Genomic DNA, 55,900 nt, shown 5'->3' with positions numbered 1-55,900 from the left:
CACTTGCATCTGGTGAAATATTCATCTCTGTCCCTTTGCGGATAGCAATGACATTACAACCATAACGGGCACGGATGTTGAGCTGTAACAAATTTTGTCCAATAATGTTCGACGATGCTTTCATTTCCAGAATACTGTATTCCTCTGACAGCTCGATATAATCCAAAATATTTGGCGACGCTAGATGATGTGCGACCCGCATTCCCATATCTCGTTCCGGATAAACGACTTTATCCGCACCAATCTTGGACAACACCTTGCCATGAAGCTCCGACTTAGCCTTCACAATTAAAGACTGGATACCCATATCCTTCAGAATCAGCGTCGTTAATATGCTCGCCTGAATATCTTCACCAATCGCAACGACCACCACATCAAAATTCCGAATGCCAAGCGCTCTGAGCGCCTCCTCATCCGTGGAATCTGCGGACACCGCATGTGTCACTACATTGGATATGTCTTGTATTCTATGCTCGTCCCGATCTATTGCCAGAACGTCAAACCCCATTTCACTAAGTGCATAAGCAACACTCGATCCAAAGCGGCCCATGCCGATCACGGCATATTGTTTTTTGGCCATAATAGGGTACCTCCATATCATCTTAGGTATTAGAGAATTATTCTATAAGGTAGTTCTTCATTATTATAAGTGCTTTCAACCAATTCATCCTAAGTAGTATAGCACAATGAATGGAAAACTTGAATTTATACGCTCTGCTCAGGGAACAGTATATAGGCAGGAAAAGACTACTTTTGGAGGGACAAACACATGTCTATCGTACTGGATTTGCGCCAAGCGATCGTTCACAAGGTACATGGCAAGCCGGATAAGGATATCAGAGAGATGATTGAAGGATCCGTTGATGGACCCGAAGCAGCTCTGCCGGGACTCGGAACCCTGTTTGAAATGATCTGGAAGGATTTGCCGAAAGGGAAGCAGGATGAACTGATTCAGGTACTGCAAGAGCATCTGAAGAAGGTTAAGCCCGTTCCTTTAACCTAGAATCGATCCATCCATAGCCTTGAACTGCAAAAAATCCCCCGCCCATTATCGGACGGAGGGATTTCTTTTGTATGTGGTGCTCCGCATTCCTGTAACTCTTACAACCCTTACGGTGCAGTCTCCAGGAATTTAGCTGTCGGATTCTTCTCAATTGCCGTTCTCATCGCATATTCATTCTCAAAGAGGACCACATAATTGTCCTTCTTATCTTTAACAAGGGTAGAGTTAATCCGGAATTTGCTTGGATCGATCTTGTCGTCAATAATCCAGCGGGCAAATTGATACGGCATGCGCTGCAGCTGTACCTCAACGCCATACTCTGCCTTCATCCGATGCTCGAATACTTCAAATTGAAGCTGTCCAACGACTCCTAGAATCGTCTCATCGAAGCTCGCTGTACGGAACACTTGAATCGTCCCTTCCTCTGTCAGCTGGTCAATGCCTTTCTGATACTGCTTGTGCTTCAAGGCATTCTTTGCTGTCACCTTCGAGAAAATTTCCGGTGAGAATGTCGGAAGCTCGTCAAAGACAATTTCACTGCCTTGGCTTAAGGAATCTCCAATTCGGAAAATTCCCGGATCGAACAGACCGATAATGTCGCCTGGATAGGCCTCTTGTACAATGTCCCGGTCCTGAGCCAGAAACTGCTGGGGCTGAGAGAGCTTAATCTCCTTACCTACACGAACATGCTTAACGCTCATGCCTCGTTCAAATTTACCCGATACAATTCTCAGGAATGCGACACGGTCGCGGTGTGCCGGGTTCATATTCGCCTGAATCTTGAAGACATAGCCGCTGAACTTCTCATTTGTCGGTTCAACTACACCTTCCGTGCTCTTGCGAGGTTCCGGCTTCGGCGCCAGCTCCAGGAAGTTCTCCAGGAAGGTCTGAACACCAAAATTATTAACTGCACTACCGAAAAATACAGGGGTAAGCTCCCCTTTCAGCACCTTCTCCAGGTCAAACGGATCACCCGCTACATCGAGAAGCTCAAGCTCCTGCTTTAATTGGTCATGCAAGAATTCACCAGCCATCTCACGAATCACCGGATCCTCATAGCTGTCGACCTTTTGCACATTAATCTTGGAATGATCATCACCTTGGAACAGCTCCACCTGATTTTTCATCCGGTCATATACACCGCAGAGTTCCCGGCCCATACCAATCGGCCAGTTCATCGGTACCGAACGGATACCAAGAACACGCTCCAGCTCCTCCATTAGATCAAACGGACTTTGTCCCTCACGGTCCAGCTTGTTGATAAATGTAAAGATCGGTATTCCGCGCTTTGCACACACCTGGAACAATTTAATCGTTTGTGCCTCGACACCCTTCGCTACGTCAATCAACATGACGGCACTATCTGCGGCAGTCAGTGTGCGATAAGTATCCTCACTGAAGTCCTGGTGACCCGGTGTATCCAGAATATTAATACGATGACCTAAATAATCAAACTGCATCACAGAGGACGTTACAGAGATTCCCCGCTGCTTCTCAATTTCCATCCAGTCACTTGTCGCATGCTTGCTTGCCTTCCGAGCCTTTACTGTACCTGCCAGGCGAATGGCGCCCCCAAATAACAGCAGCTTCTCAGTCAACGTCGTCTTCCCGGCATCCGGGTGAGAGATGATCGCAAACGTCCGGCGTTTGTCGACCTCCTCCTGCAAAATATTCGTGGTTTTGCTCATGTTCATTAATCCCTCTCATACTCATATATTCATCAAAAATGTAATATTTCAAAGTATAACATCATCCCTGTCGTTATCTTGCCATAGGACCTTCCGTCTAAATGGCTCAACTCTCCTATTGTACCACATTTGTTATTTATTTTTACCTGTATATTTTATCTCACCTAAAAAAGCAGAGTCCTCCTAATTTAGAGAGAGGCCTCTGCTTTTGCACCATTAAATGTCACGATGTGATTCATGTAAGAAGTCGGTTTATTCATCCTTCATTGTTCTTAATCCAGATCACGTTGTCTTCATCCTGTCCATTAACCGGCCACCAGTGATGTCCATCCTGCTCCAGCAGATTATCCGCTGCGGACGGCCCCCAGCTGCCTGCAGGATAATAGGCCAGACTCTCCGGCTGCTCTTGCCATACCGCTGCAATACGGTCTACAAAGGACCAGGCCGTTGCAACTTCGTCCCATCTTGTAAAATAGGTGGAGTCTCCTTCTGCAGCATCATGAATGAGCCGTTCATAAGCCTCCGGGGAGTTAATTCCAATCATGCAGCTCTGGCAAAAATCCATGGCAAGCGGCTCAATCTCTGAATCTGTGCCTGGCTTCTTGGCATTGATCTTGATATAAATACCCTCCATCGGATTTACACGGATGACAAGGAGGTTCGGCTCGAGCTTATATTTTTGACCAAGATACACATTGTTCGGCATGGATTTGAACTCCACAACCACTTCTGTCGTTTTGACAGGCAGTCGCTTACCGGTTCGGATATAGAAGGGCACTCCAGCCCATCGGAAGTTATCGACGAATACCCTCGCCGCAAAATACGTTTCCGTATTGGAACTGGGATCTACTTTATCCTCCTGGCGATAACCGGGCAGATGTACCCCCTTCACATCACCTTCCGTATATTGACCACGAACGACATTCGCGCTCACATCCTCACTTGAAGCAAACGGACGTAAGGAACGAAGCACCTTCACCTTCTCATCCCGGATATCCTCGGGCACAAGCCGGCTTGGCGGCTCCATGGCAATCATTGTGAGCATCTGCAACATATGGTTCTGTCCCATATCACGAAGGGCGCCGGCCTGGTCATAGTATCCTCCACGCTCTTCAACTCCGACGGTCTCACCCAGTGTAATCTGAATATTGGAAATATGCTTGTTATTCCATAACGGCTCAAAAAAGGCATTGCCGAAACGGATCACCTCTATATTCTGTACCATTTCTTTGCCCAAATAATGATCGATCCGGTAAATTTCTTCTTCGCGAAATACTTCACGAATTTGCTCATTCAGCTGCTCTGCCGAGCCCAAGTCATAGCCGAAGGGCTTCTCAATGACCAGCCTGTGCCAGCCTGTACTTTCAAGCAGCCCCCCTTCTTTCAAATGGGAAGACACGCTTCCAAACAGCTCAGGAGCCAGCGCGAGGTAGAACAGACGATTACCGGGAATGGAAAATTCATGTTCCACATCCTCTGTGAAGGCATTAAGCTCACGAAACCCATCGACATGATGAATATCTAAAGACTTATATTCGAAATGCCGTGCAAACTCAGCCCATTCCTCTTGGTTCCCATCGCTTGGCTTATAACGACAAAACTCCTTTATTGAGGACAGCACATCTTCTCTGAACTCCTCACGCGTCCGCTGACGTCTTGCCAGACCAATAACTGCAAAGTGATCTGACAGCTTACCTTCCCGGTAAAGACTATAAATCGCAGGAAAAAGCTTGCGCCGGGCGAGATCGCCCGTAGCTCCAAAAATGAAAAATACCGCACTCGATGCCTGCATTGTTTCAACCTTTTGAATGTTCGCCATAGCTCCTTCTTTCCCTATCGAATAGTTTTATTTTTTGAACTAAATAGTGTTACCTGGATGTTGCTGACATTTTAGCACAACTGAACTTGCGAAGCTATGCCTTGAAATCCTCATCTCCTACTATTATAGGTATTCTCTTATTCTTATAACCGGCTTTTCAAATAATTGCTCATCTATCATACAGGGCTTGGTTAAAGGTCTATACCTGTTCAGCTTCAAGAGAATACTTATAAGTTAGACAGAATGAAGGTCTAAGCACTGCAATACTTTCTTTCTCTCTATTAAATTACAAACGAGGTGAATGATATGTATCCTGTACGTCCGTTAACCCCGGAAAACATAGGCCAGCATTGTGGAAAAATGGTCTGTGCTGTCATGAAAGACGGAAGACGGTTTGTCGGCAGACTTCACAGCTGTAATGGAACCCATATTTTTCTTGCCGATGAACGCAAAGGCAAATATAGATCCTGCCGAGCTTACAAATCGAGTGTACTCGAGAGCAAACAAGCAGAGCAGCCGAAGAAAAAACAGAAAAAGTTAAAGCAGCAGGCCGTAGTTAAAGGCTTCTATCCTTACGGCGGCTATGGCTACGATTGGGCTCTCGGTCTCTCGTTCCTCGCTTTGCTCTTCCTCATCTAATTCTTTCTATAAAGTAATAGAAGGCCCCGGCTCATCTATCCAGAGTCTCGGGGCCTTACATTGTGCTGCACAGTTATATAAATTCAAATTTGAGAATTGTCCTTGTCACTCAGCCAGACCATTCTTATAAGCGTAAATCGCCGCTTGCGTACGATCATCGACTCCCAGCTTCGCGAGAATGTTCGTCACATGAAACTTTACCGTTTTTATCCCGATAATCAATGTGTCCGCAATATCCTGATTCGATTTGCCTTGTGCGAGCAGTCTTAGAACATCCATCTCACGTTCAGTGAGGCCTTCATGTGCCTTGGCCTGCTCTTGCGGCTGGCGGAAGCGGTTCATCATCTTGGAGGCTACCTGAGACTCTAGAACAGACTGACCGCGGGCAGCAGCGCGGATCGCATCCGCAATCTCGGAAGCGCGTGAAGTTTTAAGTAAGTAGCTAAATGCTCCAGCTTCAATGACGGGATACATCTTCTCATCATCCAGATAGCTGGTAAGTACGATAACCTTGCATTCTGGCTGCATCTTTAACAGCTGCTTGGTCGTTTCAATCCCATCCATTCCTTCCATCACCAGATCCATTAGAACGACATCGGGATGGTACTCCTGAGCAAGACGAATGCCTTCCTCTCCGCTCCCTGCTTCACCAACAACCTCGATCCCATCCTCGGTATCCAGCACAGCCGCCAGCCCAATCCGCACCATCTCATGGTCATCGACCAGCAGAACCTTAATGGCAACTTCCATACTTTCATCTTCCATAATACTATGCTCCCTCGCTTTCTTCCTCCATGACCGGCACCGTTATTTCGATTCGGGTTCCTTTGCCTGGAGCCGTAATCCATACGATCGAGCCGCCAATTTCATTTACACGCTCCTGCATATTGGACAACCCGTACGAAGCCTGCTTCTTGTCATCCAATTCAAAGCCCTCGCCATCATCCCGGATAATGACCCGAATGGCTTTATCCTTGCGTTGAATTCGAATCTCGATCCTTTCCGCCTTGGAATGCCGAAGGGCATTGGACATGGCTTCCTGAATAATACGAAATAGATGATTCTCTATCCCTTTTACCAGCTGAATGCCTTCATCCATCTCAAGCGAAATTTCCATCGGCACCTTGGACTGAAGCTCTCTCACAAGTTCCTTAAGTCCTTGTTCAAGATGCTTGCCCTCCAGATATACGGGACGCAAATGCAGCAGCAATGCCCTCATCTCCGATTGGGCAACAGAAGCCATTTCCTCGATCAACGCCACCTGTCGCTGTGCTCTGTCAAAATCCTTCTCCAGCGTACGTCCTACCGCTGTAGCTGTCATGGATATGGCGAATAGCTGCTGGGACACAGCATCATGCAGCTCTCTGGCTAAACGCTGCCTTTCTTCTACAATGGCAGACACTCTTGCTTGTTCAGCTAACTGAGCATTATGCGTGGAGAGGCGCTGAAGCGAGGTGACCTGCTCCTCCCACTTCTTGCTGATCCGGCCCAACTGTTCTCCAATTCGTCCGACTTCATCATAACCAAGCTCCGGCACAGCCCTCGTTACGCTTCCTTTCTCCCATTGCAGTAAGGTTTCCCGCAGTCTCTCTAGTTGCACCTTGGTTCTGTACATTTGGAAGAACCCATAAATCGCACCGAGTCCAATCAACAGTAATACAAGGGTGGCTCCAGCCTGAAACCAATGATCCCACTCATCAAACGGCATTAAGTATCCATAGGAGTAAAATATATAAAAGGTAACCAAGCCTAGCACCAGTGCAAGCAATATGCTCTGTCCCATACTACGCGTGACCATATTTTTTGTTTTATTGGATTGCATAAGGGAGTCCTCCCTCCTGTTGAGTATTACGTTAATCGTACGTTTAGGTCGCCAATTAAATAGGAAATGACAAACTTCACTTTATATTCACTGTTCTCATAGCCCGGAGTCCGATAAACAAGCCGATTCATTGCTCCGCCTTTTTGATCATTCCCGAACTGCTGCTTGCCTAGTAGTATAAATGCTTCGATCTCTACACCATAATCCTCTGGGATCGATAAATCAATATCTCCCATCACTCCCTGCAGATAAACAACGGTCTCCTTCGTCTCCGGAATAGCCAGCGATAAGTCAGCATCCACTTCACCGATGACATGCCAGATCGATGTGTTTCTGAGCATCCATGGCTCCTCATCCCAAGCAAAATTGGACATAAAATTTTGATTGATGATGTAGCCTTCTCTCGGCTGGACTTTACGCCCCTTCCAATAGAACACGCCAAGTGAAATCAGGGTTACACCGACAACAAAGATCAAATTATCAAGAATGAGAATGGCTGCGCCGACTCCCAGATATGTGCGTCCTTTTTTGGCATTGCCCGATTGGAATTTGAAGTAACCATAAATCAATAAGAGAAGTGCGACAATCGTAAAGAAGCTGATAAAATCTCCAAGCAGCATCAGCAGACCGATCCCTATCGCCAGTATTGCAAAAAACTGCTTTTTGTTACTCATCTGTCGCACCCCCTCATGTCAATTTTCGACCACACTGGCCGATATGTATTTGGATAAATTCGAATCGCACTACTGCCATTAAAGCCGGCCTATGATCTTAAAAAAGGCCATACGGAACAATATCGCTCCCGTATGGCTCTATTCAACCTAGTTTAAACCACTGCTTGATTCTATCATAACTTCATGCTGACTTGAATAGCTTATTCTTTAGGCGCATCTTCAGAAGAGGCTTTGCCGTTCAGCTTGCTCTTCAATGCTTCCAGCTGCTCATTTACTTTGAATTGTTTCTCCGTTTCTACCGGATTATTCGTGTAGCTGCTTCGGTATGGAGCACGCATGACATCTGCTTCCGCTTCAAGCTGCATAATTTTCTCTTCCATACGATGGAATCCAAGAGATGCATTGCCGCTTTCGATCGTGTGAACACTGTTGATTTGGTTCATTTGCTTTTTGGCTTTGGCCATTTGTGCACGGGATACTAGCTCATTGCGTTTGTTACGCATTTTGTAGAACTCATCCTTCATGTCATGAAGCTGCTGCACAAGCTCTTTTGCTTGAGTCTCTGCTTCCACATGGAAGTTCTTATACTCCTCTGCCTTTTGATCATAGTAGATCTTCTCTTCAAGAAGCTTGCGTGCGACTTCCTCCTGCCCGTTAACAAGTGCTGCCTCAGCCTGCGATTCACGCTGTACACCAAGACGTTCCGCTTCTTCCAAACGATGCTTCATCCGGCGCTCATTCGCCATTTGCTTCGCGACAGTAACTTCTGCCTCACGAATTTCTGCTTCCATATCACGAATATATTGGTTCAGCATTACAATCGGATCTTCTACTTTGTCCAGAACTTCATTCACCGATGCTTTTGTCATATCTTTAATTCTTTTAAATACTCCCATTTTATAAATCTCCCTTCTCATACTTCGATAGTTTTTGGCGCAGCTCTTCTACTTCTTTCTTTAATGCCTTTTTCTCAATATCACCCATCATGGAGTCGAGATCATCCTGTTTGGGCTCATAAGCGTTTGAACTCTGATAACGATTGCCGCTGAATCGGTCTCTCTGCGGTTCTCTATAAGAAGCAAACCCGCCTTGGTTCGCATATTCATTGCCTTTTCCATAATATCCACCTGCACCTGGACCCGGCCCTGGACCATAAGGGTCATAAGGTGGTATATATTCCTTAGGTATAACAAGCGCAGCAATGAAGTAGAGGAAGATCATTACGCCGCCTGTGAAAAAGATGCTGACTACGAATATCAGTCTTGCTAGTGTGGAGTCTATGCCGAGTGTTTCGGATAGCCCGCCGAGTAGCCCGGTTACCATCTTGTCGCGTCTTGATCGATATAATTTACTCATCTAATTACTCCTTTCCTCCGTTTTCCAGCTTCTTCTTGAGCTTCGCCATCTCTCGTTCCAAGAGATCAGATACGGAATACTGGCTGGTTTCTCTTGACTGCTCACCGCGGCGCAGATCCCGAAGACTTCTTGCCTCATACTCAAGATCAGACACCCGGTCCTCCAAGCGATTGAACATTCCCGGAACATGTCTTCCGCCATATTGGCCAGAGCGTTCATTCATTCGCTGCTGCAGCTGTATCGTCTGCATTCTTGCATAGTAATATTGACGCTTGCTGTACACTGCTTGATATTCAGTCTTGAGATGGTCTAACTGCTCCTCAAGCTCTGTCAGTGCATCTCTGCTTTGATCGTACAGTTCGATATATTGTTTGTACTTTTCTTCGTAGAGCATTTTTTCCTGCAATGCCAGCTTGGCCAGATGATCTTCCTCCGCTTTGAGTGCCAGCAGAGCCTGCTCTTCTCTCTTCGCAATCATGGCTGAAGCCTCATCTACCTGCTGCTTTAATTGTCTGGTATGTCTTGAATATTGCTGGTGAAGCTTCTCAACCTCTCCAATCTCATTTCGTGTATCCATCAGAAATTGATCGATCAGCTTGACAGGATCTTGACTTTGTTCCAGATGTTCATTAATGGTGGCTGCGGTGATATCCCGCATTCGACGAAATACGCCCATTCTTGATCTGACCTCCCTTTCCAACTGTTAAATTTAATTAGTAACGTCTGCTGCTGTGATTGCTTTTGTCCTTCAGCATGTAAATCCCAAATACGATCAACCCGATTGCAATGAGGGGTCCGATTAACCATGCCAGCTTGCTGATCAGAACCAGCACACCAATGACTAGAATGATGTAACCGATTAAGGTGTTTCCTCTCTTGACACCGTAGTATCCAAGAGCGATCATCGCGATTGGAACCAGATAACCCATAATTTCTCTAGTTACTGCTCCAAGGAAGGGAAGAAACCCTCCGAATAGCATCAAGGCTCCCACGACGATCAGGATGATCGCTAAGCTTTTACCTTTACTGTATCTCATATGTTGTTATCACCGCCTTCTTGTTTGTCTTTCTTCTTTACGATTTGCTTCGTGTTTTGTTTCTTGTTTTTACTTCGTGTTCCTTATGACTTTATTTTAGGAGAATTTACTTCTTTTCAAAACGGACCGGGGACGGTTTTTTAACCTAGACTCTGGTCGGGGATGAGCCAAGACCTTATAAGTACAGACATTATCGTAAGCATAAATACAACACAAAAACCGCCCCTCTGGTGAAGAGGAGCGGAATGACTCACATTTGATAAACAAAATTTCGAACAGCTGGCTCAGCCCTTAATCGAGCCCAGCATCGCACCTTTCGCGAAATGCTTCTGCAAGAATGGATAGACCATCAGGATCGGCAGTGTCGCTACCACGATTACCGCCATCTTCACTGCCTGGTCGGGCGGTGGAACGGAGGAATCCAGCTCTGAGCTGTAGTCCATACCGCTTGCGAGTACAACGATTTGACGCAGCAACACTTGGATTGGCCACATTTTACTCTCATTTAAATAAAGGATCGCGCTCATATAGGTATTCCAATACGTAACCGCATAGAACAGTGAGATGGTTGCAATGGCCGGCATGGACAGCGGAAGCACGATACGGAACAGAATTCCAAAATCATTCGATCCGTCGATCTTCGCGGATTCTTCCAAGCCCTCCGGAATGTTCTGAAAGAAATTTTTAAGAATGATCATATTAAAGGCACTTATGGCGCTTGGCAAGATCAGGGCAGCATACGTATCAATTAATCCAAGCTCCTTCACAACGAGAAACGTAGGGATCATCCCTCCGCTGAACAGCATCGTGAAGACGACCATAAACATGATAACTTTGCGTCCATCCAGATCCCGTCTCGAGAGTCCATATGCCATCAGTGATGTAATCAGCATACTGAACAATGTGCCAATGACGGTAACCCCACTGGATACCAGCATCGCTCGAAAGATCGTATTTGTTGAAAATATAAACTTGTAGGCATCCAGACTCCAATCTGTCGGGATGAGTACAAATTTCTTGGCTGCCATTTCAGCACTTGTCGTGAATGAACCAGCGACCACATGCACAAATGGCAATACAGTAACCAGTGCTATGACAGCAAGCAGAATAAAGTTCACATACGAGAACATTTTTCCGCCCAGCGTTCTGTCTTCAACCATTTTCTCTCTCCTCCCGACGAGATTAGTAAACGCCCTCTTCACCCATTTTTTTGGCCAGCTTATTGGCAATCATGACAAGAATCAATCCGACAAAGGATTTAAAGAAGCCAATCGCTGTACTATAGCTGAATTGCCCCTGCTTCATCGCAGCAGTATAGACATAAGTATCAATAATCTCTGCAACCTCCCGGTTCATCGAGTTCAGCAGGAGATATACATGCTCGAAGCCAAGCTCCAGCACATCACCGATCTTTAGAATGAGCAGAATAATGATGACACTACGAATGGCAGGAAGGGTGATATGCCATATTTGACGCAGCCGATTCGCTCCGTCCATTCTCGCCGCTTCATATAGCTGAGGGTCAACAGAGGCAATGGCAGCAAGGTAAACGATCGTTCCCCAGCCTGCCTCACGCCAGATTACCTGAATGATATACGTTGACCTGAACCACTCTGTGCTGAGCAAGAAATTGATTTTCTCGAAGCCAAAAAATACGAGCAGCTCATTCACAATCCCGCCGTCCATCGTCAGCATGACATAGCCAATCGACACGATAATAACCCAGGACATGAAATGCGGCAGATACACGAGGGTTTGGAATGTCTTCTTGAAGAAGGAGTTCCTCACCTCGTTCAGCATAAGGGCAAGAATGATCGGCACTGGAAAGTAGAAGAGCAGATTTAACCCGAACAGGATGAGTGTATTCGTGAGTATGTTTAGAAAATCCGGCTCATTGAACAATCGGGCAAAGTGCTCAAATCCTACCCATTCGCTGCCAAGTATCCCCTTGAACGGCTTATAGTCCTGGAATGAAATGACAAGTCCATACATCGGTAAATATTTAAAGATCATAAAATAGAGAATACCTGGGAGCAGCATGACGTAAATCCATTTATTTTTCCAAATTCTTTTACGCAGCCTGCTCTCCTTTTTACGCGTTGTTGCAGATGGAACGGCGATTTCCTGCATGGCTCTCTCCCTTTCTATCCGGTATGTCCGGCGGCACTAGAAACGTCTGGATGTAACATTATTCGGATGTTTTGGTGTTACTTATGCTTTGATAACTACTAACTACAAAGAACCGTATTGTTACTTCTTGGCTGCGTACGCTTCATTAAATTCTTGAATAATCTGCTCCCCGCCCTGCTTCTTCCACTGCGCTACAGCAGCTTCAAATCCTGCTTGATCTAAGGTTCCATAGATATATTTGTAAGTCGCATCCGTAATGATCGTCTGCAGCTCAACACCTTTGGTTGTATAAGTCTCAGAATCAAGCGCTGCTGTAGGATCATGAACGGCAATCTCCTCGTTCGCTACCGTCAGCTCTTCTGCATGGATTCTGCCTGGCAGATCATGATACCCTTCGTACATTCCATTGGTTTCTGGTTCCCCGATAACACTGTCTTTGTAACCCTTCACTTCACGTTCGGTTTTTTCCTGATCCTCCGACGCTTTGGCCTTACCGTCCTCAACGGTATAATGTACGCCCTCCTGCCCCCAGTACATCAGATTGGCCACTTCAGGAGTCATCATCTTGTCAAAGAAGGCTAGCACCTGCTTCAGCTCTGCTTCATCCTTGATCGCGGAAGTTGGGAACAGAATGACATTGTTATATCCAGGAATTGCCCAGGTTGACGCTTCTCCTGTAGGTCCAGCAATCATGCTCTCCACATCCAGTACAGCATCCGGCGCATTCTTGATCAGATCCTTGTGCAGGGAATTAATATCCGACATTGCCCCGACATAAGCTCCTGCCTTGCCGCTCGTGAACAAGTTAACTTGATCCGTTTTACTCGTAGCCGCAAAATCCTGATTGATTAACCCTTCTTGATGAAGCTTCTTGAAGAAATCGAGGGTTTCCATATACTCAGGAAAAGTGAAATCCGGCTGGAGCTGTCCGTCCTTCTCCCCCCAGTTATTCGGAACCTTGTACCAGGAAGCAACGGTCTTGAATGCGCCATATACCAGGTCATTTCGGTCCGTCAGTCCAATTGTATTGTCCTGTCCATCTCCGTCCGGATCCTGCTCTTTAAACGCTTTCAACATAGTGTAGAATTCATCCACATTGGTTGGTGCTTCAATGCCCAGCTTATCTGCCCAATCCTTACGATAGATGAGTCCCTGCCTTGCTAGTGGCCTACCGATATATAGTGAATAAAGTTTTCCATCCACCTTTGTGTTCTCAAGAATGAGCGGCTTCAGTTTATTTAAGTTTTCAAATTCGCTTAAGTAAGGTCCTATTTCCCAGAACTGTCCGTCACGAATGGCTTCCTTCATTTGAATGAAGGTGGCCTGATTCTTCAAGTAAGTTACATCCGGCAGTGAGCCTGTCGCAAAGGAGGTATTTAATTTCTCTTCGTATGTGTCCGCCGGAAAAAATTGATACGTCAGCTTCGTATTTGTCAGCTTCTCCACTTCATTTTTAATCGTATCCGGTGGGGTTTCGGCTGTATTTAGAGGAAGCATAATCGTAATCTCTGCCGGTTGACTGGATGCTTTCTCCCCGCCTTGTGACGCCCCAGGTTCGCTGGAATTACCTGAACTGCTCTCTCCTCCGTCCCCACAGGCAGATAGGACCATACTGAATGACGTTAATAGACTGAGCATGGCGAATGTTCTTTTTTTCATATTTGTCATGACCTCCATTAAGTTGATGGATAACTTGCTTGCACTCTCACATTACATTTTAAAAACAGAGTACGAATACAATCATTTGCCCATATCACCTTACTCCGTGCGACATCTAATCAAATGATTATCCTGATTATCATCTATATTTCTGCTCTACTAGATCAAAAAAAACGCCCAATGTGTGTGATTCCTGCGAATCACCATTGGACGGTGCAAATTCCTCTATTCACTTGAAATAAGCAGCAGTATATTCTTGAATAATATCCTCTCCACCCGATTGCTTCCATCGTTCAATCTCACGGGCGAAGCCTTCTTGGTCAAGATTTCCCAAAATATAATGATAGGTTGCATCGGATATCAATGTTTCCAATTCCACATTTTTTTCGGCATACGTATCGGACTCCAGATGGAGGGTCGGGTCTTGAACCAGGAACTTCTCATTATCCATACTTAATTCCTCTGCTAATGCAGTTAAGGCCTCCTGCTTCGCAATTGGCATTACATTGGGGTTGCTGAGATCCGCAATCATTAATGTGTACAACGGATTTACTTCGTTAACCCGCAGAATGGACGTTCCTTCATCCAGAAGCACCTTTCCATCCTGAACCGTGTAGTGTATACCTTCAATACCATACCGCATCAGATTGGCAACATCCTCATCCATCGTTCTGTCAAAAAAGCCTAGGATCTTTTTCAGCTCCGCCTCTGTTTCTATGGCCTTCTTCGAAAATAAAAAAACACCGTTATAATTTGGAATAGACCACACTTTATATCCCGCCGGTCCCTGTATTCGATTCGAAAGCGTGAATCTTGCGTCTGGATTCAGTACCTTAGTCTCATCATACAAACGCTGCACATCCGTCATGCTGCCAATATATACACCAGCTTTACCTGTAATGATCATATCTCTCTGTACATCCTTGCTAGTGACAGCAAAGTCCTGATTGATCAGCTTCTCCTTAACGAGCTTCTTCATGAAGTTCATCGTGTCCATGTAGGCCTGGGTCTCAAACTCAGGGATTAATGTGTTTCCTTTGACCAGCCAGTTATTCGGTGTTCCAAAATAAGAAGACAGTGTCTTGAAAGCCCCATAGGTGAGGTCGTTGCGATCTGCTAATCCAATCGTATCATGCAAGCCATTTCCGTCCGGATCAGAAAAAGTAAACGCTCTCATAACCTCGTACAGCTGGTCTAATGTTTTCGGTGTTTCGAGCCCCAGCCGATCAAGCCAATCTTCTCGAATGATGACGCCTTGTCTTGAAGAGGGTCTCTCTGTGTATAATCCGTAAATACGTCCATCCACCGCCGTCTGCTCAAGTATACCGGAATCCAGATATCGGAGATTCGGAAATTCTTCGATATAGGAGCCGATTTCCCAGAATGCATCCGTTCGTATCGCATTTTTGATAAAGGGATAATCAATATGCTTCACAAAGGTTACTTTCTTCATGGAATTGGTCGTGAGTGCCGTGTTCAGCTTATCTGTGTATATACCGTCTGTGATCCAATTGATCTCCAGCTCCGTATGAGTAAGCTGCTCAATTCGATCCATGATTTCATCACTCGGCGGATGGGGAAAATGAAGCGGGACCATCATCGATATTGGAAGCTTCTCCTCTGCTGGTACTTGCAGTTCTGCCTTAAGGGCACCACTATTACAGGCGGTAACGATCATCATGGACAATAGACCTGCCCCGGCCGCAATTATGCGTCTCCCCCATGCTACTCGCTTAAAAAGAACCATCATAACCGCCCATCCCCCTTGCCGAATTTTCCATTTATAGGCATAATCAATAAGAAGCCTCAATTACTAATCGAGACAGGTGATGTCCATGCGCTGGAACGCTTTGAGCTTTTTAAGCAAAATAACGATCTTCGTCCTCCTGCTGAGCACGATTCCTGTCATTTTCATCGGTGTATTTGCTTATGTTACCTCTACTCAGGAGATACAGCGGAACGTCAACAGCAGTAAGATGCAGCTTATTTTGCAAATTAATTCCAATTTAGAACAAAAGCTTGTGACTGTCAACCACACCCTTAATCAGGTAGTCAGCTCCAGTGTGCTTAAAAACGCTCTTCAAAGCCCACTTTTTGTAACCGATTTCAAAACCTATAATGATCTCCGCACCGAAGTCCGAAACATGCAGTCTTTTGAAACCAAGCTCGATGATGTTGTACTTATCAATTTCGACCAAAACTGGATGATCAAAAACTCAGGTCTCTACCGTTTCAATGATTACCCCCTGGCCGACGAGATTCAAGGTCTCCAAAATATGAAGGAGAATTCAGGCTGGACTCTTACTCCGTCGAAGTGGTTTTATAGTGAGGAGAATGCGAACGGTGCCAACTGCCAGTACAATATCAGCCTAGTTAAAAAGCTGCCCGCCACCGGAATTGAGAAATCCGGTCTTGCGATCGCCAATATCCCCTCCTGTGAGCTAAAGGACTTTATTCAAAAGGACGGTGATTCAACGGAAGACATTATCATCTTAGATGCCAATGAACGTATCCTGTTCCATTATGATCAGGAACTGATCGGGAAGCCCTTATCTGAGAGCGGACTCCATGCCGAAGGCAAGCTCGAGCAGCCGTCAGGACAGTTTACAACCGAATTGTCAGGTCAAGATTATGCGGTATCTTATTATCGTTCCGAGCTTAATGACTGGACCTATTTATCGGCAACCTCCATCCAGAGTCTTACTCAAAAATCTTCACAAATTGGAACCTACACTCTACTGATGTGTCTGGCTCTGCTGCTTATTTCCGTTGGAATGGCCTTTCTTGGATCAAGACGCATTTATTCACCTATCCGTAGATTACTGAATGAGCTAGGGCTTAGACCAGATCGTAACGAATTTGAGCATATCGGGGCTGAAGTGTCGGACTTATTCCAGTCGAAGTCAAGGCTTGAAAAGGAGCTGCATCAGCACATCCAGCAGGTTAGAACCTTCTATCTAACCAAAGTATTCACAGGCCAGTTCAAATCAAATGAGCTCCTTCACAAACTCGAGCAGTATGGTTATGGCAAACAAATGAACGAATGGCGCACGATGGCTGTCCTGACCATTCAGATTGATTTTACAGAGCAAACCCGATATGAGAAAAAAGACCTTGAGCTGCTATTGTTTGCCGTGCAAAATATGCTGGAAGAGCTTGTCTCACAGAAAGAACGTCTCACTCCAGTCATAATAGACCATACGATCGTTCTGCTGGTTGGCGGTGAAGAAACGGATGATACCGTATTTAATGCTTATCTCTACTCCTTAACAGAGGATGTTCAAAACCATATTGATCAGGTTCTTGATCTATCAGTGAGCATCGGGATCAGCTTACCTGTGGAATCTTTTCATGGTATTTCCATGGCATATCGGGAGGGGCTGGAAGCACTCAGACACCGAATTAAGCTCGGTAAAGGCATCGTTATCCAATATCAGGATCTTAATGATGGTAAGCACTACGTGAACCTGTCTTATCCTGCACAGCTGGAGAATGAGCTGATAGAGGCGATCAAGCTGGCAGATGAACGAAAGGCTCGGGACACTTTTGATCAACTGCTTAACTGTATCTTCGACCTTGAGCTCCTTCCCCATGAATATCAAATACCAATTACTCGGCTGCTTAATAATCTTCTGCTGATGATGCAAGAGTCTGGAATTAGCGTACATCATATCTATCATGAGAAGCGCTCTGTCTTTGAAGATATTCTGAAGCTGGACACCGTTGATGAGATCCGTAATTGGTTCTGGTTCAAGCTCATTCTTCCTATCGTTGGTGTATTCCGTAATCGCCAAAATACTCAATATCATCATATTTCTGAGAAGATCATTGACCTTGTACAGAATTATTATGATACAGATCTAACGTTAGAGGAATGCGCCCATCGACTTCACTACAATGCCAACTATCTCAGCAGTGTTTTTCGTAAAGAAACGGGCTGCTCTTTCAGCGAATACTTGACCAATTATCGTTTTAGTATGGCAAAAAAATGGCTGACAACGTCCGATATGTCCATCAAGGACATCGCAACCAAACTAAGGTACAACAATTCACAAAACTTCATTCGCTCTTTCCGAAAATTAGAGGGCGTCACACCCGGACAATATCGTGAAGACAGAAAAGCAATCTAGCGCTAAGGAGACGGATAGTCGTCTACTAGTGCTAGATTCTTTACAGTAGATGCTTAATATAGACAAAAACAGGTAAATTGTGATACTACTAGATGTATACTTTGAAATCTATTGGAGGTAGATATGAATCTTAAGTATCAAATGCTAAAATCTTTGATTGTAAGCATCCTTGCCTTCTGTCTTATCGTTTCTGTTGTTCTAATTCCTCGTCAGCTTGAACTAAGTATTCAGGATTATAAGATCGTAGCCGAGGAGCCCTCTCTTACTCTAAGTCAGTATACAGCCCATGTTAGTGAATTTTTCAAAACAGCGATCGAGAACGGAAGCTTGGGGGAATCGAGATATTCTGGCCATTCTTCAGAATCAGAGGCATTAAAAGCAATGGGCAGAAGCCTGCTGGTGATTGTGACAGCATTGTTAATTGGCTTGATCTTTGGGATCTTAAAAGGAGTTATGGATTACCGTCTCTCCAAAACCAGATTGAACTTGCTCGGCAATTGGACAACCTGGATCATCAATGCCATCCCCGATTTTTTCCTTATTTTACTTATCCAATGGTTTATTATCAAAAATGTTCCCTTTATTCGTTTCTTTGCGACCGATGGATGGCAGGGCTTTATCATCCCTTCCTTACTAGTATCCATCTATCCGATTGTCCAGATTGCACGACTTACCTCCGCTTCCTTAACCTCACAAGAAAATAAATTATACATCAAATTAGCCAGGGCTAAGGGACTTCGCGAGTGGGTTATACTGTGTAAACATATGTTAGCTAATGGTATTATTACAATCTTAACCCATCTTCCAGGGATGCTCGTATTCATTCTTTCAAATCTGCTAATGGTCGAAATCTATAGAAGTTACCCTGGGGCAGCGTACCGCTTATCCCAAGCCCTTGATTACGATACTCAAGTTGGAACCGGAAACAATTATGAACCTGGCGTCATTATCTATATTGTGCTTTACTTCATCCTGCTATTTTTATTGGTTCAATGGATCGCTGCTGCGGCTCGCCGATATTTCGATCGTCAATAATACATAAGAAAATATGAGATTTAATATTTAAGTTACATAGATAGTTAGAGTTTGAGGTGAGCAGATTGCGAAAGAATATTCCCTTGTTAATCGGTAGTATATTGTTAGGCTTGCTTCTATTTGTGATGTTTATTGGCCCTCACCTTCCATTTATAGATAAGAATTTGAGCCAGGAGAGATACCGTATGGATGCATTTAATAAGCTTGAACTTCCTGCGTTCGAAGCATCCGAGAAGAATTGGATCGGAACTGACAAAAAAGGAGTCGATAATTTAAGTAAGATTGTGATTGCAGCCAAAGAAACCATATTCATTGTTATCATAATTACTTTAATTCGCTATATAATCGCAATCCCACTTGGACTATTATCATGCAAAAAGAAAGGATTCTTTCACCATGTAATTAACGCATTGAATCAATGTTTTTCTTTCTTGCCACCTGTTTTTGCAACAGCCTTACTACTAGCTATTCCTTTTCTTCTCTTTACTGATCTCCGCCTGTTATGGTCCATTCTCATTCTTGCTGCCGTGGAAGCGGGCCGTGTTGCCTATACAATTCAACAACAGGCTAATCAATTGTCCAGGGAAAGTTATATGGAAGCTGGGATTGCGTTAGGACTAAGCTCTAGAACTCTAGTGAAGAACTATTACATACCTGCACTGTTACCAGAGTTGATCGTTAATTTCTGCATTGATTTAGGCAAAGTCATGCTTCTTATAGGACAGTTATCTATTATCAGTATCTTTCTTTCACATGAATGGAGAGAGGTCGACTATTATACTAACGAATTTGTCCAAACCGGCTTAAATTGGGCAGCTCTTCTTGCAAGTCACCGTCACGAAATTTTTCGAAGCCAATTTGGTTTTGTCTTTTACCCAGCATTTGCCATGATGTTCACCATCGTCACCTTTAATCTGCTTGGTGAAGGATTGCGACGCCATTATCAATCTACGCGTATATAGCAGGCAATCTTCCTTGATATCCAGTTTGTCCAATACAAAAAAGAGGAACATTACTACTGTAATGTTCCTCTTTTACGATGCCGGTGAAGGGACTCGAACCCCCACGGTTTCCCTCACGATTTTGAGTCGCGCGCGTCTGCCAATTCCGCCACACCGGCTTATTTAATTAAAGCGTGCCCTAAGAGATTCGAACTCCTGACCTTTTGATTCGTAGTCAAACGCTCTATCCAGCTGAGCTAAGGGCACATATTATCTAACATGCGGAAGACCAGACTTGAACTGGTACGATAGTCACCTACCGCAGGATTTTAAGTCCTGTGCGTCTGCCGATTCCGCCACTCCCGCTTAATATCAACGATTCGCAACGTACTTTACTCGCTTCATTCGCTTTACTCTCCGTCGGCACAACGTTATCCCCTACGAACAAGTAACGTGTGGACTTTTATACGTTCAGCTTAGCGACCGTCTAACGTGCGTTTCAACCGGAACATTTAAGATCATATCACGGCCTGTACTTCGATGTCAAATACTTTTTCGAATTTTTCTGCGCGCATATTAACCTCATCTTATTCGTCATATATCGGTGGGCGGTGGGTATATCAAAGCTATAAACGACGAAAAGGGAGCCACCCGTTTCCAGGTCGCACCCTAGCGCAATCGCGTAGGCGATCGCTTTACCCCAGCGTATGCAGCCGGGCTTGTATTTATTGTGTGTCCTCTAAATAAATTGTTGCCGTCTCCCCACCGCCAAACATATTCGAATGGACAACTAGGCGAAGGTCGGTCGTATTTTTAGGAATTTCAAACGTTACTTCTCCGTTCTCCGATAGTCCCGGATTAATCTCACCGCTAATCGTATTAGAGGAATGTGCGAAAGTATTATAACCGTCTGTTAGTTCAATTAACGTTGTATAAACGGTTATTGGCTCTCTCGTATCATTCGTTACACTCCCGCTAAAGGTAACGATGTCACTTTCGTCCCCTTGTTCCGATACCTCGAAACCGTCAAACATAAACGTATACTCTCCAACGGTTACTCGATCACCTAACGTAAGGTTTTGTGAGATAGGCGCGTTAGAAGACGTAAAGGATGGACCGTTATTGTCAGCGGCTAATCTTACCGCAATTATTACTATGATTGCTGCAACGATTGCTATTAATATGTATAGATTCTTACGTGGGAACTGTCGTGTACTATCTTCCATATGTATACTTACTCCTCCCATTAACAGAAAATGGACCTACTACCATAAGTATACGATACACTTAGGTAATAGGTCACGTAAAATTAACTATTTTCAGTTTTATTAAATGTGCTATAAATACCGAATCCCATCAACGAATAGGTCAGAAGATCGACGCCTAATTGCCACATTCCCATATCGGGAGCAACTCCGTTATTCGCGAGAATCTGATAAACGAAACTAACTACCGCAGCTACAAACATCGGATTCTTAACTCGCTCTTTCATCGTTTATTTTCCACCTTTCGTTGTAATAGTCGCTGTCTTCGTTTTGTTATCCCACGCGATAGCTGCGCTGTAATACTCCGCAACTTCGCGCAAGGGTACGTAGACTGTTCCGTCAATTAATACGCCGTCCTTCGCTTTCTTCGCGTCGATGACTACGTTTGCTTTATCTACGCGCACGTCAGCCGCCTCCTTAACTCGCGCTTTTAATCCGTAAACTTCAACGATGCCGGCAACGATTGCCTCCGCACATTTACGCCGATAAGCATCCGTCTTAAGTAGCGCGGCTTCTACGCGATTATCCATAAAGCCGCATTCAACGAGGATCGCCGGCATCTTCGTTTCGCGTACCATGTGCAAGTCGCCCGTCTTAACTCCGCGATTACGGCGCCCTGTTTTCGCAATGAGCTGCGCCTGGACTGCGTTCGCGAGTTTAACAGACGCGGTCGATTTCGTAGAGTAAACGAATGTTTCGATTCCTTCCGCGATCCCCCACGTTCCGGCCGCAGCATTCGCGTGAATTGAAACGAGAATATCGGCGCCCCAAGCGTTAGCGATCTTAGTTCGCGTATTCAATAGAACGTCCGTCTTACCCGTTACATCGTGCGTAAATTTCGTTTCAACTCCGTCATAAGCCGCAAGCATTTGCGCAACGTAATTCGCAACGACCGAGTTGAATTCCCATTCGCGCATGGAACCGTCAGGGCAGCGCTTGCCGAACGTGTAATAGCCGTGGCCTGCGTCAATTACGATTTTCATCGCGTTCCCTCCCTTCCGTTGACTACCGATTTGATATCGTGAACATCGAGCGCCAAAGTTTCGTACTGACTTGCGAGTGTTTCAAAGCGTGCCGTCAAGTCTTCCGCGAGCGTCATCAGGCGGTCCTCGCGATCTTTTGCTTCGTCTTGGATGCGGACCTCACGTTCGCGTGCTTCTGTTTGAATGCGTTCTTCACGCGCTTTCGCCTCGTCTGACAAGCGGCGTGCTTCGCGTAATTGATACAAAAAGAGCGCAACAAAAAGGACGGCGAATATACCGTCCTTAAGAGCAGCGTTTATGAGTGCGGTATCCAGCGTCTACACCTCCTCAGATAGCTGATCGATTATCTTCCATAAATCAATTTCTCGGTATTCGTTAGCGGGCTTGCCTGGAGCAAACTCCGGTGACTCAGACATAAGTAAGTGATAGTGCTCTCCTGATATTGTAACGTTAAAACTTTGAAGTACGCCCCCTGTCCCGTCGTAATAAGCAATCCTCACGTCAATCCTAGATTGTGGTTTTGATTCGTATATTTCCTCTAGTGCTTCAAATGCCACAGGAACATTTATTTCCGTTGCCCTAGTTACTTTGATCGTTTTTTCCGATTCTCTCATGTGACCTCTCCCCATTAATTATTAGGAACAATTTGATACGACAAGTTAAACCACTTTGATAAATGCTGGTTATATACAAACGTAGCCATAATGGTAGAATTGTAAGTAGCCTGCCTCGGGAAATCAACGGGCAATTGAATGTCAGGGGAGAAATTTAAGTTCAGGGGAGATGTGCCTGATCCTGACCTCAACATTAATGTAATTACTTTATTGTCTTGATTGCTATTCGCAAATGAAATAGGCTGCGAGTTTCCCCCCATGCCAAACAAATCCCAAACATAATGTAATCTTAAGTCGATGACACCGTTTGAAGTTACGTCCTGGAAAGCATATCTACCCGTGTATCGTCCCGTTATCTCGACCCATTGATAGCCATTATAGAACAATTTCAAAGTGGACCCTATTCCTTCATACACAGGTCTAGTCAAAGAGAAGTTTCCAGAGTTAGCAATATAGGTGAAATTATCGTTAATTAATATCTCAACGATCTTCCCTTTAATCGCTCCGTCCAGGCTTGTAATATTAGTTGTTACAGTATTAGCCGTTCTAAATAACGTCTTCTCACCTTGAACACTAGGTGTAGGACTGTTAATAGAAAGTACTGACACAAGTTGTTCAGCGTTTATATTCTCGTTGTTGTAAGAACGGCCTCTTTGAACAACAATATCCCTGTCTGAAACGTTATTACAAACTACTACGGTATCTTTATTTACAATTCCTTCGTCGTTTCTTTTAACAAAAACTCCGGCTAGGTTTGTAGATATAGGTTCAGTTCCATAATAAAAATTATCGACCCCAACCCTAAAAATAGAATTGTCTGAAATCTTGGCTTTAATTGGGTTGCTGCCAAGTTCGATTCCATTTTTACTAGTACCATCAATCGCATTATCGCTAATGGCAAGTGAACACGCATGATGTGTGTTGCTTATGTCTGTAGTTTCAACGTATACAGCACTAGACGGAATTCGCTGACCGCACCATGCAATTGCATTGTCACTAATTTTCATCACACGGTAATCTAAAATCTTTATCGACTCAAGCCCGGCCTCAAAAAGATCATTGCTGCTAATAATTGCAAAGTTAGATTGCCTGATGTAAATGTTATGCTCTTTAATTGGACTGCGATTGCTACGCGCATCATGGAAGAGTATGTTGTTCGTTATAATTATTCCGTCTTGCCCTTCAAAATGGAGATGTGTGACGCCACGCTCATAGTAATAAGCTTGACAGTTTGACACTTGCCAATCCCCATGTTGATGGTACACCCATTTTGGATCGCCTCCAGCAACCCACGGAATCCAGACTGTTTTTACGCAATAGTCCACATCATAAAATACACAATCCGAGATTCTTACTCTTGCGGTTTGCTGATAAGGGATTCCGTAATCTTTTGGAAAACCGAAAATCCCTGCAACGTAATTTTCGAAATAACAGCCTGCGATAGATACAACACGAGTATTGCTGATTTTGATTGCTGCATCTTTATCAGGATCACTACTAATAAACTTTATATCTTTAATTACTGTGAACAAATCTTTAATATTATTACTAGATGGGTTGGCTCTTTCTACGCTTTCAACTAAGATTTGTCCGTCGACAACTCCACCGCCTGTAATTCTAATATGCATGGAGCTGATTTTAACGACATCTATTTTGAAGGTGTAACCTTCTGGAATCCAAACAGTTCCTCCCCGGTCTCCGTATTCTGATTCGATGTAATCTATGGCCGATTGCACCGCCCCTGTGTCGTCAGTAACTCCATCACCAACGGCACCAAATAAGGGCCACGTAACATTGACTCCGCGTTGCTTGAACTCCTCATCGACCTTAACGAGTGCAGTGTTAAAATCTTCCACCTTCCATGGTTCTTGTCTCGTCCATTGTTTTAAATTCATGTTAGAAGTATTTATGATAACCTTCCTCCCAAATAAGGAAATAAAAATCTTTTGGAGAGTTCATCACCGGTGTATTGCTCCGCTTCCTCACCGGTCAATCCGTAATCCTCGATCTCACCCCACGTTAACCACGTTGGAACGAACTCGTGCTCAAGATGCGCCGGCAGCACCGCGTTAACTTCCCGTTCCATTTCCGCAATGTTCTCTGGCACTCCGCGCTTACTCCATATCGTTGTTGCCACGCGAAATTCATTCGGTTTCTCCTCGACCGTGCAATCGTAAAACTCGTTAACAATCCCGGTAAACTTCGGCAGTGTCACCGTTCCGATTCCGCGTCTACGCTTAATCACTTCGGACCGTCGCGCTTCAAGCGATTTAGTCCGATCCGTCACGATTCCGCACTCCGCTTCAAACCGCGTAATACCGATGTCCGTCGCAGTCTCCGGATAAAACTCGAACACTAACGCTTCAACTAGCGCATGTAGACGCGTTGCCTCGCTTGCTTCCGCCTGGATCATTGCGCTGACTACCGGAAAATCACCGTAATATCGCGGCAAATAATCGGTCATTTCGGCGCGTATATCACGGTCAGTACGATACGCTTCCATCCGAGTACTAACGGTTATTTTCGCGCTAATCGTGCGGTATTTCTTAACGTCAAGAACCGCGGCCTTGGATGCGGATGTATTCGCGGAAGCAATGCGCACAACTCTCGTCTGTTTAGCGCTGATAGATGCAGCGGTGATAACGCTTGACTTCGCGAATTGACGCTTAATAGCGGTTGAATCCGCTACTGTTCCCGAAGAAATCACCGCAGTACTTGCGGACGTAACGCGAATAAGGCGACCGCTTAAAGTCGCCTCTGATACGCTATTACTTGCGATAGTAATTTCCGCCAACTATAACGCCCCCTTAGTCGAGCGTCACCGTAATATCGCCCGCGTTTATCTTAATCTGATCGCCGGACGGTACGGATTTACTCGTAGTCAGCACGGACGAAAACAGGAGATTGCCGCCAGTCACCGCGTCAAAGAGACCGATATGCGTAACCGTTCCCCATGCCGCAGTAGCTACCGGAAACAATACGTCGGCCGCCGTTGCTGTCGCGCCGATTGTCGCGGTATTAAACGTAACTGCTTGCCTTGCGTATGCACCTCCGCTTACTTCCGTTCCTGTTCCCGCGTCAGTCGGATCGGACGTAAAAAGCGCAACGTAAATTCCAGCCGGAACCGTGTACGCTGTGCCTTTCAAAACGTGATTAAGGATTCTATTTTCAAGATAATCGGACATTCCCGGCATCTTATTTCCCCCTATTCGGACACGACAATAGCGCCCATAACCGCGACTTGATCCTCGTCGATTAGGACGTTACCCGTTCCGTTATTTATCGTTAAATTCTCGTAGTCGATTACGTCTTCCGCATTAAGTATCGCCTCGCCCACTTTCGAATACCGGACAACTCGATCGTTAAACGCGAGCCCTTCGAGATAAGCGCGCACATTCGACCGGACCTGCTCAACGGTGGTATTAACGTCTGCTCCGTCTCTTAGCGTAAGGACCATCCGCAAGTTAACGAGCACTTCTTCAACGCCAACAACCGTAACCGCTGCGTTAAGTGGACGCTGACTCTCGATATACGCTGCCGCTTCGTCAATAACGTTCTGGCTCGGCGCGGTCTTGTCATCCGCAAGTAGCGATACTTTAACGGTGCCAGGGCCGTTCCATGCCCGGAATATACGCGCATCAAATACGCCGGCAATTTGTTTCGCCCACCGACGGTAATCCGCTTCGTTGCCGGTTGTGGCCGGCGTTTGTACGTCTTCGAGATAACGCTGCAGAAACGCTTCGTCCGTCTCCTCATCGAATCCACCGCTTAGTGGTTGCGGATTATTTACTGCGATAATCCCGTTTAGCTCACCGTTAACGAGCGTAATTGTTCCGGGGCCGACATTGCCTGACACACCGCCTATCTGCGCCTGAATCATTACGGTAACTGCGCCACTATTTCCGATCGTTGCCGCTTCCGTTGTTTCGAACGCGACAGGCGCCTCGCCTCCGGTTGATAGCGTCGTACCTTCCGGAATCTCCGTTCCTTCCGGACCCGTAAACGCAACAAAACCAACGGCGACAACCGCTGCCTTCTTCGTTAAGCCCCGTTCCCTCGCGCGCATTTCGAGGTAAGGACCGTATGATGTTTGCGCGAATCCGAGGTTAAGCACGGTATCCAATGCGATATAGGCTTGCGCTAATTCAGGTGATATTTTTGATTGCATATCGTAAATAACGGAGCCCTGTCGCTTATCAAATCCGTCTTCATACGTGGATAGAATCCTTGTCAATATTGCTTCATTAGTTTGCGATTCGAAAGCCAATTATAACGTCACCTCCATGCCGAATGCGCCGAGAACGGAAGTTACAGTAAACTCAACGTACACGGCGTCGCCTTCCTGCGTAATGACGAAGTTATCCACCGCGCTGATTCGGTCGTCGTATATTAACGCCTCAGTTATTGCGCGTGGTATTTCCGCAGCTAGTAATTCAAACGATGAATCGCCGCCGAGTACGTCTTCGAGTTCAGATCCGTAGTCGTCGTCGTAAATTAAAAAGCGACCACGCGCAGTGCGGATCGCTTTGAGTATAAATTGTTTGAGCGCTTCGATTCCGTCAACCAATCCGCCAATATTTCCGTTCGAAAAGTCGAGCGAATACGTCTTTGACGGAGCGATTGTCTGGACTAACGTATTGCTCTCCGTTTCTGCCGCCGTAACCGCAGTTTCTGCGATTGGACTAAGCGCCATTTAAAATCACCGCCTTATCGAGTACAACGTAAGATTGGCCGGCCTTTATTGACGCAACGATAACGCGATCTCCGGCTTTAAGCGGAGACTTAACGGTGACTTTAGCGGAAGATGCCGCAATGTTCCCGAGTCCGTGTGAGTGAGACGGCGAACCTGCGCTTGTGGTGCCTCCGCTAACCGGAAAGCTGAACGATATCTCGCGTTCAATGTCCGTTAAGTGCTCCGCGATGATTATGTCGTCCGCTTCGAGTTCAATCTTCATGTTGTCGATTTGAATGCGCAGATTCGGAAGCGGTGCGAGTACGGTTGCCAGTTCGATGTCTACGTCCTTGTTGTAGCCGAGCGTTTTAATCACACCGCTGAGCTTCGCAAATCCGGAACCTTCGATTATTTCGTTCAATCCTCCGTCACCTCCACGTAATCAAGTTGCGGTAAGTCATCCGTTTTCGATATCGTAACGTCCATTAGGTGCGTGCCGTTTTCAAACGTATGCGTATCGGCCGTTACGTAAAATCCGCCGATAAGCTTCGTCATATCTTCGAGCACGTATACCGATGAGCCCGTTACGACTTCGATAAGTCCGAGCGCAGTTACCGTTGCTTCTTCGTTTGGCTTGCTGAGTTCCTTTAATTTCTGCGCTGCGAGCTGATTGATTTGCGATTGGTTCGAATCCGAATCGGCCGTTTCCGTATGCTGCATCGTTCCGTACAACTTAACCGCGCTATCGTTCTTAACCGTAGCTGACAGCGGTTTATCTTTATCGCCGCCCGTAACCTTAACGACAGTGCGCGTTTCCTCTATCGATTGAGTCCGCGAGGCTCCCGTTATATTAACGCCGTTTTCGAGTATCCAACGGACGATAATATCCTTGCGCTCGGCCATGTATAACTTGCCTTTACGCGAATAAACGTACAGGCGCTTACCGTTCTGTTTACGCGTCTCTGTAAACGCAGTAACGAGCATATCCCATAACGTCATGTCGCGTAGAATCAGCTTCGGAATAACGTACCCGGACGCTGCAAAAGTGCCTGCGCTAATATCGAACGCCTGGCACAACTGCTTCGCGATAGCCGTCGCCGTCATCTTCGTAAACTTGCGCGTATCCGAGTTCTTCGTAAGATACACGTTCTCATCGTACGCGGTAATCGACATGCGTCCGGAATGGTCAATCGTAGTACTAAAAATAACGCCCCGGAAGACCTCCGCGCCGTTTACGTGAAATCGTATTTCCTTGCCGAGCTCGAACGTTACCGCCTGCATTTTACCGTTAATCGTATTAGATAACGTAACGATAAGCGTACGATAAGGAAGCGGAATATCGCCCGACCACTTGACGCTCTGAACGATGGGATCGATGTAGCGACCGCCGTATTCAATGTTATATTCCGTTGCCATTACGGGATCACCAGCTTCGTTCCGACTTTCAGCGCGTTAGGATTCGGGCCAATTGCGGATTTATTAGCGTCATAAATCTTGCGCCAGTCGTCTCCGTTCTTGTAGACTTTCTGCGCGATTTTCCATAGCGAGTCGCCGGACTTAATCGTATACGACTTCGGCGTCGTCTTCTCGTTAGGACGCTGCTTCTCCGCCTTCTTCGCGGCGGATGACGTGGACTTAGCCGTGGTATCCGAGGTCTTACGGAACGACACGAATACGTACTCTTTCAATGTTAACGTATAATAGATATCGCCAGGCTCACCGCCGCGTTCTTCGTATGTGAAACTCCGGATAGTGACCGCCAGATTAATTGGCGTATTCGTAACGATGAAGCGCACCGGTTTACCCGACCGTTGCCAACGTTCGATCATCTTAACGGTCTCCCACGGATCTTTTAAACGCGGATGCTCGCAGAAGGACGGATTATAATCGCGTGGGAATAACGAAGAAAACGAGTATTCGCGCAATCGGTTATTTCCGATAACGGTATACTCGCCTAGTTGCGTAACGTCTATGTCCGTGAATCCGTGCGTTGATGTTGCGGATAGTGACCGGGGATTAACCGGCAACCAAAACACTTCTGCGTTATTATTAAACTTGAGCCAAAACTGCGGCCGTTGTCTTACCGTCATTTACCGTCCTCCTTTACACTGCGAGTTGTCGCGCTAGTTCCGTAGCAATCGCTTCAATATCCGAATCATTACGCACATGGAACGTGTTGCCCGTTATGAGTACTTGGCCTGCGCCTGAGCTTCCGTTGCCGTCTCCGCGATATTTGCGCGCTTCGGTTGCGTTAAGGACCATTTCGTCCTTGTGTAATAACGTTGGATAACGGTGGTATGGAACGCGGTCGAGTCCGCCGGAATGCGGTATTGCATTTTTCATGAAATTTAAGTTCGACTTAGTGATTTGTTGGGCCGGTGTCTCCGAAAGCAGGTTGAGTGGTGTGCCGCTCTTATTACCGAGCTTATTTCTACGTTCAGCTTTAAGACGAGCGCTGTCTTCTTCGGCGTAACCGCCCATCCATTCAGGCAGTACGTCACCAGTAAAGTCAAAGACCTTATTAACTACGTCGGTCTTGAGTGTGCTCTCTACAGCAGTAATAGGTGCTTGACCAATCCCATCCAATATGCCCTTTACGAGCGCAGTACCCATGCTTACACCGATAGCTGCAATTCGAGGAACCGCCGCTTCAAGTGTTGAAAGCATAAAGCTTGTCACATCACCAGTAAGTTCTCTAACTCCTGCCTTACCGCTAGATGCCCACCAGTCGTCAAATAAGTCTTTGATCTTACCAAAAGTAAAATCAACCTTTGCTGAAAGTGTAGGCAAATTACGGAACTCAGGGTTATCAATAAAGTTTTCCATTAGATATCTCTTAGCGCCATTGACCGCATCTTCCATTGCCTTAGTAATCGCGGGCGAATATTTGTTAATGAAGTCTGCCGCTGCATTAGCGAGATCCTTAACGATTGGCAATGTCGGAAGCATTGCGGAGATTTGTAACGTTTCCCATGCGCCTTTAAACTGCTCAACCGCACCGGCTGCGTTATTCATTTTCTCTCTCGCAACATCTAGCGCAGTTACCTTAAGCATCTCGTCGTAGAACTTTTTAACGCCCGCCGCACCTTCTTTATAAAGGATATTTGCTGCACGAATACCGTCAGTTCCGAACAAATCGCGCAATGCGTCTTGGCGTTCACGTGCGGTTAGATCGCTTAAAGTGGTACGCAAAACTCCGGCAATCTCGTCAAGCGACTTGAGCTCGTCGGAAGCGTTGTAAAACAGGTTAGCGCCCTTGTTCGTCATGATGCCGAGATCCATCATAGCCTCGCGCGCTCTCTTCGTAGCCGGCGATAAATTCAGGAGCATCGACTTAAGTGACGTACCTGCATCCGATCCCTTGAGACCGTTATTCGCGAATAATCCAAATGCAGTATTCGTATCCTTAAACGACATCCCGACGCCATCGGCTACCGCACCGACTGCCGCAAGTGAATAGCGCAATTCGTGTACGCCTGTTGCCGACGCATTCGCCGTTCCCGCAAGAATATCCGCTGCTTGAGCCGCCGTTAATCCGTCCTTCTTAAACGCGTTAAGTGACGTAGACATAATCTCCGCGGCTTCCGCTAGTTCGAGAGAACCGGCCGTTGCGAGATTAAGCGCAGCATTAAGAGCGCCCGCTTGAACTTGCGCCGGCGTTATTCCCGCTTTTAATAGTTCCTCAATACCTTTCGCAGCCTCTAGCGCGGAGTACTTTGTTTGCGCGCCTTGTTCTAGTGCGAGCGCCTGCATCTTCTTCATTTCCGCCTGAGTCGCGCCAGTTAACGCCTTAATCGTAGACATTTGCGCCTCGAAATCCATCGCTTTATTTAACGATGAGTATCCGAGGTAGCCGGCAGCTCCGACGCCGATAGCTCCGATACCTAACGCGCCGCCTGCCGCCATTTTCGATAAGCGTCCGAGCATGCCAAGCGCGTTTTTACCTGCGTTACCGAGTCCATCGAGTGCAGCTTTTTGTTTGTTGATCGCGTTAACGGATCTACTTGTATCCTGCGTGAGACGAGCGTTAGAATCACGTAATTTATCAGTTGTATTACGGTAATTATCTGTCGATTGTTTAACTTGGCGGAGTTGCCGTTCAACGTCTTTAAGCGGAGAAGTCATTTCGTCCTTAAGCTTGAGTTTCGCAATCAGATCAAATGCTATTGTTGTCTCCTCCTTTCCACATCAATTCGTCGCGCTTCTGCCTCTTCTTCTTCAAAAATCAACTGCATTGACGCGAACATAAAGAGTTGGTGCCGCCGATCCTTTGAATAAACTTCATCCGGCGGAATATGATGACGCTGGAATATTGCATGCAACAATCCGGCCTCACCTCCCGCCTTGATTAGTTTTTTACATCTTCAATCGTCTCTTCTTCTTTTCCGTAGCCGGACAACGCTAGAATCTTTCCGACAAGTCTCGTAACTTCACCGGGCATTAACGCTTTGATTACGCAATCCGCCGAATCAGTCGCTTCGTAATGTTCGCGAAGGCTCTTATCGTTGAATGCTGGATCAACGCAACCTAGTGCAATTATTGCGGCGTTATGAAGCTGATCGTCGAGCTTGTCGCCAATTGTTGCCTGATCTCCAGCGCGCTTAATTTCCTCAAAAGACAACGGTCGAATCGTGAATTTAACGCCTAACCGCTTCATGTTTACCTCTTCTTTAATGTCCTTACTTGCGCCGAGTAGCGCCTGTAATGCTGATGCCATCTATAATCAACCTCCCGGTTATTTTCGAAATTAAAAAGGCGAGCCGAAGCCCGCCGCGTATATTAAGCGTTAATCTTATCGAGTAGCTCAGCGCCTGAGAAAACAAACGTAAGCTCTTGTTTTACTGTCGTACCGTGCTCGTATCCGGCTAGTGGAATGTTATCGAAAGTTACATTTTTCAAGCGCGCACGATAGGCGCCGTGTGCCGCTGGATCGTCGAGAACAACGATTAACTCCGTGAAGAATGGCACGCTTCTGTCGTTGGCTATCGCCATAATCTTCTCGATGAAATTCGTTGTTACGAGAAACCCGTTTGCTGCACCGGAACCTTTGAGCGTTGTCGGTTTGTGACCGAGCCAGCGCGTTCCAGATACCGGAATTTCCTCCATACCGATTGCGATATTAGCTGTTACGCCGGTCACGTTAGTCAGCCAGTTTCCGTCAGCATCCAGGAGTTTCCCGAAGCTGCCGTCTATTGTCTTGGTCGGGTCTAGCATTTAACCACTCCTTAAATGTTGATAGTTAGGAAGATGCGCTCCATCGAATCAATCTCAACGTAACTAAGCGCAAGGAACACGGAGTCGCCAACGCTCGGCCGTTGCGGATCAAGCGTTACAACTGGATCAGCGAGTACGCCTTCGCGCTCAAGCGTTTCGAGGTACGCTTTAATCGCGACGATTAGCGTCGCCTGACCGTCTGCGTTGTTGTTGAGCTTACCGATGTAACTATCCGCAGCCGTTTTCGCAATGTCCGTTAGGATCGCTTGGCGCGCGCGAATTGTGCGGATTTTCTTCTTGGATGTGGTCAGTCCTTGCTCGACTTTGACTTTCTCGCCGTCATGAACCAACACCAAAGAACCCGCCTGCAGAGCCGAGTTGATTTGCGCATTTGTCAGACGCTTGTTGACGTCATCGAGCGGAGCTTGCTTATACGTAATAGCCGCGTTAATTGCTGTTCCTGCGATGGCTCCCGCAAGCCATGGCGCATATTTAGCGGATTCGTACGTTACACCGTTAACTACGCCGCCTACGATTTGATTGACGATGTAATCATCCGCATTCAGCGTTGTGCGCGCGTTGCCCGCCGTTGGGTCAGCGTCATTGGCCGCGGTGCCGCCGATTACCGCCATGAAGTGTTTACCTTCGTCACGATTGCGAATTACCCACGTCTTAGTCGCGGCCTGTTCCGATACGGACGATTCGCCATCGAATACGAATACGTTAAATGGACGCGTATCAAATGCGTCACGCATTGCGGTGTAATCTGCGGCCGCTGGCGTTGCCGGCATCGTGTATACGAGAACTTCCTTTGCGCCGCCTTGTAGCGCGAGTAATACCGAGCCGATATTCGCTGATCCAAACAGTTCGGTCGCTTCCGCTTCCGTTGAAACCGTGAAGAACGCCTTCTTCGTAGCTGAACCGCTATTTAACAGCGGAATTGCGACAGTACCGCGTGCTCCTCCGCTGATTTGCGCAGCGGCTGCGGATTTAAAGATCGCATAAATACCTGGGCGAATCGGTAATGCCGTTGGGTCCCAAGTTCCTGCCATTCGTTTCCCTCCCAAAATAAAAAGAGCGCCCGTGATGGACGCCCTCTGAGTTATTCAAATCTTGTGCCTATGTGGTTGATCTTCTGCCACGATTTCTGCGGTATTGCCTCGCGAACATTACCGGTTAATATCCCGATACACGCGTGCATGCCGCTCTCCATCTTAAATGGCTGCGAATATGCGAAGGACTCTACGCGGTAAGGTCCGATAGAGTCCGTTGAGTAAACGTATTTACTTAGCGCATCCATGACGGGCAATATCGCCTGCGGAGTCTGCGCGAAATAGATGACTTGATACTCGCGATCAATCCGGTAATGTACGCCGGTCTCCTTTTCGCGGTCATCGTCAAGAAACCGTATAACGAACGTATCATGAGCGGGTTTATCCGGCACCGTTTGCTTCTCGTACTTTGCCGCTGGATACTTCGCCTTGATAAACGCTTCAATCGCGACTATTTCATCGAGTAATGCCACCGTTACCACCCCGCCTTATCGAGTCCGTTGCGTATTTCCTTTTCGATGTCCTCGGCCCACTTCTGCTCGTTCTTCTTACCCGGAATCTCCAAGAACTTCTTCTCGGTGCCCGGCGTAAGCAGGTTCGCACCGCCCGCATCATGTTCGTGAATATAGTACGCATAGTTAAAGCGTCCGCTCTTCGACTGGACCGTAGCGTTCGCGCTAATCTCGCCCGTCATGTTAAGGCCGCCTTCTTCCGTAATGTCCCCGACCGTTATCGAACGGCGCAACGTCGCTTCGTCAATTGGCGCGATATCAACGGATTCCGCTCTCCATTCGTCGAGTGCGTCGTGCAAACCGATACGCGCAGCATTAGCGGCAACTTCCGGAGACTTCTCGATAAGTTCCGCGAGCTTCGATATATCAAACTCGAAGGATAACGACATTACACGTACACCTCCGTGATAATTGGCTTACCGTTAAGCATGCGTTTCGGTTCGATAGCCAGCGGACTCCGTTCGATCGTATCGCCCAACTCGTTCGTATACGTAATGACGTCGTCGTAACGTACGTCCGGTAGCTTATCGAATATAATCGTCATGCTTGATACGGCCTCTTCGCCGACCTGATTCTTAACGATTTCAGTGCGTTCAGATACGCGCACCTTATGCGTAATACTCACGCCTGGGACTGACCCGCCCCAACCGTCTGACGTGCCCGGCTTCGTAACGATAACCGTTTGTTTTAGCGGTATGATCGCCATTAGGGAATCAACCTCCCTACTTTTCTCAGTAGAGGGTTGACTCCGTTTTCTGCTCCGATGAGGGCAGTGGCGACCCGTGGAATAAGTTTAGACAAGTCGTGATCCGGACCGGATACCGACGAGTCTTTATAGTCAAAACTGCCGACTTTATCGAGCGTAAACCCCGTAATGCCGTGCTGCGCCAACCGGTTCGTATCGTTAAACACAACCGCAAGTACATTCGCAAATTCGTATACGGCCGCGTCAGGTATCGTATAGGTCGGATATTTCACGGTAAGCGTGCGAGATGCGACGTTAACTATCCGTTGTTTTTTCGCCTCGTCTGCGTCCGTCCAATCCTCGATATCGATACAATTCGCGCTGATATAATCGTTTGCGTCCGCTACGTTAACCATCGCTTATCACCGTTCCCTCCGTTATTATTCGGAGGCTTTGGCGGCGCCTTTGCGCGGTTTGGCGGCGGGCTTAACCGTTTCCTCCGGTACAGTTTCCGAAATTAAATAGCCGTAGTCTGCTACGAGGATCTTAGCGATGCTCTCGTCTTCGACTACGGCTTCTCCATTATTGAACTTTACGCCCAACGTAATACCTTCGTAGTTGGGATTTGGTGTCTTAATTTTTGGCATTCAAGTACCTCCGTAATATTAGACAATAATTCCGGAAAGGCGAGCTGCAGATTTACCGTCAAACAGGGCCATGCCGCAGTAAAACTCAATGCGAGTACGGTACGCTGGTTTTTCTTGAAGTTCACCGAGGTCTTGAACCATCACGCCGCCGTTTGTTAAACCAGATACATACTCATCCGCACCGAATTTAACTGCGTAGATTGAAGTTGTATTTGACGCTGTGCCTGACGTCTCGGTATGTCCGATAATTTTTGTGCCAGAAGCATTTTCACCGGCATCGAAAATTGGGACATTATTATAAGTTGTGACTGGCACCCCAAAGGCATCAACACTTTGGTGGAAATAGCCAAGCTTACGCGCGATCGATTGCACTTTGATTAGCGTCTTAGAGTCCATAAATAAAGCATCCGCACGACCGCGTGTTTGGTAGATCAGCGCATCGAGCGCTTCCAAGAACAAATTCGCGTTAGCCTCATCTCGCAGATCCAGCCCGTTTGTCGCTGCGTTAATTACCTGCGAGCCAGTAAGTCTTTTCTTAAGCCCGTCAAATGACTTCGCATCTACCGCAGTGTCCCCATTAAAGAAGGTATCCTGGAACTTATAGGCAGCCGCTTTCGTTTTAAGTGCGGTTTGAACTGCTCTTTGATCGTTTACATTAGAGCGTGTTTGCTGAATGAATTTGTCTACGTCAGCATCACCGCCCAAAATAACGAGACTCTCAGTAACCGGGTTTACAGTTCCCGTTGACTCAGTGTAACCTTCGTTTACATTACGAAAAGAAATTCCAGGTAAGGTCGCTTCACGGTTGTACGCATATGCGTTCCCCTCAATATCCATGAAAGGCATCATTTGAAGTACCGGTGCTGACTGTACAAAAGTATTGATAACTCCCTTTTGAAGAACATTTGTGGAAAGTTTTGCGGATTCAAGTAGTGTAATTGCCATTAAAATATTCGCCTCCGAATGTTATTATTTTGTTTTTTCGCTATACGCTAATGACATCAATTCTCTTGCGCTAAGCGTACTCGTATCTATTGCTGAGTTATTCGTGCTATTCGTGTCTTTCCCAATCCCTCGATTTTTCGGCTGCTCAACGAGAAACGGTTTATTTTCGATCAGCGCCTTAACAACGTCTTCTACGCCGACTGCGTTCCCCTCGTCATCGACCGTTACCGCGGATAGGTCTGCGAGTTTCAACGCGTCATCGATCGCATCTTTACGTACGTTCAGTTCGCGAGCAAGCGCTCGGAACTCCGCTTTAATCAAGCGCTGGTTAGCGGCTGTTAACGCCTGATCACGCTCGGCTTTCGCTTCATCTGCGGCCTTAAGCGCTTCGGCTTTCTCGGCTTCGAGGCGTTCGTGCGCGGACATTTCCGCTTTCTTACGTTCCTCTTCCGCCTGTTCAAATTCCGTGAGCTTCGTTTTCAACTCGTCGTAATCTCCGAATTTCTTCCGTTCGCGCGATAATCTATCTGTGATCAAGCGGTCAACTTCGTCCTGCGTAAATGTCTTCGGTGGCTGCGGATCAGCCGGCGGGTCTTGCGGCGGAGTTGGTTCCGGGTCCTCTGCGAACAATTGAAGATTAAGCGGAAATCTAACGTCGTTTTTCATCGTATATCCTCCCGTTTAAAGCCCGTCGGCTATCGATTAGCTAACCGGAAGTTTACCGCCATTCCGTAAGGCAAACGCAAATAAGACCGGAATTATTCCGGCCGTCTTATAGGACTCACTACATGCTTACAGCGCGGATGAAATATCTCGCGCCTCGGTAACGCGCCAATCTCCGGATAATCTCCCGGAGCGTCCGGCGTTAATTTTACGATGCGCCCTTCCCAATTACGACACGCATCCTTTGCGCCATGACTCGATATGCGTCCGTACATAACTTCGCGATCCAGCGCTTCGTTAATCGTCCCGTCGATTTGAGCTCGCATCATCTTCGTACGCACAACGGTCTCGACGTAAACTTCCGGTTTCCAACGTCTACCCGCCGCGTCGATAATTCCCGTCTCCACCGCGCTATTCAACGTCTGACGCATACGCTGCAAAATGTCGGCGCTAATCGTTCGGCGTCCGTTTATCCCCGCAGCCATGTTCGCACGCATTCCGTCGGCTGTCGCTTGCCGAACCGCTTGTCTAACGCGCCGATCGACGTTCTGCGTGACCGCGAGCAAGTCCGCCTGCGTATCCGCAATTGCCGCCGCAACCATTTCGCGATTAGTCCGATTAAACTTGACGATGTCGCGCGCTTCTTCTATCGTTGCGACTACGCCAAGGTCGATAATGGCTCGCGTTATGCCATCCGTCACTGCGATCGGAATATTAGCGACAACCCATTCGGCCGATTCATCGTTAAGCTCGGAAAGGATCTCGGCGACTTCCTTGAGGGCGGCCGTTGCTTGGGCGCGAGACATATCGGTTAGATCCATGCGCGATAATTCGGCGGTAATACCGCGTACCGCCCGTTTATATGCGTTTATCAACCGTTCGATATCGCGGTCATAGTTCGGTTCCGGAAACATTACGCAGCACCGCCGGTTTCGTTAAAAATCGAAGCATCTACCGTGCCGTTAACGCGTGTCTCATCGTCCTCGATACGTCCTATCGCTTGGTCCGCTTGGGCGTCAGTAAGTCCATCGAGACGTTTTACTGCGTCTCTTACGGATAATGTCGGCTTTCCACCGGTTCTGATTTGGGCTATCTCCGCCTGTTCCCTCTCATCTGTCGGCAGACCGTCGTTAAATACGATGTGGGGAATTGTCGGTGTGTAATCAATAGATGTAGTCGTCTGCGCTTGCTCCAAAAGCTGAGCGATAAGTAGTACTTCTTTTAGAGCTGCGTCGAAGTATTGCCGCTTTCGTCCTATCTTAGAAAGTAATGGACCCATCCGATATTTTACGGATAGTCCTGACGCCCCGCTCGTACCTGCATTTTCTTTACCTAGAGCAACCGGAGGTAGCTCAGATGTTGTGAGCAGAATGTCGACCAGTTTATCCAACGCTTTAAAGGCTGACTCTAGTTGTCCATCCCAAGTGACATACTGAGGAATGATATCGTCCTTCCCCAATACTTCAAATACCTTAGCATACGCGGCTTTTTGAACTGGTGCACCGTCGGGTCCTTCTTCAAGAACACCAGTCGGTACGGTTAAAATGGGATCTGCGTGCTTATCCAGTATCGAGGCGATCTGAGTGAGTCTATGGTTAATCTCTGCTAAAATACCTCGGTGTTCGGTTATGTCGTCTATCCCTTCCCAACTGTCGTCTAAAGCATAATTTGGGACGTGGACTACTAGTGGGATAGGGACTCCGGTCTCAATTTGATTCTCAGGCTTTTTTAAGACAGCGGTAATTACCCAAGAGGTAACTCTACCGTCAATAACACTTGTGGGCCGCATACCGTAACTAGCCTCAGTTATATATCCGGGGTAATGACTTTCTACGAAAAGTTCCCAGGCTTGCCTCCCGTCCACAATACTCGATACGGGAATCGCGATATGATAGGCGACTATCTCCTTACTATTCCCCGGCAAAGTTTCAGGAAAGACGTATGAAGCATTTTGAGTTTCTATGACCACTCGATACGGGTCTATGCTTTCGGGAAGACTTCCTCTAAATTTCTGTGCCCATTTTATTTTGTAAAATGCATCGCCACGAAAGGCGTTTCCGTGAGCCGTCTCATAATTTTTTAAGTTCAGCGAACTATTTTTCACAATCCGGTCAATGGCCGCCTGCTCCGGAGACCCCTCTTCTCCCGCACTATACATAGGCTCTTCACCGAATAGCAAATCTGCTGCCTTTTTGCATATGAGCCCTGCAAAGTTTGCTGATACGTATGGTCGATCTTCTAGCGCACTATTAATTTTCTGTAGCAGCTCCACGTTCCCCTTAATCAGAGCGGAGTTCGTCGCGTATCTTTCTACTCTCACTTTATGGTCTTTTGGCGGGTATTCTGCACCAACACTAAACAATGTTGTTATGCCCCCTTTCGTTATAGCCCCTTCGGCTTTCTATTCCACGTTCTCCCTTGCCTTCCGATTCCCCCAGCGAGCTCCACTACCCCCGCTAAACTATCCGGTAAGTCATCGTGAGTTCCGGAAGGGAATTGCTCCATTTGTTCGAGAAGCAGCCGATGACTACGGTTAAAACGCAAAAAACCACTTTCAACAAGTGGCTCCAAGGATTCGATCCGCTCAGATTTTCTTTTTCGAGTTACAATCGGCTTAATTCTAGTGCTCCCGTACCCTTCTTTTAATACTTTCTCCCGTAATTGTCGGTACATATCATGCTGTGCGCCTACTGTCTCTACTCCAAAACTTTTGTAGTGATTTCGTTTGATTAATTCGAACGCTTCCTCTAAAGCTATGTGAGATGGGCACTTCTTCGCCCAGGCTTCCAGAACATACATAACTCCTGTTTTCCTGTTCTTTCCGATAGTCACAATGGCGTTGTAGTCGGAACGGCTGCTCTTGCCTTGCGCAATATCCCAAAAAGCGAACAAATCAAGCGGTATGATTTTACCGTTTTCGTCCAACAAATCGGATTCGTCGTAATAGCGGAAATTATCTGGATGGAATATAGCTGATTCCTCATCAATTGGAGTATTTTGGTACTCAGTATTGAACGCCTTCGACCCGTTATCCCATTTCCACGTCATGAGCTTCCAGATCGGCTGCGCTTCCGGCCATAATACGATGGTACCCTTGTCCATATCTTCCCTATTTTCCGTATAAAACTTGATTGCCGCTTCTACGCGATCAGGTATATCCGGGTTAAGGTATATCTCCCTACACTTCTCCCACAGATCGAGTCGTTCGGGCTCCTGAATTAGAGCTTTATATAGTTGCGAGCGAAAGTCTGACCGTTTCATGACTGTTCGTAGTAAAGACTCCGCATGAACGACGGTTCCCATGTAAACGAAGGCTGTCCGCTTACCTTTCGGATCACCCAGCGGTACAACCGTTTGCGAAAACCAGTCGCGCATTTCCTGACGAAGCTGAGGTGTGTTCGTATTACGCTTATCTTCGAGATCGTCGCATATAATTAGATCCGGCCTTACTCCGTTCCAGTTACGTCCACGAAGCGCCTGATTACTTGATGCTGCTTCTACTTTAGTGAGTTGCTTCTGTCCTCCATTTGGCAGCGGCTCCCACGCTACAAATTCAGTCGTATTGTCTTTAGGGTTCATTTGTTGCTTCGGATGTAACAATGGTCCGAAGTCTCTTCGCAATTTTTCGTTACTTTTAAGCTGATTTGCGATCCATTCCAGATTACCCGTTGATACCGCCGGCGTCTCCGATATGATAATTTCGTACTTGCGTTTCCGATACACAATCTCGCGCAAGGGAAACGCCTTGGATAAATACGTTGATTTCGCGTGTGAACGAGGCGCCGCTACCGCAACCTTATCGTTCATCACTACGTTACTCACATCGTCCATAATCACGGCGATTTCACGGTGAAAATCAGGCGCTTCCGCCACGTCCGTAATATCGAATCCGTCCCAATTGCCCGCGTTGCCCGGATTCTTTGCTTCCGAGAAGTATTCGAGCGCGAACGCAATCAAATCGACCTCACTCTCGTTAATTCGGATGAGTCTATCCGCCTCTTCAATCAAGGCGATTAGTTCCGTCTCTTCCTCGCTAGTTAGCGAATCAAGGTTCGCAGTCATGGCGCTGATTAATTCGTCAATTTGCGTTAAAGAATCAACTCTTTCGTCGCGGTTATACCAACGGTCATTTATCCACGCGATAACTACGTCACCTCCTCGTTAAATTAGCGGCTTGATGTGCTGATTAGGGTAAAACTATGCGCGAATGCTAAAACGTCTAATTCTACGTAAATTCCACGCCACTTTTATTACGTGCTCCTATGTAAAGTTCAAAGTTAATTTTAGTACGTGGATTTTTCCCGCGCCTTGCGTGACGTTTAAGAGGGCGCCGGGGGTGTACCGCCCTTCTTCAATGTATGAATTTGTATCTTTTCTTACATTCAAATCCTTGATTTATAAGGCATAGAATGATATTATCAAACTATTATAAGGTAATCGTACATTCAACGTATGAAAGCGAGTGGTTTTTATGAGCGATAAGTATAACGTAGAGCCGTTAAGAAACGCTATCGACATCGAAGATATGAAGCAATCATTAAGGCGTTGGTGCGGAGAGAAGTACCGCTTCATGTTCGTACTTGGTATTAATACGGGACTACGCGTATCGGATATCTTACCGCTAAAGGTATCGGATGTACGTGGTAAGGATCACGTTACCATCACGGAATCAAAGAGCGGTAAGAAGCGCCGTGTCTACTTGCGCCCTATAGCGGATGAAACAGACGCTTATACACGCGGTATGAATGCGGACGACTGGCTGTTTCCCAGCCGCAAGGGCAGCGGTTATATAACGCCTACACAAGCGTATCGCGCACTCGTTAAGGCTGGCGACATGATCGACCGCAATGATATCGGTACGCACACCATGCGCAAGACATTCGGTTATCACTATTACAAGCGTACGAAAGACGTAGCCGCGCTCCAGGAACTGTTTAACCACTCGGCTCCATCGATTACTAAACGTTACATCGGTATTACCGCGGACGAAATCGACCAGTCACTCGAAGGGTTCCGCTTATAAAAACAAAAGGGCCCACGCTAAATGTAGGCCCTTTTTCGTATTTATTTAGCGCATCAAAAAAATTTCGAAGGGTGCGCGTCCGAAATGCGCCGTTGATGTTTTAAGGATTCCCGTCAACCAGTATCAACGTAATTAAATTTATTGCTTCATTATATACGCTTAAAATTACGCTTCTTTACGCGACTGGTACTCTTGGATTCTACGGGTAAGCTCTTCCCGGTCCATTCCGCTAACATCCGTCTTCACGACGTCCACTTTCTCCGTAAGCATTTCGCCCATCGTTAGAATTAACTTGGCCGCTGTAGCGTTGCGATCTTCTACTGACGCTTGCACCATCGCATCGACAACTTCCGGTATCTTAACGACCGTGTTTCGGCTTATCTGACGCTTAAGCTCGCGTTCGAACAACGGATCTTTTAGCCAATCGTAAATCGCTTGTCGGGACACTCCCGCTTCTGTCCCGATCTCTTCCATCGTCTTACCTCCGCGTTTAGGAAGCGCTAGATACTGTATCGCAATCATGTGATGCGCTTCTAGTCGTTTTAGTGCCATATAATTACGTCCTCCCTTCCGTTGATTAAATCGTCTAGGCATAACGTTTAATCAACGTTGTCTATACGCTCACTTAGCGTTCGCTTAACGCTCTACATCCGTTATTCCGCGCCATTTAACGCTATAGATATAAACGGATAATACTAACGCTAATAACGCGTTATTGATACGTTTGAACATGCGCTTATCCTCGCCTTCATGAGATACTTCGTTGAATATGCTTCATGTATCTAACAAACAAAAAAGAGATAAGCTTCGGGCTTTCGCCCTTGCACTCCCGCACTTTCGTGCAGTCGTACTTAACTTATCTCACGCGCATAATTATTTAATTATTAATTGTCGCGTCTACTTATAAAGGAACGATAGTGACTGAATAAGTTGGCGCAATGTTTTGTTTGTTATTATTATGTTCGTTGTTATTACGTTTGTTCTTATTACCGTCACTCTCCGGTGAATTAGGTAATTCACTCTACAGTGCATTAGGTAAATCACTCTGGAGTGAATGACCATATAACTCGCCCAGATTCCGTCTAATTTGCTCGTCAGTCAGCTCGCTATAATATTGCGGATAGTATAGTTTATCGCGCTTGTTCCCCGCATAATCGTACGCAGATTTAACGAGTCCCACCGCTTCCAACACGTCACATAACGGCCGTATACGGTTCCTACCGATTCCCGTCTCGTCAGCAATCCGCTGTACCGATGGAAACGCGGACATGTACCGGTCGTTACCAGGCTGTCCGTTAACCATCGATAAAAGATACGTATACAGCGCGGCAATATGTACGTTACTCTTGTCGTATTCACGCGCGATAGGTACGATTCTGCGAAACAAGTCATGCGGGACCGGAGCGTAGTGGCCCCGATCCAAGCACTGCGATTTCTTATACTCGGCTTCTTGCGCTAATTTACGGAATTGTTCGCTCATACTCCACACTCCACTCCAAATTTATTGTTACTTACTCACGGAATACTCGTCTAACGCGTTACGAACCGCGTCTGTCTTCTCAAACAGCCAGAAGCGGCCACTAGTTTTTTCGTTAATTCCTACGCAAATATATCGGATGCCCTTCGCGCGCAAAAAGTGGAACATTGCCGGCGAATAGCAGTAAAGGTAAGCGTTGTTCATATTAGCAATCCCCTCTCAATTAAACTCAACGACGGTACTCGTAGAACCTTCTTCAAGCGATTGTTCGAAATCATAGTTGAAGTCGTCAGCCTCTTCGTAAGTGTCGAAAAGTTCGAAAGTTTCCTTTCCTTCTTCGCACAATAGGTAGTCCGAACCGTCAACTTTAATTTGGATTGCATATCTCATCACTTAACACTCTCCCTGGTTATATTTTCGTTCCCAAACGGGAATAAGACCGCGCAATGGCGGCCTTTCAATTACGTAGGTACATTTTGATGTGAAATATAGGGGGTAAACGGAAAAATGTGCGAGTATTTCTACTAAGTTGTAATAAATTTAAAGGCTTACACTTACTCTAAATATACCGTCAACATGGGACAAATCGTGCCTTGTTTTCCCGAACTTTTTTTCTAATCCGAGATAGCCGTTTCCGCGCAGCTTCGCAAGATAGTCCACTAATTTCCGCCGCCCTCGCTCCTGACATGACGTAGTATCCTTCACGCGTCACTCCGTACGTTGAGGTCTCCCCATTTCGCAGGTCTGTAGCGGCTTGCTGTGCGAGCTTTTGCAAAAACTCCGCTTGTGCTTCCGTAATATACCGCCGCCAAACCGCCTCATCTCCCACTTCCATGCCGATAACGGTGCCGACGGGACTCATTGCCCGCGGCTGAACCATCCAGTTGACGCCTCCTTTTCGAACTCTACGAAACCCGTTCCTGAGCGATTGGAGTCCGTAATAACGTATCATTAGCGCATGGTTCACGTACTTAACGATTTCTCTTTCCGTTCGTCTGAGGTCGACAAATCTTAGCGCATATTTTAATGCCGCCTCCATATCCGCCGTGACCTCCGTTCGTATCCGCTCCTCTTCTATGCGCGCGCTCAATTCAACTTTTTCAACATCCGAGAGTGCGCGGCTAAAACATTTCTGATCAAACTCCGTTCCTTCTTCATCGTACAGTCGTGCGATTTCTTCCGAAGAATTCCGGAGCCAGTGTAGCAACTTCGGCGTGATGTCGTATGTGCAAACGTACCCGTTCCAGTCGATCGGTTCGAACGGTACTTGAAAGCCTAAGTCGATTGTTAGTATTGATAACTGGCGATTGAGTTCGTCGTACGCCCAGGACGCCGGTTTCCGGATGTGGTACGCATGCTTAACCGCCTTCTCTCGTATCGCTCGAATACGATACGAGATGTACTCGTGAGGATACGCGAGCGATATACTAACTTCGTTTCCCTCTACGGTTCTGTAATTACGTGTTGGGTTTTTCAAGAAGTCTATTGTCTCCGCATCCTCCATAATGCGCATAACGACGCTTAAGTTCTCTTTTTCTTGATAAGCTGCGATCGCGGATTTTAAGTCCATGTTGTCCCTCCTTTTATGATTTTTGTACTAATGTTAATATCGGAGCCGACAATGTGCGTGTCCGTGGTTCCGTTACACGTTTTCTGCGACTAGTTTTTCGGGTTACTTCCCCAGGACGCTGACCTTCTCGGTCAACATTCGCTCTGATTCCCCTCCTTTCAAGTGTTTCGTGAATTAAGAGGCGGCCCTTTTGAGTCCAACGAGTGTGTACAACTGACTTTTCCTTCCCGTTTCTTTGTATTACGTTGAAGGATTCCGACTTTGTATATCCTCTGTTCATATAATCTACCTTAAGTATCCACTGCTTATTTACTTTTCGCTGAATACTCTCCTCCTTTAATATCTCGTTTAGTTCACGCGCAGAAAGTCCATAATCTGCAGCTATTTGAGTTATGCAGATCGTACTCTCTGAGCTGAGAATTTGATCTAGATAACTTAATTTCTCGGACTGTTCCTCTATCTTCTGCATAAGAAGCTGACATTCACCCTCTTTAGCAAGTAGCTCTCTCCGTTCCTCAATCCACCGTTCGGCCCGTTGTACTTCATCCTGGATCATATACGAGGGCACCACTACCGCAGTTGATGATCTTAATTGTGCCCCCATTTCCCTGAACTCCTCCAGAAATCTGAGCTTAAATCGGATAGCATCGGGCGTAGTATATGACATTACCAATAAAGCAAAACCGTCTTCTGAGAGTAGATACTTGCGATAAAAGCTCTTATTTTGCTCATTCTGGTAATAAGCCTCTCCAAAGTTGGATACACCCCATTCGCGCTCGTCGGCTTCGTCTAATTTCCTTAATTGGACCTCGATATCTCTTAACACATGGGCATGCGTCTTTCCGAACTCTTTTGCTACGGTAAGACTGTCGGTCACTACTCTTCCGTTCTCAATGAACACTAATTGACTCATACTAAACACTCTCCCTTAGTTTTTTTTAACTTGCCTGTTCGTAAGATATATCTATAATTAGGGGCTCCCCAGGTTCGTGAAACCCTAGGACCTTTCGAAACTCCTGAGAAAAACTCTCTAAAGCAGATAGCGATGTTCTTAATTCTGACCTTACGGCTAAGTCCGCGTTTGCAAAAGTCTCGGGGAATTTCGCTAAGTATGCGTGTTCTTTTATCAACTCGTGCACATGAGATGTAAAAAGCTTTGATTTTTCGGCTATATGCGTGTCGTCATCTAATGTATGAAATACGCTGTCCCTCGGTTGAGTTAGTACCGCATCGAGCGTAGTCCGAATAAGATCGTAGTCCTCCTCCGCTTTCTCGCGCGCCTCCCTCTCCGCTTTAAGCGCTGCTTTAACCTCACGCAGTTCCCGTACGGTCATTTCGTCTACTGTTTTAGTTGCGCCGGATGATGGGATGGTGTGCGGTTGGGAAACGAAGTCGCCGCGGTCGATGTCGGATGGGAGCGAGAGCATTTCGAAGATTTTCCCGACGGGTAAATGTCGCGACGTCGTGACATCCGTAAACTGCTCGTAAGATTGAACTAATTTTGCCGCCGTTTTCCTATTAAAGTCGATGCTACTTAGCCATTCAACATACTGACCGTGCGCCAAGTCGTTCTCCTTTACGTGTTTCAAGCGGCGGCCAATTTCGAATATTGCTTCGCCGGCGACTCGTTTATATGCGTTGATTTCGGCTGTAATGATGGGTAGTTCCTTAGACAACTCTGAAATTTCATTCATTGATCTTGTCCTCCTTTCTTTTAGCTCATGATTCGCTTCGCTCATTCTCGCCGTCACTATCGTTCCGATGTATCTTTATATACGCGTTAATAGATATTTAGATATTGATACGCGCACTAGGAATGAGGTACGAATGACGACGTGCAATGTATTGTTTCTCTCTTACTTCTTTCTCTTTTAAAACCTTTCTATCTTTACAGTGTCCTAGGGCGTACTACCGGTGGTGTCCCAGGACATACTACGCGTAGTGTCCCTGCGCGACTTACTCCCCCCTACGCAGCTCCACGCTTCTTCCTCGCCTGATACAACGCAAGATCCGGCATTATCTTAACGCCATCCTCATCGACAATGTACCCGTCGTCAGTTATTCGCGGGCAATACGATGGGAAATACCACTTAAATTTGCGCGTGTTCTCCCAATGCGTAGCCGTCCGAATAATCCCGTTAGTCTCCAGGATGTCAGCGAGTTGTTTAATGCGACTACGATCCAAGCGCAGTGCCTCCGTTAATGTATCGTAGGATATAAAACACGCGCCGAACCTATCGTTAATTGTTCCGTCTGCTCGCAAGTAATTACCGTCAATGTACGATTGAAGCGTAAAGTAGAACGCAACGATATCGCGTATTTCCGGCTTTCGTCTGGCTTCTGCGTATACAATGTCGTAAGTCTCCCGGATAATTCGCGGAAAGACTCTGCGCACGAGCTCGCGATTGTACACTTCGAATCCCTTCGGACTGGCGAGTAGCGTTTGCTTATCGTTTGGTAACTCGGTCATGCTGCGGATTCACCTCCTCTCGTTTGGTCTTATACTATAGAAAAGGACAGCTAATTGACGATTAGGGACAACTCTAGTAAAAATCGCCCCACGTATATACAAACAGAACCCAACTGCCAATCGGCACACTATCAGGATAAATTCCCCCTATATATACCCTTAGCGACGGTCAACCTCTGTTTCGCGTACTCTTTTCGTATTTTTTTTAAATGAATTTCCCCTCATAACGTATAGCCCGGTCCGATTCCATTTCGCACGGCTTTTACGCAAATTTATTTTCGTTATACTAATTTATTTACCGCTACTTCTCGATTCGTACAAAAGCGGCCGCTCGTTTGGCGCCGAGTCGACCGCTAATTAGTAAGCATATTTTTAATAAGGACACGAGATTTTCGAATTATAGATTCTTAGCGGCCACTATTTGGCGCTAGCGACCGCATGTTTTACCGAAGTTTGGCGCCTCCGGAAATTTTTGTGCAATTTTTGAAACCTGGACAAGGGTCGGTCGTATTACCGTGTATAAAACATTTACATATGATCTTCCGTTGGCATACGGTCGATCGAACACCGTTGGCGCGGTGGTATTACTACGCTAATAACAAAAGTGAAAGGTCGATCCAATTACCCGCGGCTGTACGCACATACAGTCGCCCGGCCATTCGCTTACCTGCTATATAACGCGTCATATCGGCATCACATCCGGAACATCGTAAGAAGGCGCGAGTATGTAGGCTACGTAATCGAATGCGCTCATACTCCGGAGCTTGTCCGCGAATTGCTCTAAACTACCGCTCCATTTGAACATCACGGTCAGCCCGTCGTACATATAAGTTCCGGTTTCATCCGTGGGTTTAACGCTTGTGACTTCAACTTTACCTGGACATTTAGGGTCGGAAAATACCGCGGTATCCTCAGAAGTTAGGATCGCGTTGTAAGTGAGGATTTCGTTATTATCGGGGTCAACATAATTAACGTTACAATTGCGATAATCAGTTTGTGTCAGCGTTTCCTGTGCCATATCTGTACCTCCGCGTAAGCTCGCCAGCATGATTTTTAAATGCGCGTTACAGTACGATGTTACGTGAATAATTGCGGCTAACCGCTACCGGCTTCACACCGGTTTCAATGTAGAGCCACTACATATCGTCAGGCGGCGAAATAACTTGGAAATCGAAAACACTGTTCATGTGATGCATAACGTCAAGCGTAAGCCAGTCGAGGACTTCGCGCCCCATTAACTTCGCGACAATCTGCGGTATGACAAGTTCAGCGGCTCGCGTTTCGTTCTGAGCGAGGGTTATGCGCGACGTATCGGTATCCACTACGAAAAACTTCTTGAGGCCGGTCTGGTAAATTTGCAATACTTTGCCGAGGTAAATACTTTGATCTAGCTTGTACACGGCGTAATAAGGTTTGATGAGGTAAGCATCGTGAATCATGTCGTAGTGCTGCTCCTCTTCCTCATAGACATAAAGCAACGTCACTCGTTCTAGGATCGGGATATCGTTTTTCACGGCAGAAGCAACTCCTTTAAGATCAATGATATAAACCATGCGACAACTTTTAGTAAGGTAATTCGACGACGGCGCTTTACACTTGGTCTTGAAATGGTGCGTGATGGCATATTGTTATAAGAATCAATAGTAAATTGTGAATACACTATGGTCACTCCTTTGGCTTGTCCTTTGTTTATCGTCTGTAGTTTAACTACTGTTATAATATACCGACTGTCGATAAACGTCAAGCGGTAATTCCCAAAAAATTATAAATTATGTATAATGGATTTAAGAGGTGAAGGTTAAGTGGCATTTAATTTTAAACTAAACCAAATAATCGAAGAACAAAGTATCACACGTAATGCTCTCGCTCGTGAAGCTAAAGTGCGGCCTAACCTTATCTATGAGATGTGCGACAATAACACTAAGCGTATCGAGCTCGGTAACTTTGAGAAGATTCTGCTGGCGTTATTCCACATGACCGGCCATAAGTACGAAGTTAAGGATTTAATTGAATATCAGTACGACGAATGAAACTGTCTGTAAGGCGGTTTCTTTTTTTGTCTAAAGTTTAACGTCAGTTGACTTATTTTTAACGAATAACGGCAGACGATTAATCATACTATTTACTATTCCCGCGGAATGTTCCGCGCTATATACCCGGAGGTGCTTAAATGCTTATCACGTATGGAGCTATCGCCACTATCGCAATTACCGGTTCTATCATCGAAAACCGCTGCCGAGTCGCAGGCAATACGGTCGGGGCGTTATCCGCCCGCAGATTCACGCGCATATTCGTCCTAACGGCCGGCGTTTTAATCGCGATCGACTGGTTCACGTCTGCAGTCGCGTTGATTAAATGAGCGTGTCCGATTACCGTAGAATTAGCGTGATATTAGCGTAGATACTCCGAGAGGTACGTATATCCCTCCGGCTCACTGAACGGCGCTAATTTCACGCGGAAATACGGTAAACAGTGTCATATACGTATAGGAAAATCGCTACCCTCTGTTCGCGCCAATATTCCGATCAATGTTCCGAAAATAACGGGACAATGCCGCAGCTAACCCCTCCCCCTTTATACCGTCCGTCATTCCAATTACCATACGTGCCGAGAATATACGATCGGAAGACTACCAATCTTACAGCGGTGCGCGATTCGGCTTGTACGCTACTATTCCGATGATGCGAAAGAACCTTAGATTGTAAGGAGGCCCTTTATGTTGACTTTAGGAATTTCTTTATTAGTCGGGTCTGTTGGTACTCTCATACACAACTTATCTTTTTCTTCTTCTTTTTCTTTTAGGAAGCACTTCCCTGTAGCTTGCCGCACGCTCGGTCTCTCCGTCACACACGGCAATGAAATCGCGCTGCCATCCGTTAACAAGGTAATCAACGAATCCTGGGGCGTTCGGCTACTCGTCGGCTTACCGGTCGGCTTATCTAGCGCAAAGGTTATCGATCATAAGGACGCTATTGCCGAAGCGTTACGTGTGCCGGCGGATAGCGTGGAAATGCGCTACGCGAACGATGGGCTTATCGTAGACATCGTTACGCAGCAGATGCCGACTAGACTCCCGTATAAGGCGCCAGACGATCCGGATAGTTATCGCGTACTTATCGGAGTGAATCAGCGTAATGAGCCACGCTATTACGACTTTGACGGCAGCTATCCGCATTTACTCATTGGCGGCATATCTGGCGGAGGTAAGTCCGTTATACTGCGCTCTATATTGACGACGCTTGTAAGCGGGCCGGCTCCGGATCTTTATCTATGCGATTTAAAGGGCGGCGTCGAACTCGGCATATTCCGGCGTTTAGCCTGCGTTAAGGGATTCGGTACAACAATCGAGGATGTGCGGAGACTTGCCGCGGAGCTCGAAGCGGAGATGCTGCGAAGATATGCGATACTGGCCGAAAATGGTGCGCAGTCCTGGACCGGTAAGAAGGCGATTCTCGTTATTGATGAGTTGGCGGATTTCAAATCGAGGGCCGGCGATCCTGACGCGAAGGTTAAGGCGGAGATTAAAGCGATTATTGCGAGGATATCGGCGAAAGGTCGGGCTGCAGGCGTATTACTTGTGCTCGCGACGCAACGACCAAGTGCGGACGTAGTGGACGGGATGATTAAAACGAATATAGCCGCGTCCATCTGCTTTAGAACGCGCGACACCACGCAATCGCGGATTATACTCGATAGTCCGGCCGCCGCCGATTTACCGGATATTCCCGGGCGTCTTATATTTCAAACCGCGTATGACGAGACATTGCAAGCGCCGTTCCTTTCTGCAGAGGAAGCGCGCAGATTAATAGCGGATTTACCGCAAAGACAACACGAGGAGGTAGTGCAAAATGAACCGCACATTAATCAAGCAGACGCGATGGACTGCGATATTATCGAGCTTTGACACGTACGGATATTTAACGACTTCGCAAGTCCAAGGGCTCCATAATCTCGGTGGCCGGCGGAATACCACGCGCATTCTTAACGACATGAGCGAGTTTCTATCATCATTTCGCGATGGTGAGTCCGTGTATTATCTTAACGCACGCGGACGCAAGGAAATCGGCAGCGAGAAACCGCAGCTCAGGCGTACGCAGCACGTCGGCCATACAATTATGCGGAATGACGTTATAATCGCGCTGCAGCCGGAAATATGGCGCCCGGAGTATACGATTAAGTGGGATAATAACGCGATCCAGGCAGACGCCTTACTGCGGACTAAGAGCGCGTATACGTTCCTCGAAGTGGACCGGACGCAGAGTATGGCGCAGAATCAACGTAAGCTCGATATGTATCGCGCGTTAAAGGACACGGGAAGATGGCAAGCGAAGAATGGACCGTTTCCATTGCTGCTATTCATTACGGTGAGCGTTTATAGGGCCGAAAGATTGCGCGAGATATTGAGTAAATCGGGGATGGATGCGCAAGTGTTGACGATCGAGGATTTACGTTAGATAAGAAAGACCGCAGCTCTAACGAGTTTAGCGGTCTCTTAACGTTTTATAACGAAGTTAATCCGTAAGCATAACCAATAATCATTCCGAGTATCGTACAGCCGATAGAAGCAACCATAATTATAAATCCGTGAACATCCTTCTGTTCTTTCTTTTTTACTACATACCCAAGAACAACCCCAATAGCACCGAAAAGTATAGGTACAAATAGCAAAGACAATAGAGTAGCCAACCACCCAAATACTATGTAAGGACTTACACCTGATGGGGCATTTTTCGGCCTACTCTCATTAAATCGATCTTCGAATTTTTTATCTGCTTCCAACACATCACCCCTAGGTAAATAATACCATTGGGGTAATGCTTTAGTCATTAATTATTGAGCTTATATTCCCTCGCCTGCCACTCCGCAAGAGCCTCGCTATAAACATCGAAAAATAACCCTGTCGGCGAGCTAACGTCTATCTTCGGTAAGCCTGTCCGCATATCGATCGCCTTGTTAAAATACCGCTCGCCGGCAAACCGAATAACCTCCGGTTCCAACTGGCCCGGAAAGCGCCTCGTTAACATCGCGTAGATGTCCTCGAAGTAAAATTCGTAAAGCGATGACGTATCGTTAAGCGGTAATTTGCGCAGTTCTTTCGCGAGTGTATCAAGAATAGTTTCCGCGCTCTTACTTACTTTTCTCTTAGAGTCAGTAATACTTAAATCATTAATTACTTGTGTCGGCTTATCCGTTATCGGCTCGTCCTTATCGGGAATTTCCGTATGTGGAATATCCGCACCAGGCTCGTCCATAATCGGCCGCTCATATACGACCGTCTCAACGCCAGTAATACGTTGTGTTTGCTCATCGCGCATCTGTCTCCGCTCAACGTAGCCCGCAGCTTCTAATTCGCGCAACGCCGAATAGACCGAATCACGGCCGTCTTTTGAACGCTTAACGAGGTCAGCGACGTATACCTGCCATCCATTCGGTTTGCTCAACAAATAGGACAGAACCCCCTTCGCTTTAAACGAAAGGCGGTCGTCCGATAAGAAATACGTATCTATTACAGCATATCCGTTCTCGCGCTTAGAAACGCGTACTATACCTGATTTACTATCCTGGGCGCTCACAGTTCCCCTCCTTCGCTTAAATGCTCGAGTGGGGAGTACTTAGCGTGCTGCGCGGATAGATCGACGCCAAACATCGCGACATATACCCTAACCATATCCAGCGACGTGTGTCCCAGTATACGTTGAAGACTAAACGCGTCTCCACCATTGATGATGTATTGTTTGGCAAACGTATGTCGGAAGGTATGACAAGATACTCTGACACCGCGAATGCCAGATTCCTTACCTACCTCTTTTATCGCTTGTTGAATGCCTCGCTTAAGGAAAGGCTTATTGTCGATATTTATAAACACGTAATCATGATCTAACGGTCCGCGATATGCGAGGTATTCCCTCAATTGCTTGTCCAATGTCGCGGAAAAGGGGACTAACCGTTCTTTGCGCCCTTTACCGTAAACTCGAAACTGCCGTTCTTTCCAGTAGATATCGGTTGTCTTTAAATTCTCCAGTTCCGAAAGCCTTATACCCGTATCCAAGAACGTAAGCATTATTGTATACGTGCGCATACCAGTGAACGTGTTTCTATTTGGAGTATCGAGTAGCGCCTTTATTTGTTGAACGTTAAACGTATGGATTAGCTTCTTCTCTGATTTAATCTTCTTTACGTTATCGAACGGCGAATCCATGAGATAACCGTTATTACGTAAGAAGTTAAAAAACGCTTTCCAACCGCGAATATACTTATTAATAGTCTCATCCGATCTACCCTCGCGCTTTTGAACAACGATATCCATAATATGCGCTGTTTTAACGTCAACCGGCCTAAATACGGAGAGTTTATTTAATTGCTGCGTAAGATCCGTCACAATCTCTGTGTAGTATTCGAGTGTACGCGGTGATAAATTCCGATCGGAGCAGTCTTTAAGGAACGTTGCGAGTGCGGCCTTAAAATCGACACTCTCCGGAACATCCTCCGCTTTATATGTATTAGATTTAAGCGTATTCGTCCGCCTTACTCTGCGCTCTAATGCGGGCATACTAAAAACGTCTCCTTTCGTAATTCCCGGACTATTCGCGGAAAAACTACGTTAAAGAGACGTTGACTATACGTATTCGGATTTGATAAAGCGAATCATAAAAAGCGTTATGTATTACGTTGCGGCACACCGAAATATTAACGATATCCCTGCGTACAAGTACCGTATCAGCATGCGTCGGACGTACCTTATTTTAAGTCCTGTGCGTCTGCCGATTCCGCCACTCCCGCTTAAGAAATGGAGGCGCCACCCAGATTCGAACTGGGGATAAAGCTTTTGCAGAGCTGTGCCTTACCACTTGGCTATGGCGCCTTATTATGGAGCGGACGACGGGAATCGAACCCGCGACCCTCGCCTTGGCAAGGCGATGCTCTACCGCTGAGCCACGTCCGCGTAAAAAATGGCTGGGGATATAGGATTCGAACCTATGCGTGACGGAGTCAAAGTCCGTTGCCTTACCGCTTGGCTAATCCCCAATAAAATATAAATGGGGCGATCGATGGGACTTGAACCCACGAATGCCGGAGCCACAATCCGGTGCGTTAACCCCTTCGCCACGACCGCCATATAAATTAAAAGGTAATTTGGCAGGGGCAGCAGGAATTGAACCCACACTAACGGTTTTGGAGACCGCTGTTCTACCTTTAAACTATGCCCCTATGAAACTGGTGGAGGATGATGGATTCGAACCACCGAACCCTTACGGGAGCAGATTTACAGTCTGATGCGTTTGGCCACTTCGCTAATCCTCCATATGAAACTGTGGTGCCGGCGAGAGGACTTGAACCCCCAACCTACTGATTACAAGTCAGTTGCTCTACCAGTTGAGCTACACCGGCACAAGGTGTTAAATGGTGGCTCGGGACGGAATCGAACCGCCGACACGAGGATTTTCAGTCCTCTGCTCTACCGACTGAGCTACCGAGCCATATTATATCATAATAATTCAAATGGCGGAACTGACGGGATTCGAACCCGCGATCTCCTGCGTGACAGGCAGGCATGTTAGGCCTCTACACCACAGTTCCATGTAATTCAATTGCGGGGGCAGGATTTGAACCTGCGACCTTCGGGTTATGAGCCCGACGAGCTACCGAGCTGCTCCACCCCGCGATATTAAGAATGGAGACTGAGGGGATCGAACCCCCGACCCTCTGCTTGTAAGGCAGATGCTCTCCCAGCTGAGCTAAGTCTCCATTATGTAAGTAATTAAAGAAAATGACCCGTAGGGGATTCGAACCCCTGTTACCTCCGTGAAAGGGAGGTGTCTTAACCCCTTGACCAACGGGCCTTGCTTATAAAAATAGTGGCGGAGAGAGAGGGATTCGAACCCTCGAGACGCTTTTGGCGCCTACACGATTTCCAATCGTGCTCCTTCGGCCAACTCGGACACCTCTCCATGGCTCCCCGAACAGGACTCGAACCTGTGACAACTCGATTAACAGTCGAGTGCTCTACCAACTGAGCTATCAGGGAATAAAGAACATATGATTGTTCCTTCAAAACTAGATACGAAACAATGTGCGATTTATTGCTTTTCCCCGTTGTTGGGGTATTTTTTGGATAAGCCCTCGACCGATTAGTACTGGTCAGCTCCATGCATTGCTGCACTTCCACCCCCAGCC

Annotated in this window: 62 protein-coding genes and 17 tRNA genes (1 of these 79 cut by a window edge); 9 read left to right on the top strand and 70 right to left on the bottom strand. The window is 46.6% G+C overall.

Annotated features, from left to right (window positions below):
* Nucleotides 1-580, bottom strand: the 5' portion of a protein-coding gene (locus ACFSVM_RS20510; RefSeq protein ID WP_076314983.1) for a potassium channel family protein. The gene continues 83 nt to the left of window position 1, outside the view; only the first 580 of its 663 coding nucleotides appear in the window; its start codon is at nt 578-580; its stop codon lies beyond the left edge, outside the window.
* A gap of 189 nt (nt 581-769) precedes the next feature.
* On the opposite strand from ACFSVM_RS20510, the gene sspI reads away from it, so the two are divergent.
* Nucleotides 770-1,003: a small acid-soluble spore protein SspI gene (sspI, locus tag ACFSVM_RS20505; protein ID WP_047913513.1), complete on the top strand. Its 234-nt coding sequence runs from the start codon at nt 770-772 to the stop codon at nt 1,001-1,003.
* 107 nt (nt 1,004-1,110) lie between these two features.
* On the opposite strand, the gene ACFSVM_RS20500 is transcribed toward sspI, so the two are convergent.
* Both ACFSVM_RS20500 and zwf read right to left on the bottom strand, forming a co-directional pair.
* Nucleotides 1,111-2,691 carry a peptide chain release factor 3 gene (locus ACFSVM_RS20500; protein ID WP_076315158.1) on the bottom strand — a complete coding sequence of 527 codons (1,581 nt, stop codon included), beginning with the start codon at nt 2,689-2,691 and terminating at the stop codon, nt 1,111-1,113.
* Between the two features lie 256 nt (nt 2,692-2,947).
* Nucleotides 2,948-4,510 (bottom strand): glucose-6-phosphate dehydrogenase, encoded by a 1,563-nt coding sequence (gene zwf, locus ACFSVM_RS20495; RefSeq protein WP_076314982.1) that lies wholly within the window; start codon nt 4,508-4,510, stop codon nt 2,948-2,950.
* A gap of 306 nt (nt 4,511-4,816) precedes the next feature.
* On the opposite strand from zwf, the gene ACFSVM_RS20490 reads away from it, so the two are divergent.
* The gene (locus tag ACFSVM_RS20490; protein ID WP_076314981.1) at nt 4,817-5,149 is read left to right on the top strand and encodes a hypothetical protein; all 333 of its coding nucleotides are present in this window, start codon (nt 4,817-4,819) and stop codon (nt 5,147-5,149) included.
* A gap of 105 nt (nt 5,150-5,254) precedes the next feature.
* Here ACFSVM_RS20490 and ACFSVM_RS20485 read toward each other — a convergent pair whose 3' ends face one another.
* The 11 genes from ACFSVM_RS20485 to ACFSVM_RS20435 all read right to left on the bottom strand — a co-directional run bounded on the left by ACFSVM_RS20485 (nt 5,255) and on the right by ACFSVM_RS20435 (nt 15,577).
* Nucleotides 5,255-5,899, bottom strand: a complete 645-nt coding sequence (locus tag ACFSVM_RS20485) for a response regulator (protein ID WP_047913634.1) — start codon at nt 5,897-5,899, stop codon at nt 5,255-5,257.
* Between the two features lie 19 nt (nt 5,900-5,918).
* Nucleotides 5,919-6,971: a sensor histidine kinase gene (locus tag ACFSVM_RS20480; RefSeq protein ID WP_076314980.1), complete on the bottom strand. Its 1,053-nt coding sequence runs from the start codon at nt 6,969-6,971 to the stop codon at nt 5,919-5,921.
* Nucleotides 6,972-6,997: 26 nt separating this feature from the next.
* Entirely contained in the window at nt 6,998-7,645 is a 648-nt protein-coding gene (gene liaF, locus ACFSVM_RS20475) for a cell wall-active antibiotics response protein LiaF (protein WP_076314979.1), read from the bottom strand.
* Nucleotides 7,646-7,845: 200 nt separating this feature from the next.
* Nucleotides 7,846-8,541, bottom strand: coding sequence for a PspA/IM30 family protein (locus ACFSVM_RS20470; RefSeq protein ID WP_076314978.1), 696 nt, complete (start codon nt 8,539-8,541; stop codon nt 7,846-7,848).
* A 1-nt stretch (nt 8,542) separates the two neighbouring features.
* Nucleotides 8,543-9,001 carry a PspC domain-containing protein gene (locus ACFSVM_RS20465; RefSeq protein ID WP_076314977.1) on the bottom strand — a complete coding sequence of 153 codons (459 nt, stop codon included), beginning with the start codon at nt 8,999-9,001 and terminating at the stop codon, nt 8,543-8,545.
* A 4-nt stretch (nt 9,002-9,005) separates the two neighbouring features.
* A complete protein-coding gene (locus ACFSVM_RS20460) occupies nt 9,006-9,677 on the bottom strand; it encodes a PspA/IM30 family protein (RefSeq protein ID WP_379264223.1) in 672 nt (223 codons plus the stop codon).
* 37 nt (nt 9,678-9,714) lie between these two features.
* Nucleotides 9,715-10,038 carry a hypothetical protein gene (locus ACFSVM_RS20455; protein ID WP_076314975.1) on the bottom strand — a complete coding sequence of 108 codons (324 nt, stop codon included), beginning with the start codon at nt 10,036-10,038 and terminating at the stop codon, nt 9,715-9,717.
* Between the two features lie 284 nt (nt 10,039-10,322).
* Nucleotides 10,323-11,198, bottom strand: a complete 876-nt coding sequence (locus ACFSVM_RS20450) for a carbohydrate ABC transporter permease (protein WP_379264220.1) — start codon at nt 11,196-11,198, stop codon at nt 10,323-10,325.
* A 22-nt stretch (nt 11,199-11,220) separates the two neighbouring features.
* Nucleotides 11,221-12,168: an ABC transporter permease gene (locus tag ACFSVM_RS20445; RefSeq protein ID WP_379264218.1), complete on the bottom strand. Its 948-nt coding sequence runs from the start codon at nt 12,166-12,168 to the stop codon at nt 11,221-11,223.
* Between the two features lie 120 nt (nt 12,169-12,288).
* Complete coding sequence (locus ACFSVM_RS20440; protein WP_076314972.1) at nt 12,289-13,827, bottom strand: extracellular solute-binding protein; 1,539 nt, start codon at nt 13,825-13,827, stop codon at nt 12,289-12,291.
* Between the two features lie 229 nt (nt 13,828-14,056).
* Entirely contained in the window at nt 14,057-15,577 is a 1,521-nt protein-coding gene (locus ACFSVM_RS20435; RefSeq protein WP_379264216.1) for an extracellular solute-binding protein, read from the bottom strand.
* 85 nt (nt 15,578-15,662) lie between these two features.
* Here ACFSVM_RS20435 and ACFSVM_RS20430 point away from each other — a divergent pair, with 85 nt between their 5' ends.
* From ACFSVM_RS20430 to ACFSVM_RS20420, 3 genes are all read left to right on the top strand, one after another.
* Entirely contained in the window at nt 15,663-17,957 is a 2,295-nt protein-coding gene (locus ACFSVM_RS20430; RefSeq protein WP_076314971.1) for a helix-turn-helix domain-containing protein, read from the top strand.
* A gap of 123 nt (nt 17,958-18,080) precedes the next feature.
* Nucleotides 18,081-18,992, top strand: coding sequence for an ABC transporter permease subunit (locus ACFSVM_RS20425; RefSeq protein WP_379264213.1), 912 nt, complete (start codon nt 18,081-18,083; stop codon nt 18,990-18,992).
* A 185-nt stretch (nt 18,993-19,177) separates the two neighbouring features.
* On the top strand, nt 19,178-19,954 hold the full coding sequence (locus tag ACFSVM_RS20420) for an ABC transporter permease subunit (RefSeq protein ID WP_379264211.1): 777 nt from the start codon (nt 19,178-19,180) through the stop codon (nt 19,952-19,954).
* A 78-nt stretch (nt 19,955-20,032) separates the two neighbouring features.
* Here ACFSVM_RS20420 and ACFSVM_RS20415 read toward each other — a convergent pair.
* From ACFSVM_RS20415 to terL, 31 genes are all read right to left on the bottom strand, one after another.
* A tRNA-Leu gene (locus tag ACFSVM_RS20415) sits at nt 20,033-20,112 on the bottom strand.
* A gap of 14 nt (nt 20,113-20,126) precedes the next feature.
* Nucleotides 20,127-20,200 (bottom strand) — tRNA-Arg (locus ACFSVM_RS20410).
* 13 nt (nt 20,201-20,213) lie between these two features.
* Nucleotides 20,214-20,299, bottom strand: a tRNA-Leu gene (locus tag ACFSVM_RS20405).
* A 359-nt stretch (nt 20,300-20,658) separates the two neighbouring features.
* Complete coding sequence (locus tag ACFSVM_RS20400; protein WP_379264209.1) at nt 20,659-21,159, bottom strand: DUF4352 domain-containing protein; 501 nt, start codon at nt 21,157-21,159, stop codon at nt 20,659-20,661.
* Nucleotides 21,160-21,242: 83 nt separating this feature from the next.
* Complete coding sequence (locus ACFSVM_RS20395; protein WP_379264207.1) at nt 21,243-21,425, bottom strand: hypothetical protein; 183 nt, start codon at nt 21,423-21,425, stop codon at nt 21,243-21,245.
* 3 nt (nt 21,426-21,428) lie between these two features.
* A complete protein-coding gene (locus ACFSVM_RS20390) occupies nt 21,429-22,181 on the bottom strand; it encodes an N-acetylmuramoyl-L-alanine amidase family protein (protein ID WP_379264205.1) in 753 nt (250 codons plus the stop codon).
* On the bottom strand, nt 22,178-22,480 hold the full coding sequence (locus tag ACFSVM_RS20385) for a BhlA/UviB family holin-like peptide (RefSeq protein WP_379264425.1): 303 nt from the start codon (nt 22,478-22,480) through the stop codon (nt 22,178-22,180). Before ACFSVM_RS20385 ends, ACFSVM_RS20390 begins: the two co-directional genes overlap by 4 nt.
* An 18-nt stretch (nt 22,481-22,498) precedes the next feature.
* Nucleotides 22,499-22,795 carry a hypothetical protein gene (locus ACFSVM_RS20380; protein ID WP_379264203.1) on the bottom strand — a complete coding sequence of 99 codons (297 nt, stop codon included), beginning with the start codon at nt 22,793-22,795 and terminating at the stop codon, nt 22,499-22,501.
* A gap of 14 nt (nt 22,796-22,809) precedes the next feature.
* Nucleotides 22,810-24,651 carry a right-handed parallel beta-helix repeat-containing protein gene (locus ACFSVM_RS20375; protein WP_379264201.1) on the bottom strand — a complete coding sequence of 614 codons (1,842 nt, stop codon included), beginning with the start codon at nt 24,649-24,651 and terminating at the stop codon, nt 22,810-22,812.
* 50 nt (nt 24,652-24,701) lie between these two features.
* Nucleotides 24,702-25,502, bottom strand: a complete 801-nt coding sequence (locus ACFSVM_RS20370; RefSeq protein ID WP_379264199.1) for a putative phage tail protein — start codon at nt 25,500-25,502, stop codon at nt 24,702-24,704.
* A 100-nt stretch (nt 25,503-25,602) separates the two neighbouring features.
* Nucleotides 25,603-25,980 (bottom strand): phage tail fiber protein, encoded by a 378-nt coding sequence (locus tag ACFSVM_RS20365; RefSeq protein ID WP_449290224.1) that lies wholly within the window; start codon nt 25,978-25,980, stop codon nt 25,603-25,605.
* Nucleotides 25,981-26,000: 20 nt separating this feature from the next.
* A complete protein-coding gene (locus tag ACFSVM_RS20360) occupies nt 26,001-27,062 on the bottom strand; it encodes a baseplate J/gp47 family protein (protein ID WP_379264195.1) in 1,062 nt (353 codons plus the stop codon).
* Complete coding sequence (locus ACFSVM_RS20355; RefSeq protein ID WP_379264193.1) at nt 27,063-27,488, bottom strand: DUF2634 domain-containing protein; 426 nt, start codon at nt 27,486-27,488, stop codon at nt 27,063-27,065. It abuts the gene before it with no gap.
* Nucleotides 27,478-27,888, bottom strand: a complete 411-nt coding sequence (locus tag ACFSVM_RS20350; protein ID WP_379264191.1) for a DUF2577 domain-containing protein — start codon at nt 27,886-27,888, stop codon at nt 27,478-27,480. The genes ACFSVM_RS20355 and ACFSVM_RS20350 overlap by 11 nt, the downstream gene beginning before the upstream one ends.
* Entirely contained in the window at nt 27,885-28,883 is a 999-nt protein-coding gene (locus ACFSVM_RS20345) for an XkdQ/YqbQ family protein (protein ID WP_379264189.1), read from the bottom strand. Before ACFSVM_RS20345 ends, ACFSVM_RS20350 begins: the two co-directional genes overlap by 4 nt.
* Complete coding sequence (locus tag ACFSVM_RS20340; protein ID WP_379264187.1) at nt 28,883-29,557, bottom strand: LysM peptidoglycan-binding domain-containing protein; 675 nt, start codon at nt 29,555-29,557, stop codon at nt 28,883-28,885. The genes ACFSVM_RS20345 and ACFSVM_RS20340 overlap by 1 nt, the downstream gene beginning before the upstream one ends.
* 13 nt (nt 29,558-29,570) lie before the next feature.
* Nucleotides 29,571-31,373 carry a phage tail tape measure protein gene (locus tag ACFSVM_RS20335; RefSeq protein WP_379264423.1) on the bottom strand — a complete coding sequence of 601 codons (1,803 nt, stop codon included), beginning with the start codon at nt 31,371-31,373 and terminating at the stop codon, nt 29,571-29,573.
* Between the two features lie 257 nt (nt 31,374-31,630).
* Nucleotides 31,631-31,792, bottom strand: a complete 162-nt coding sequence (locus ACFSVM_RS20330; RefSeq protein ID WP_379264185.1) for a hypothetical protein — start codon at nt 31,790-31,792, stop codon at nt 31,631-31,633.
* A 23-nt stretch (nt 31,793-31,815) separates the two neighbouring features.
* On the bottom strand, nt 31,816-32,184 hold the full coding sequence (locus ACFSVM_RS20325; protein WP_090723151.1) for a phage tail assembly chaperone: 369 nt from the start codon (nt 32,182-32,184) through the stop codon (nt 31,816-31,818).
* Between the two features lie 62 nt (nt 32,185-32,246).
* Nucleotides 32,247-32,681 (bottom strand): phage tail tube protein, encoded by a 435-nt coding sequence (locus tag ACFSVM_RS20320; RefSeq protein WP_379264182.1) that lies wholly within the window; start codon nt 32,679-32,681, stop codon nt 32,247-32,249.
* Between the two features lie 11 nt (nt 32,682-32,692).
* On the bottom strand, nt 32,693-33,733 hold the full coding sequence (locus ACFSVM_RS20315; RefSeq protein WP_379264180.1) for a phage tail sheath subtilisin-like domain-containing protein: 1,041 nt from the start codon (nt 33,731-33,733) through the stop codon (nt 32,693-32,695).
* A 50-nt stretch (nt 33,734-33,783) separates the two neighbouring features.
* On the bottom strand, nt 33,784-34,206 hold the full coding sequence (locus ACFSVM_RS20310) for a hypothetical protein (RefSeq protein ID WP_379264178.1): 423 nt from the start codon (nt 34,204-34,206) through the stop codon (nt 33,784-33,786).
* Between the two features lie 2 nt (nt 34,207-34,208).
* Complete coding sequence (locus ACFSVM_RS20305) at nt 34,209-34,478, bottom strand: hypothetical protein (protein ID WP_379264177.1); 270 nt, start codon at nt 34,476-34,478, stop codon at nt 34,209-34,211.
* Between the two features lie 155 nt (nt 34,479-34,633).
* Nucleotides 34,634-34,951, bottom strand: coding sequence for a hypothetical protein (locus tag ACFSVM_RS20300; RefSeq protein ID WP_379264175.1), 318 nt, complete (start codon nt 34,949-34,951; stop codon nt 34,634-34,636).
* Nucleotides 34,951-35,346: a hypothetical protein gene (locus ACFSVM_RS20295; RefSeq protein ID WP_379264173.1), complete on the bottom strand. Its 396-nt coding sequence runs from the start codon at nt 35,344-35,346 to the stop codon at nt 34,951-34,953. Before ACFSVM_RS20295 ends, ACFSVM_RS20300 begins: the two co-directional genes overlap by 1 nt.
* Before the next feature lie 24 nt (nt 35,347-35,370).
* A complete protein-coding gene (locus ACFSVM_RS20290) occupies nt 35,371-35,577 on the bottom strand; it encodes a hypothetical protein (RefSeq protein WP_379264171.1) in 207 nt (68 codons plus the stop codon).
* 18 nt (nt 35,578-35,595) lie between these two features.
* Nucleotides 35,596-36,522: a major capsid protein gene (locus ACFSVM_RS20285; RefSeq protein WP_379264169.1), complete on the bottom strand. Its 927-nt coding sequence runs from the start codon at nt 36,520-36,522 to the stop codon at nt 35,596-35,598.
* A 24-nt stretch (nt 36,523-36,546) separates the two neighbouring features.
* On the bottom strand, nt 36,547-37,188 hold the full coding sequence (locus ACFSVM_RS20280; RefSeq protein ID WP_379264167.1) for a phage scaffolding protein: 642 nt from the start codon (nt 37,186-37,188) through the stop codon (nt 36,547-36,549).
* Between the two features lie 92 nt (nt 37,189-37,280).
* Nucleotides 37,281-38,099, bottom strand: a complete 819-nt coding sequence (locus ACFSVM_RS20275) for a phage minor capsid protein (RefSeq protein ID WP_379264165.1) — start codon at nt 38,097-38,099, stop codon at nt 37,281-37,283.
* On the bottom strand, nt 38,099-39,505 hold the full coding sequence (locus ACFSVM_RS20270) for a phage portal protein (RefSeq protein WP_379264420.1): 1,407 nt from the start codon (nt 39,503-39,505) through the stop codon (nt 38,099-38,101). Before ACFSVM_RS20270 ends, ACFSVM_RS20275 begins: the two co-directional genes overlap by 1 nt.
* Nucleotides 39,506-39,567: 62 nt before the next feature.
* Entirely contained in the window at nt 39,568-41,247 is a 1,680-nt protein-coding gene (gene terL / locus ACFSVM_RS20265) for a phage terminase large subunit (protein ID WP_379264163.1), read from the bottom strand.
* A 409-nt stretch (nt 41,248-41,656) separates the two neighbouring features.
* Between terL and ACFSVM_RS20260 the strand changes: the two genes are divergently transcribed.
* Nucleotides 41,657-42,208: a site-specific integrase gene (locus tag ACFSVM_RS20260; protein ID WP_379264161.1), complete on the top strand. Its 552-nt coding sequence runs from the start codon at nt 41,657-41,659 to the stop codon at nt 42,206-42,208.
* A 165-nt stretch (nt 42,209-42,373) separates the two neighbouring features.
* Here the strand turns inward: ACFSVM_RS20260 and ACFSVM_RS20255 are convergent, their stop codons facing one another.
* The 8 genes from ACFSVM_RS20255 to ACFSVM_RS20220 form a co-directional block, all read right to left on the bottom strand.
* Entirely contained in the window at nt 42,374-42,760 is a 387-nt protein-coding gene (locus ACFSVM_RS20255) for a phBC6A51 family helix-turn-helix protein (protein WP_379264159.1), read from the bottom strand.
* Nucleotides 42,761-43,229: 469 nt separating this feature from the next.
* Nucleotides 43,230-43,688, bottom strand: coding sequence for a hypothetical protein (locus ACFSVM_RS20250; protein ID WP_379264157.1), 459 nt, complete (start codon nt 43,686-43,688; stop codon nt 43,230-43,232).
* Nucleotides 43,689-44,256: 568 nt separating this feature from the next.
* Nucleotides 44,257-44,892 carry a hypothetical protein gene (locus ACFSVM_RS20245; RefSeq protein WP_379264155.1) on the bottom strand — a complete coding sequence of 212 codons (636 nt, stop codon included), beginning with the start codon at nt 44,890-44,892 and terminating at the stop codon, nt 44,257-44,259.
* A gap of 376 nt (nt 44,893-45,268) precedes the next feature.
* On the bottom strand, nt 45,269-46,168 hold the full coding sequence (locus ACFSVM_RS20240; RefSeq protein ID WP_379264153.1) for a phage antirepressor KilAC domain-containing protein: 900 nt from the start codon (nt 46,166-46,168) through the stop codon (nt 45,269-45,271).
* A 25-nt stretch (nt 46,169-46,193) separates the two neighbouring features.
* A complete protein-coding gene (locus ACFSVM_RS20235; protein ID WP_379264152.1) occupies nt 46,194-46,949 on the bottom strand; it encodes a DUF3102 domain-containing protein in 756 nt (251 codons plus the stop codon).
* 272 nt (nt 46,950-47,221) lie between these two features.
* Entirely contained in the window at nt 47,222-47,725 is a 504-nt protein-coding gene (locus ACFSVM_RS20230) for a hypothetical protein (RefSeq protein ID WP_379264150.1), read from the bottom strand.
* 682 nt (nt 47,726-48,407) lie between these two features.
* Nucleotides 48,408-48,743 (bottom strand): hypothetical protein, encoded by a 336-nt coding sequence (locus ACFSVM_RS20225; protein WP_379264148.1) that lies wholly within the window; start codon nt 48,741-48,743, stop codon nt 48,408-48,410.
* Between the two features lie 118 nt (nt 48,744-48,861).
* Nucleotides 48,862-49,239, bottom strand: a complete 378-nt coding sequence (locus ACFSVM_RS20220; RefSeq protein ID WP_379264146.1) for a hypothetical protein — start codon at nt 49,237-49,239, stop codon at nt 48,862-48,864.
* 288 nt (nt 49,240-49,527) lie between these two features.
* Between ACFSVM_RS20220 and ACFSVM_RS20215 the strand changes: the two genes are divergently transcribed.
* The 3 genes from ACFSVM_RS20215 (at nt 49,528) to ACFSVM_RS20205 (ending at nt 52,179) form a co-directional block, all read left to right on the top strand.
* Complete coding sequence (locus ACFSVM_RS20215) at nt 49,528-49,755, top strand: helix-turn-helix domain-containing protein (protein WP_379264144.1); 228 nt, start codon at nt 49,528-49,530, stop codon at nt 49,753-49,755.
* 686 nt (nt 49,756-50,441) lie between these two features.
* Nucleotides 50,442-51,629 carry an FtsK/SpoIIIE domain-containing protein gene (locus ACFSVM_RS20210; RefSeq protein ID WP_379264142.1) on the top strand — a complete coding sequence of 396 codons (1,188 nt, stop codon included), beginning with the start codon at nt 50,442-50,444 and terminating at the stop codon, nt 51,627-51,629.
* The gene (locus ACFSVM_RS20205) at nt 51,574-52,179 is read left to right on the top strand and encodes a replication-relaxation family protein (protein WP_379264140.1); all 606 of its coding nucleotides are present in this window, start codon (nt 51,574-51,576) and stop codon (nt 52,177-52,179) included. The genes ACFSVM_RS20210 and ACFSVM_RS20205 overlap by 56 nt, the downstream gene beginning before the upstream one ends.
* 46 nt (nt 52,180-52,225) lie before the next feature.
* Here the strand turns inward: ACFSVM_RS20205 and ACFSVM_RS20200 are convergent, their stop codons facing one another.
* The 17 genes from ACFSVM_RS20200 to ACFSVM_RS20120 form a co-directional block, all read right to left on the bottom strand.
* Nucleotides 52,226-52,504, bottom strand: a complete 279-nt coding sequence (locus ACFSVM_RS20200; protein WP_379264138.1) for a hypothetical protein — start codon at nt 52,502-52,504, stop codon at nt 52,226-52,228.
* Nucleotides 52,505-52,551: 47 nt separating this feature from the next.
* Complete coding sequence (locus tag ACFSVM_RS20195) at nt 52,552-53,298, bottom strand: helix-turn-helix domain-containing protein (RefSeq protein ID WP_379264136.1); 747 nt, start codon at nt 53,296-53,298, stop codon at nt 52,552-52,554.
* Entirely contained in the window at nt 53,295-54,275 is a 981-nt protein-coding gene (locus tag ACFSVM_RS20190; RefSeq protein WP_379264134.1) for a tyrosine-type recombinase/integrase, read from the bottom strand. The genes ACFSVM_RS20195 and ACFSVM_RS20190 overlap by 4 nt, the downstream gene beginning before the upstream one ends.
* Nucleotides 54,276-54,513: 238 nt before the next feature.
* A tRNA-Cys gene (locus ACFSVM_RS20185) sits at nt 54,514-54,587 on the bottom strand.
* 6 nt (nt 54,588-54,593) lie between these two features.
* A tRNA-Gly gene (locus ACFSVM_RS20180) sits at nt 54,594-54,668 on the bottom strand.
* 8 nt (nt 54,669-54,676) lie between these two features.
* Nucleotides 54,677-54,751 (bottom strand) — tRNA-Gln (locus ACFSVM_RS20175).
* Nucleotides 54,752-54,763: 12 nt separating this feature from the next.
* Nucleotides 54,764-54,839: transfer RNA gene (locus tag ACFSVM_RS20170), tRNA-His, on the bottom strand.
* A 21-nt stretch (nt 54,840-54,860) separates the two neighbouring features.
* Nucleotides 54,861-54,934 (bottom strand) — tRNA-Trp (locus ACFSVM_RS20165).
* A 7-nt stretch (nt 54,935-54,941) separates the two neighbouring features.
* Nucleotides 54,942-55,027 (bottom strand) — tRNA-Tyr (locus tag ACFSVM_RS20160).
* Between the two features lie 11 nt (nt 55,028-55,038).
* A tRNA-Thr gene (locus ACFSVM_RS20155) sits at nt 55,039-55,114 on the bottom strand.
* Between the two features lie 13 nt (nt 55,115-55,127).
* Nucleotides 55,128-55,203: transfer RNA gene (locus ACFSVM_RS20150), tRNA-Phe, on the bottom strand.
* A gap of 23 nt (nt 55,204-55,226) precedes the next feature.
* Nucleotides 55,227-55,303 (bottom strand) — tRNA-Asp (locus ACFSVM_RS20145).
* 11 nt (nt 55,304-55,314) lie between these two features.
* Nucleotides 55,315-55,388, bottom strand: a tRNA-Met gene (locus ACFSVM_RS20140).
* A 10-nt stretch (nt 55,389-55,398) separates the two neighbouring features.
* Nucleotides 55,399-55,471: transfer RNA gene (locus ACFSVM_RS20135), tRNA-Val, on the bottom strand.
* Between the two features lie 23 nt (nt 55,472-55,494).
* A tRNA-Glu gene (locus ACFSVM_RS20130) sits at nt 55,495-55,566 on the bottom strand.
* A gap of 16 nt (nt 55,567-55,582) precedes the next feature.
* Nucleotides 55,583-55,674, bottom strand: a tRNA-Ser gene (locus tag ACFSVM_RS20125).
* Between the two features lies 1 nt (nt 55,675).
* A tRNA-Asn gene (locus ACFSVM_RS20120) sits at nt 55,676-55,751 on the bottom strand.
* Nucleotides 55,752-55,900: the final 149 nt, after the last annotated feature.

It is taken from the genome of Paenibacillus shunpengii (assembly GCF_042684905.1).
GTDB lineage: Bacteria > Bacillota > Bacilli > Paenibacillales > Paenibacillaceae > Paenibacillus > Paenibacillus shunpengii.
This window is presented reverse-complemented; position numbering and strand designations above follow the sequence as displayed.

Bases quoted from the DNA above. Each gene is read 5' to 3' on its own strand.
- sspI (WP_047913513.1), top strand. From the start codon at position 770: ATGTCTATCGTACTGGATTTGCGCCAAGCGATCGTTCACAAGGTACAT.
- ACFSVM_RS20500 (WP_076315158.1), bottom strand. From the start codon at position 2,691: ATGAGCAAAACCACGAATATTTTGCAGGAGGAGGTCGACAAACGCCGG.
- zwf (WP_076314982.1), bottom strand. From the start codon at position 4,510: ATGGCGAACATTCAAAAGGTTGAAACAATGCAGGCATCGAGTGCGGTA.
- ACFSVM_RS20490 (WP_076314981.1), top strand. From the start codon at position 4,817: ATGTATCCTGTACGTCCGTTAACCCCGGAAAACATAGGCCAGCATTGT.
- ACFSVM_RS20485 (WP_047913634.1), bottom strand. From the start codon at position 5,899: ATGGAAGTTGCCATTAAGGTTCTGCTGGTCGATGACCATGAGATGGTG.
- ACFSVM_RS20480 (WP_076314980.1), bottom strand. From the start codon at position 6,971: ATGCAATCCAATAAAACAAAAAATATGGTCACGCGTAGTATGGGACAG.
- liaF (WP_076314979.1), bottom strand. From the start codon at position 7,645: ATGAGTAACAAAAAGCAGTTTTTTGCAATACTGGCGATAGGGATCGGT.
- ACFSVM_RS20470 (WP_076314978.1), bottom strand. From the start codon at position 8,541: ATGGGAGTATTTAAAAGAATTAAAGATATGACAAAAGCATCGGTGAAT.
- ACFSVM_RS20465 (WP_076314977.1), bottom strand. From the start codon at position 9,001: ATGAGTAAATTATATCGATCAAGACGCGACAAGATGGTAACCGGGCTA.
- ACFSVM_RS20460 (WP_379264223.1), bottom strand. From the start codon at position 9,677: ATGGGCGTATTTCGTCGAATGCGGGATATCACCGCAGCCACCATTAAT.
- ACFSVM_RS20455 (WP_076314975.1), bottom strand. From the start codon at position 10,038: ATGAGATACAGTAAAGGTAAAAGCTTAGCGATCATCCTGATCGTCGTG.
- ACFSVM_RS20450 (WP_379264220.1), bottom strand. From the start codon at position 11,198: ATGGTTGAAGACAGAACGCTGGGCGGAAAAATGTTCTCGTATGTGAAC.
- ACFSVM_RS20445 (WP_379264218.1), bottom strand. From the start codon at position 12,168: ATGCAGGAAATCGCCGTTCCATCTGCAACAACGCGTAAAAAGGAGAGC.
- ACFSVM_RS20440 (WP_076314972.1), bottom strand. From the start codon at position 13,827: ATGAAAAAAAGAACATTCGCCATGCTCAGTCTATTAACGTCATTCAGT.
- ACFSVM_RS20435 (WP_379264216.1), bottom strand. From the start codon at position 15,577: ATGATGGTTCTTTTTAAGCGAGTAGCATGGGGGAGACGCATAATTGCG.
- ACFSVM_RS20430 (WP_076314971.1), top strand. From the start codon at position 15,663: ATGCGCTGGAACGCTTTGAGCTTTTTAAGCAAAATAACGATCTTCGTC.
- ACFSVM_RS20425 (WP_379264213.1), top strand. From the start codon at position 18,081: ATGAATCTTAAGTATCAAATGCTAAAATCTTTGATTGTAAGCATCCTT.
- ACFSVM_RS20420 (WP_379264211.1), top strand. From the start codon at position 19,178: ATGGATGCATTTAATAAGCTTGAACTTCCTGCGTTCGAAGCATCCGAG.
- ACFSVM_RS20400 (WP_379264209.1), bottom strand. From the start codon at position 21,159: ATGGAAGATAGTACACGACAGTTCCCACGTAAGAATCTATACATATTA.
- ACFSVM_RS20395 (WP_379264207.1), bottom strand. From the start codon at position 21,425: ATGAAAGAGCGAGTTAAGAATCCGATGTTTGTAGCTGCGGTAGTTAGT.
- ACFSVM_RS20390 (WP_379264205.1), bottom strand. From the start codon at position 22,181: ATGAAAATCGTAATTGACGCAGGCCACGGCTATTACACGTTCGGCAAG.
- ACFSVM_RS20380 (WP_379264203.1), bottom strand. From the start codon at position 22,795: ATGAGAGAATCGGAAAAAACGATCAAAGTAACTAGGGCAACGGAAATA.
- ACFSVM_RS20365 (WP_449290224.1), bottom strand. From the start codon at position 25,980: ATGTCCGATTATCTTGAAAATAGAATCCTTAATCACGTTTTGAAAGGC.
- ACFSVM_RS20355 (WP_379264193.1), bottom strand. From the start codon at position 27,488: ATGGCGCTTAGTCCAATCGCAGAAACTGCGGTTACGGCGGCAGAAACG.
- ACFSVM_RS20345 (WP_379264189.1), bottom strand. From the start codon at position 28,883: ATGGCAACGGAATATAACATTGAATACGGCGGTCGCTACATCGATCCC.
- ACFSVM_RS20340 (WP_379264187.1), bottom strand. From the start codon at position 29,557: ATGACGGTAAGACAACGGCCGCAGTTTTGGCTCAAGTTTAATAATAAC.
- ACFSVM_RS20335 (WP_379264423.1), bottom strand. From the start codon at position 31,373: ATGGCGGCAGGCGGCGCGTTAGGTATCGGAGCTATCGGCGTCGGAGCT.
- ACFSVM_RS20325 (WP_090723151.1), bottom strand. From the start codon at position 32,184: ATGGCATCAGCATTACAGGCGCTACTCGGCGCAAGTAAGGACATTAAA.
- ACFSVM_RS20320 (WP_379264182.1), bottom strand. From the start codon at position 32,681: ATGCTAGACCCGACCAAGACAATAGACGGCAGCTTCGGGAAACTCCTG.
- ACFSVM_RS20315 (WP_379264180.1), bottom strand. From the start codon at position 33,733: ATGGCAGGAACTTGGGACCCAACGGCATTACCGATTCGCCCAGGTATT.
- ACFSVM_RS20300 (WP_379264175.1), bottom strand. From the start codon at position 34,951: ATGGCGATCATACCGCTAAAACAAACGGTTATCGTTACGAAGCCGGGC.
- ACFSVM_RS20295 (WP_379264173.1), bottom strand. From the start codon at position 35,346: ATGGTTAACGTAGCGGACGCAAACGATTATATCAGCGCGAATTGTATC.
- ACFSVM_RS20290 (WP_379264171.1), bottom strand. From the start codon at position 35,577: ATGCCAAAAATTAAGACACCAAATCCCAACTACGAAGGTATTACGTTG.
- ACFSVM_RS20285 (WP_379264169.1), bottom strand. From the start codon at position 36,522: ATGGCAATTACACTACTTGAATCCGCAAAACTTTCCACAAATGTTCTT.
- ACFSVM_RS20280 (WP_379264167.1), bottom strand. From the start codon at position 37,188: ATGAAAAACGACGTTAGATTTCCGCTTAATCTTCAATTGTTCGCAGAG.
- ACFSVM_RS20275 (WP_379264165.1), bottom strand. From the start codon at position 38,099: ATGTTTCCGGAACCGAACTATGACCGCGATATCGAACGGTTGATAAAC.
- terL (WP_379264163.1), bottom strand. From the start codon at position 41,247: ATGACTGCGAACCTTGATTCGCTAACTAGCGAGGAAGAGACGGAACTA.
- ACFSVM_RS20260 (WP_379264161.1), top strand. From the start codon at position 41,657: ATGAGCGATAAGTATAACGTAGAGCCGTTAAGAAACGCTATCGACATC.
- ACFSVM_RS20255 (WP_379264159.1), bottom strand. From the start codon at position 42,760: ATGGCACTAAAACGACTAGAAGCGCATCACATGATTGCGATACAGTAT.
- ACFSVM_RS20250 (WP_379264157.1), bottom strand. From the start codon at position 43,688: ATGAGCGAACAATTCCGTAAATTAGCGCAAGAAGCCGAGTATAAGAAA.
- ACFSVM_RS20240 (WP_379264153.1), bottom strand. From the start codon at position 46,168: ATGAGTCAATTAGTGTTCATTGAGAACGGAAGAGTAGTGACCGACAGT.
- ACFSVM_RS20235 (WP_379264152.1), bottom strand. From the start codon at position 46,949: ATGAATGAAATTTCAGAGTTGTCTAAGGAACTACCCATCATTACAGCC.
- ACFSVM_RS20230 (WP_379264150.1), bottom strand. From the start codon at position 47,725: ATGACCGAGTTACCAAACGATAAGCAAACGCTACTCGCCAGTCCGAAG.
- ACFSVM_RS20225 (WP_379264148.1), bottom strand. From the start codon at position 48,743: ATGGCACAGGAAACGCTGACACAAACTGATTATCGCAATTGTAACGTT.
- ACFSVM_RS20210 (WP_379264142.1), top strand. From the start codon at position 50,442: ATGTTGACTTTAGGAATTTCTTTATTAGTCGGGTCTGTTGGTACTCTC.
- ACFSVM_RS20205 (WP_379264140.1), top strand. From the start codon at position 51,574: ATGAACCGCACATTAATCAAGCAGACGCGATGGACTGCGATATTATCG.
- ACFSVM_RS20190 (WP_379264134.1), bottom strand. From the start codon at position 54,275: ATGCCCGCATTAGAGCGCAGAGTAAGGCGGACGAATACGCTTAAATCT.